The 56,851-nt window shown below is 52.2% G+C and carries 55 protein-coding genes, 2 tRNA genes and 3 pseudogenes; 37 read left to right on the forward strand and 23 right to left on the reverse strand.

The window, feature by feature from the left end:
* The coding region (locus tag KO508_RS09850; protein ID WP_216008159.1) for an integrase core domain-containing protein at positions 1-232 on the forward strand (232 nt) is incomplete at its 5' end.
* Positions 233-286: 54 nt separating this feature from the next.
* Entirely contained in the window at positions 287-634 is a 348-nt protein-coding gene (locus KO508_RS09855; protein WP_289851847.1) for a FixG Ig-like domain-containing protein, read from the forward strand.
* Positions 635-678: 44 nt separating this feature from the next.
* Here the strand turns inward: KO508_RS09855 and KO508_RS09860 are convergent, their stop codons facing one another.
* On the reverse strand, positions 679-1,446 hold the full coding sequence (locus KO508_RS09860; protein ID WP_216008161.1) for a DUF1499 domain-containing protein: 768 nt from the start codon (positions 1,444-1,446) through the stop codon (positions 679-681).
* A 303-nt stretch (positions 1,447-1,749) separates the two neighbouring features.
* Positions 1,750-2,913: a YbfB/YjiJ family MFS transporter gene (locus KO508_RS09865; RefSeq protein WP_252738047.1), complete on the reverse strand. Its 1,164-nt coding sequence runs from the start codon at positions 2,911-2,913 to the stop codon at positions 1,750-1,752.
* A gap of 110 nt (positions 2,914-3,023) precedes the next feature.
* Between KO508_RS09865 and KO508_RS09870 the strand changes: the two genes are divergently transcribed.
* The gene (locus KO508_RS09870; protein ID WP_216008162.1) at positions 3,024-3,890 is read left to right on the forward strand and encodes a LysR family transcriptional regulator; all 867 of its coding nucleotides are present in this window, start codon (positions 3,024-3,026) and stop codon (positions 3,888-3,890) included.
* A gap of 58 nt (positions 3,891-3,948) precedes the next feature.
* Entirely contained in the window at positions 3,949-4,365 is a 417-nt protein-coding gene (locus tag KO508_RS09875; RefSeq protein ID WP_216008163.1) for a hypothetical protein, read from the forward strand.
* Between the two features lie 87 nt (positions 4,366-4,452).
* Here the strand turns inward: KO508_RS09875 and KO508_RS19125 are convergent.
* Positions 4,453-5,915 (reverse strand): annotated as a pseudogene (locus KO508_RS19125) (NAD-dependent succinate-semialdehyde dehydrogenase).
* A 233-nt stretch (positions 5,916-6,148) separates the two neighbouring features.
* On the opposite strand from KO508_RS19125, the gene KO508_RS09885 reads away from it, so the two are divergent.
* The 11 genes and pseudogenes from KO508_RS09885 (at position 6,149) to KO508_RS09935 (ending at position 12,892) form a co-directional block, all read left to right on the forward strand.
* On the forward strand, positions 6,149-6,973 hold the full coding sequence (locus KO508_RS09885) for an alpha/beta fold hydrolase (RefSeq protein WP_216008164.1): 825 nt from the start codon (positions 6,149-6,151) through the stop codon (positions 6,971-6,973).
* 59 nt (positions 6,974-7,032) lie between these two features.
* Positions 7,033-7,296: pseudogene (locus KO508_RS09890) on the forward strand (glutathione S-transferase N-terminal domain-containing protein); the annotation flags it as partial.
* Positions 7,286-7,576: pseudogene (locus KO508_RS09895) on the forward strand (IS30 family transposase); the annotation flags it as partial. The pseudogenes KO508_RS09890 and KO508_RS09895, both read left to right, overlap by 11 nt.
* 69 nt (positions 7,577-7,645) lie before the next feature.
* Positions 7,646-8,089: a hypothetical protein gene (locus KO508_RS09900; protein ID WP_216008165.1), complete on the forward strand. Its 444-nt coding sequence runs from the start codon at positions 7,646-7,648 to the stop codon at positions 8,087-8,089.
* 205 nt (positions 8,090-8,294) lie between these two features.
* Complete coding sequence (gene chrA / locus KO508_RS09905; RefSeq protein ID WP_216008166.1) at positions 8,295-9,494, forward strand: chromate efflux transporter; 1,200 nt, start codon at positions 8,295-8,297, stop codon at positions 9,492-9,494.
* A 214-nt stretch (positions 9,495-9,708) separates the two neighbouring features.
* Entirely contained in the window at positions 9,709-10,272 is a 564-nt protein-coding gene (locus KO508_RS09910) for a DinB family protein (RefSeq protein ID WP_216008167.1), read from the forward strand.
* A 46-nt stretch (positions 10,273-10,318) separates the two neighbouring features.
* Positions 10,319-11,014, forward strand: a complete 696-nt coding sequence (locus tag KO508_RS09915) for an aspartate/glutamate racemase family protein (RefSeq protein WP_216008168.1) — start codon at positions 10,319-10,321, stop codon at positions 11,012-11,014.
* A gap of 133 nt (positions 11,015-11,147) precedes the next feature.
* Positions 11,148-11,585 carry a thiol-disulfide oxidoreductase DCC family protein gene (locus KO508_RS09920; protein WP_216008169.1) on the forward strand — a complete coding sequence of 146 codons (438 nt, stop codon included), beginning with the start codon at positions 11,148-11,150 and terminating at the stop codon, positions 11,583-11,585.
* Positions 11,578-11,973 (forward strand): DoxX-like family protein, encoded by a 396-nt coding sequence (locus tag KO508_RS09925; RefSeq protein ID WP_216008170.1) that lies wholly within the window; start codon positions 11,578-11,580, stop codon positions 11,971-11,973. Before KO508_RS09920 ends, KO508_RS09925 begins: the two co-directional genes overlap by 8 nt.
* 90 nt (positions 11,974-12,063) lie before the next feature.
* On the forward strand, positions 12,064-12,396 hold the full coding sequence (locus tag KO508_RS09930) for a hypothetical protein (RefSeq protein WP_216008171.1): 333 nt from the start codon (positions 12,064-12,066) through the stop codon (positions 12,394-12,396).
* A 247-nt stretch (positions 12,397-12,643) separates the two neighbouring features.
* Positions 12,644-12,892, forward strand: coding sequence for a DUF3297 family protein (locus KO508_RS09935; RefSeq protein WP_216008172.1), 249 nt, complete (start codon positions 12,644-12,646; stop codon positions 12,890-12,892).
* Between the two features lie 84 nt (positions 12,893-12,976).
* Here KO508_RS09935 and KO508_RS09940 read toward each other — a convergent pair whose 3' ends face one another.
* Complete coding sequence (locus tag KO508_RS09940; protein ID WP_216008173.1) at positions 12,977-13,147, reverse strand: hypothetical protein; 171 nt, start codon at positions 13,145-13,147, stop codon at positions 12,977-12,979.
* A gap of 385 nt (positions 13,148-13,532) precedes the next feature.
* Between KO508_RS09940 and phnD the strand changes: the two genes are divergently transcribed.
* The 8 genes from phnD to KO508_RS09980 all read left to right on the forward strand — a co-directional run bounded on the left by phnD (position 13,533) and on the right by KO508_RS09980 (position 20,480).
* A complete protein-coding gene (gene phnD / locus KO508_RS09945) occupies positions 13,533-14,525 on the forward strand; it encodes a phosphate/phosphite/phosphonate ABC transporter substrate-binding protein (RefSeq protein WP_216008174.1) in 993 nt (330 codons plus the stop codon).
* Between the two features lie 53 nt (positions 14,526-14,578).
* Positions 14,579-15,382, forward strand: a complete 804-nt coding sequence (gene phnC, locus KO508_RS09950; RefSeq protein WP_216008175.1) for a phosphonate ABC transporter ATP-binding protein — start codon at positions 14,579-14,581, stop codon at positions 15,380-15,382.
* Positions 15,379-16,197, forward strand: coding sequence for a phosphonate ABC transporter, permease protein PhnE (gene phnE / locus KO508_RS09955; protein ID WP_216008176.1), 819 nt, complete (start codon positions 15,379-15,381; stop codon positions 16,195-16,197). Before phnC ends, phnE (KO508_RS09955) begins: the two co-directional genes overlap by 4 nt.
* The gene (phnE, locus tag KO508_RS09960; protein WP_216008177.1) at positions 16,191-17,000 is read left to right on the forward strand and encodes a phosphonate ABC transporter, permease protein PhnE; all 810 of its coding nucleotides are present in this window, start codon (positions 16,191-16,193) and stop codon (positions 16,998-17,000) included. Before phnE (KO508_RS09955) ends, phnE (KO508_RS09960) begins: the two co-directional genes overlap by 7 nt.
* A gap of 70 nt (positions 17,001-17,070) precedes the next feature.
* Positions 17,071-17,844, forward strand: coding sequence for an HAD-IIB family hydrolase (locus KO508_RS09965; protein WP_216008178.1), 774 nt, complete (start codon positions 17,071-17,073; stop codon positions 17,842-17,844).
* Positions 17,845-17,860: 16 nt separating this feature from the next.
* Positions 17,861-18,646, forward strand: a complete 786-nt coding sequence (locus KO508_RS09970) for a DeoR/GlpR family DNA-binding transcription regulator (RefSeq protein ID WP_216008179.1) — start codon at positions 17,861-17,863, stop codon at positions 18,644-18,646.
* Positions 18,647-18,719: 73 nt separating this feature from the next.
* Positions 18,720-19,973 carry a glycerophosphodiester phosphodiesterase family protein gene (locus tag KO508_RS09975; protein WP_216008180.1) on the forward strand — a complete coding sequence of 418 codons (1,254 nt, stop codon included), beginning with the start codon at positions 18,720-18,722 and terminating at the stop codon, positions 19,971-19,973.
* A gap of 132 nt (positions 19,974-20,105) precedes the next feature.
* Positions 20,106-20,480, forward strand: coding sequence for a YajD family HNH nuclease (locus tag KO508_RS09980; RefSeq protein WP_216008181.1), 375 nt, complete (start codon positions 20,106-20,108; stop codon positions 20,478-20,480).
* Between the two features lie 10 nt (positions 20,481-20,490).
* On the opposite strand, the gene KO508_RS09985 is transcribed toward KO508_RS09980, so the two are convergent.
* From KO508_RS09985 to KO508_RS09995, 3 genes are all read right to left on the reverse strand, one after another.
* The gene (locus tag KO508_RS09985; RefSeq protein ID WP_216008182.1) at positions 20,491-21,159 is read right to left on the reverse strand and encodes a class I SAM-dependent methyltransferase; all 669 of its coding nucleotides are present in this window, start codon (positions 21,157-21,159) and stop codon (positions 20,491-20,493) included.
* A 118-nt stretch (positions 21,160-21,277) separates the two neighbouring features.
* Positions 21,278-21,646, reverse strand: a complete 369-nt coding sequence (locus KO508_RS09990; RefSeq protein WP_252738049.1) for a DUF1499 domain-containing protein — start codon at positions 21,644-21,646, stop codon at positions 21,278-21,280.
* 164 nt (positions 21,647-21,810) lie between these two features.
* Entirely contained in the window at positions 21,811-23,874 is a 2,064-nt protein-coding gene (locus KO508_RS09995; protein WP_216008183.1) for a dehydrogenase, read from the reverse strand.
* 180 nt (positions 23,875-24,054) lie between these two features.
* Between KO508_RS09995 and KO508_RS10000 the strand changes: the two genes are divergently transcribed.
* Entirely contained in the window at positions 24,055-25,068 is a 1,014-nt protein-coding gene (locus KO508_RS10000) for a class I fructose-bisphosphate aldolase (protein ID WP_216008184.1), read from the forward strand.
* A 2-nt stretch (positions 25,069-25,070) separates the two neighbouring features.
* Here the strand turns inward: KO508_RS10000 and KO508_RS10005 are convergent, their stop codons facing one another.
* The 7 genes from KO508_RS10005 to KO508_RS10035 form a co-directional block, all read right to left on the reverse strand.
* Complete coding sequence (locus tag KO508_RS10005) at positions 25,071-26,024, reverse strand: MBL fold metallo-hydrolase (RefSeq protein ID WP_216008185.1); 954 nt, start codon at positions 26,022-26,024, stop codon at positions 25,071-25,073.
* A gap of 163 nt (positions 26,025-26,187) precedes the next feature.
* On the reverse strand, positions 26,188-27,165 hold the full coding sequence (locus KO508_RS10010) for a tRNA dihydrouridine synthase (protein WP_216008186.1): 978 nt from the start codon (positions 27,163-27,165) through the stop codon (positions 26,188-26,190).
* A gap of 135 nt (positions 27,166-27,300) precedes the next feature.
* Positions 27,301-28,815: a catalase gene (locus KO508_RS10015; RefSeq protein WP_216008187.1), complete on the reverse strand. Its 1,515-nt coding sequence runs from the start codon at positions 28,813-28,815 to the stop codon at positions 27,301-27,303.
* A gap of 186 nt (positions 28,816-29,001) precedes the next feature.
* Positions 29,002-29,220 carry a DUF2835 domain-containing protein gene (locus KO508_RS10020; RefSeq protein ID WP_216008188.1) on the reverse strand — a complete coding sequence of 73 codons (219 nt, stop codon included), beginning with the start codon at positions 29,218-29,220 and terminating at the stop codon, positions 29,002-29,004.
* A gap of 5 nt (positions 29,221-29,225) precedes the next feature.
* On the reverse strand, positions 29,226-31,118 hold the full coding sequence (gene htpG, locus KO508_RS10025; RefSeq protein ID WP_216008189.1) for a molecular chaperone HtpG: 1,893 nt from the start codon (positions 31,116-31,118) through the stop codon (positions 29,226-29,228).
* A 205-nt stretch (positions 31,119-31,323) separates the two neighbouring features.
* On the reverse strand, positions 31,324-31,758 hold the full coding sequence (locus KO508_RS10030) for a PaaI family thioesterase (RefSeq protein WP_216008190.1): 435 nt from the start codon (positions 31,756-31,758) through the stop codon (positions 31,324-31,326).
* Complete coding sequence (locus KO508_RS10035) at positions 31,755-32,225, reverse strand: PaaI family thioesterase (RefSeq protein ID WP_216008191.1); 471 nt, start codon at positions 32,223-32,225, stop codon at positions 31,755-31,757. Before KO508_RS10035 ends, KO508_RS10030 begins: the two co-directional genes overlap by 4 nt.
* Before the next feature lie 151 nt (positions 32,226-32,376).
* Between KO508_RS10035 and KO508_RS10040 the strand changes: the two genes are divergently transcribed.
* The 4 genes from KO508_RS10040 to KO508_RS10055 all read left to right on the forward strand — a co-directional run bounded on the left by KO508_RS10040 (position 32,377) and on the right by KO508_RS10055 (position 36,476).
* Positions 32,377-33,609 carry a M48 family metalloprotease gene (locus KO508_RS10040; RefSeq protein WP_216008311.1) on the forward strand — a complete coding sequence of 411 codons (1,233 nt, stop codon included), beginning with the start codon at positions 32,377-32,379 and terminating at the stop codon, positions 33,607-33,609.
* Between the two features lie 170 nt (positions 33,610-33,779).
* Positions 33,780-34,325: a hypothetical protein gene (locus KO508_RS10045; protein ID WP_216008192.1), complete on the forward strand. Its 546-nt coding sequence runs from the start codon at positions 33,780-33,782 to the stop codon at positions 34,323-34,325.
* Positions 34,326-35,513, forward strand: a complete 1,188-nt coding sequence (locus tag KO508_RS10050) for an iron-containing alcohol dehydrogenase (protein WP_216008193.1) — start codon at positions 34,326-34,328, stop codon at positions 35,511-35,513.
* A 252-nt stretch (positions 35,514-35,765) separates the two neighbouring features.
* On the forward strand, positions 35,766-36,476 hold the full coding sequence (locus tag KO508_RS10055) for a substrate-binding periplasmic protein (RefSeq protein WP_289851850.1): 711 nt from the start codon (positions 35,766-35,768) through the stop codon (positions 36,474-36,476).
* Positions 36,477-36,504: 28 nt separating this feature from the next.
* On the opposite strand, the gene KO508_RS10060 is transcribed toward KO508_RS10055, so the two are convergent.
* Complete coding sequence (locus KO508_RS10060) at positions 36,505-38,991, reverse strand: ABC transporter permease (protein ID WP_216008195.1); 2,487 nt, start codon at positions 38,989-38,991, stop codon at positions 36,505-36,507.
* On the reverse strand, positions 38,991-39,710 hold the full coding sequence (locus KO508_RS10065) for an ABC transporter ATP-binding protein (protein WP_252738051.1): 720 nt from the start codon (positions 39,708-39,710) through the stop codon (positions 38,991-38,993). The genes KO508_RS10060 and KO508_RS10065 overlap by 1 nt, the downstream gene beginning before the upstream one ends.
* Before the next feature lie 58 nt (positions 39,711-39,768).
* On the opposite strand from KO508_RS10065, the gene KO508_RS10070 reads away from it, so the two are divergent.
* Positions 39,769-40,398, forward strand: a complete 630-nt coding sequence (locus KO508_RS10070; RefSeq protein WP_216008196.1) for an arylesterase — start codon at positions 39,769-39,771, stop codon at positions 40,396-40,398.
* A gap of 7 nt (positions 40,399-40,405) precedes the next feature.
* On the opposite strand, the gene KO508_RS10075 is transcribed toward KO508_RS10070, so the two are convergent.
* Positions 40,406-41,359: a YheT family hydrolase gene (locus KO508_RS10075; RefSeq protein WP_216008197.1), complete on the reverse strand. Its 954-nt coding sequence runs from the start codon at positions 41,357-41,359 to the stop codon at positions 40,406-40,408.
* Between the two features lie 85 nt (positions 41,360-41,444).
* Between KO508_RS10075 and KO508_RS10080 the strand changes: the two genes are divergently transcribed.
* Positions 41,445-41,520, forward strand: a tRNA-Asn gene (locus KO508_RS10080).
* A 67-nt stretch (positions 41,521-41,587) separates the two neighbouring features.
* Here the strand turns inward: KO508_RS10080 and KO508_RS10085 are convergent.
* On the reverse strand, positions 41,588-42,877 hold the full coding sequence (locus KO508_RS10085; RefSeq protein ID WP_216008198.1) for a M18 family aminopeptidase: 1,290 nt from the start codon (positions 42,875-42,877) through the stop codon (positions 41,588-41,590).
* 84 nt (positions 42,878-42,961) lie between these two features.
* Between KO508_RS10085 and KO508_RS10090 the strand changes: the two genes are divergently transcribed.
* The gene (locus KO508_RS10090) at positions 42,962-43,447 is read left to right on the forward strand and encodes a hypothetical protein (RefSeq protein ID WP_216008199.1); all 486 of its coding nucleotides are present in this window, start codon (positions 42,962-42,964) and stop codon (positions 43,445-43,447) included.
* An 82-nt stretch (positions 43,448-43,529) separates the two neighbouring features.
* Complete coding sequence (locus KO508_RS10095; RefSeq protein WP_216008200.1) at positions 43,530-44,138, forward strand: outer membrane beta-barrel protein; 609 nt, start codon at positions 43,530-43,532, stop codon at positions 44,136-44,138.
* Between the two features lie 12 nt (positions 44,139-44,150).
* Here the strand turns inward: KO508_RS10095 and rlmKL are convergent, their stop codons facing one another.
* Complete coding sequence (rlmKL, locus tag KO508_RS10100) at positions 44,151-46,325, reverse strand: bifunctional 23S rRNA (guanine(2069)-N(7))-methyltransferase RlmK/23S rRNA (guanine(2445)-N(2))-methyltransferase RlmL (protein WP_216008201.1); 2,175 nt, start codon at positions 46,323-46,325, stop codon at positions 44,151-44,153.
* Positions 46,326-46,643: 318 nt separating this feature from the next.
* Between rlmKL and rmf the strand changes: the two genes are divergently transcribed.
* Entirely contained in the window at positions 46,644-46,856 is a 213-nt protein-coding gene (gene rmf, locus KO508_RS10105; RefSeq protein WP_216008202.1) for a ribosome modulation factor, read from the forward strand.
* A gap of 175 nt (positions 46,857-47,031) precedes the next feature.
* On the opposite strand, the gene KO508_RS10110 is transcribed toward rmf, so the two are convergent.
* Positions 47,032-48,051: a quinone-dependent dihydroorotate dehydrogenase gene (locus KO508_RS10110; protein WP_216008203.1), complete on the reverse strand. Its 1,020-nt coding sequence runs from the start codon at positions 48,049-48,051 to the stop codon at positions 47,032-47,034.
* Between the two features lie 353 nt (positions 48,052-48,404).
* Between KO508_RS10110 and KO508_RS10115 the strand changes: the two genes are divergently transcribed.
* A complete protein-coding gene (locus KO508_RS10115) occupies positions 48,405-49,565 on the forward strand; it encodes a cation diffusion facilitator family transporter (RefSeq protein WP_216008204.1) in 1,161 nt (386 codons plus the stop codon).
* Positions 49,566-49,592: 27 nt separating this feature from the next.
* On the opposite strand, the gene KO508_RS10120 is transcribed toward KO508_RS10115, so the two are convergent.
* A complete protein-coding gene (locus KO508_RS10120; protein ID WP_216008205.1) occupies positions 49,593-51,092 on the reverse strand; it encodes a RimK family protein in 1,500 nt (499 codons plus the stop codon).
* 202 nt (positions 51,093-51,294) lie between these two features.
* Between KO508_RS10120 and KO508_RS10125 the strand changes: the two genes are divergently transcribed.
* Positions 51,295-52,419 (forward strand): GNAT family N-acetyltransferase/peptidase C39 family protein, encoded by a 1,125-nt coding sequence (locus KO508_RS10125; protein ID WP_216008313.1) that lies wholly within the window; start codon positions 51,295-51,297, stop codon positions 52,417-52,419.
* An 18-nt stretch (positions 52,420-52,437) separates the two neighbouring features.
* Here KO508_RS10125 and uvrB read toward each other — a convergent pair whose 3' ends face one another.
* On the reverse strand, positions 52,438-54,498 hold the full coding sequence (uvrB, locus tag KO508_RS10130) for an excinuclease ABC subunit UvrB (protein WP_216008314.1): 2,061 nt from the start codon (positions 54,496-54,498) through the stop codon (positions 52,438-52,440).
* 213 nt (positions 54,499-54,711) lie between these two features.
* Between uvrB and KO508_RS10135 the strand changes: the two genes are divergently transcribed.
* Positions 54,712-55,896 carry a pyridoxal phosphate-dependent aminotransferase gene (locus KO508_RS10135; RefSeq protein ID WP_216008206.1) on the forward strand — a complete coding sequence of 395 codons (1,185 nt, stop codon included), beginning with the start codon at positions 54,712-54,714 and terminating at the stop codon, positions 55,894-55,896.
* A gap of 69 nt (positions 55,897-55,965) precedes the next feature.
* A tRNA-Asn gene (locus KO508_RS10140) sits at positions 55,966-56,041 on the forward strand.
* A 53-nt stretch (positions 56,042-56,094) separates the two neighbouring features.
* Here KO508_RS10140 and pyrF read toward each other — a convergent pair.
* On the reverse strand, positions 56,095-56,805 hold the full coding sequence (gene pyrF / locus KO508_RS10145) for an orotidine-5'-phosphate decarboxylase (protein ID WP_216008207.1): 711 nt from the start codon (positions 56,803-56,805) through the stop codon (positions 56,095-56,097).
* Positions 56,806-56,851: the final 46 nt, after the last annotated feature.

Below are 56,851 nucleotides of genomic sequence, written 5' to 3' on the forward strand. Positions count from 1 at the left end.
GGGGTTCGTGGAGCGCTTACGCATGAACCGACCTGGACAGTGCACGGATAATGCGGAGGTGGAGTCCTTCTTCAAGACGTTGAAGGGAGAATTGCTGCATGCCACCAGCTTCGTGACAATGCGGCAGTTACGGAAACATATAAGTAACTATATTGAACGCTTTTATAACAGCCTGCGGCTGCACAGTAGCCTTGGTTACCGGACTCCGATAGAGTTCGAGGGAATTAACTGATGGGGCGTGTCCATTTTATTGGGGGAAGTCCATCCTGGACTTCCCCCAGTTTTGATGGCGCGACCGTTAATGGCGTTGGAGATCGAAAGAGACAGGGGGCTTTTTCGGTATAACGGCTCGAAAAACATTGAAAACAGTTATCTGCTTAATCTAACGAATAAGGCAACTGAAATGAGATATGCCTTTATCCACGTCTCAGGTACCAGGGATATCAACATGTCCGGGTTGGACGAAGTCAAGCTAAGAGCCGGTGAGAAAAGAGAAATCCCGATCATTCTTGAAATGGATCCTGCAAGCCTCCGGGGTGAGGTTACCAATATTACCTTTGAAGTAAGCACGTCAGAGGAACCCGAGAAGCGGGTCGCCGCACCTACCACGTTTCTAGGGCCGGTCTTCCGGTGACCGGAACCATAACGCCGTCCTAAACGGCTATCGCACCCCGTACGTCAAAGGGCAGAGTTTCTCGCCAGGTCTTCAAGGAAAGCCTGAATTCGTACGGCGTTTGCGCCCAGGTCGCTCTTCCCTACCCTTGAGGCAGAACGCATGTCTACCTGAACACCCGCCGGGGTTTCCGTCATCCGGATTACAACGTCGTCTTTGAACCCGAACCAGCGAGTGGTTGCTGTAGCCTCTAGGGTGTTTTCAGTTGTGCCGGCAAGCTCCCATTTCCGTACTTGAAGCACTGCCTTTGCTGCATCCATAGCACTCGCCAGTGAACCGTCCAGAACAATCGGCTTCAACTCAGGGTAAGCCGCCAGTTGCAGGGTGGCAGTGTCTTCCCCCGGGTAGTCCACCGCGTTGGGCGCTTCCTCTCGGGCAGCGGCCAGCAAAACAAAGGTGGGCGGGTTCTCCATATCGGTTGTTATGTCGTGTATGGGTGGCACAGTCTGGGCTTTGTGTTTCATCTCCATGGGGATGGCAATCATGAAAAACACCGCAAGGCTGACCAGCAATCCGACAACGGCTGGGCGCCACCGGCGTGATCGCCCGGATATCACCAGCGTGATCAGCCCCAACGCCGCTGCACCTAAAGCGACTTGCGCACCCTGGCGCAGCATGCCGAAAGAAGTTCCAAGGCCTATCCACTCTGCCCTGTAGGCCGGCCCAGCCAATCCCATGAGCAGCCCGGCCAGAATCAGCAGTATTATGCCAAGCCAGGCCGCAATAACTGGCCATTTACCTCCACGGGGGGATGAATGAGTCTGTGCCGGCATGGTTCTTCCTTTTGCTGGGGTTCGTTTTGACAAGGTGCGAGAGATTACAAGGTTACAGGTACGAACGCACACTTTAGCCCGATCATCATGGGTTAGTTATGCTGCGAAATTGAGCACCCCACTCTCTACGGAAGTACGGCTGTAATCACACTATCCCAACTCACTTAGCTGCTTGGATCGGCACCTCTGCTTAACATTGGCATGTTGGTATTTGCTGGCATTTCAGAAAAGGAAATAGCAATCTGCAAGACGCATGGAGATGGGTGCAGGAACAGGCGTCCACTAGGATTCGGGAACCCCGTCTCACACGGGGAGTCTTTCCAGGCGCACCAATCCCAGCAAGAAGGTAACACCTATAATCATGATTCCCGCTGAAAAGTATAATCCAAGGTTGTAGCTACCAAACGCTTCAGTAAGGTACCCCGTAAAGGCGGGGGCGATGATTTGCGCCGCTCCATAAGCCAGTGTCATTACGCCCATAAATCGGGCTGGATTGCTTGGGAAGAACTTTCCAGCCATGGTGAGTACCAGGCTGACACAGGCAATAAAGGTTCCGCCAAACAGGAATGCACTTAACAATAACGCCGTTAAGCTGTCATTAATGACAGGCAGAATAATGCCAACCACCTGAAGAATGTAAGCCGCCAGAAGTGCATAAAGATAGCCGGTTCTTCTCGCAATTCTGTCCCACACCAGTGTCGCTGGCATGGCGGCAATCCCTACCAGCAAAAACGCCAGTGTCCCCTGCCCCTCCAGCCCTTTTGTTCTTTCTACAATGTCCACAATGAAGGTGGAACTGACAGCGTATCCGTACCCGGCACAAAAATAAGCAAGCATCATGAGCGTGGTAAACGCCCGGCCTGGGGGGTTATCTTCTGTGGTCGTTGCGTCCTGCCCATCCACCAGAGGGTGCGGAATCCATAACCATGCGGGAATAGCGACAATGCCCGCCATCACGGCCAGCGCCAACCACTGTTGCTGCCAGTTGGCCGACAGAGTGAGCATTACTTCGACTAAAACGGATGTGGCTATGATGCTCACACCGATACCGGCGAAATGAATGCCTAATTCAGCGCGATGATCATTCTTCACCAGCCATTTCAGAATCAGGCCGGAGGCAATGATAAGGCCCCCGGATGCACAAACCCCGGCAATGAATCGTAATACAGCCCAGACAACAACGTCCGTGGTCATCACCATGGCGGCTGAAGTGCCTATGCTTAGCAGAAGATAGGCCCTGTGCAGATTGTATTTGTAGTTGAGGTTGTGCAGCCTGGATGCAAGTAGCACCCCGGCCATGTACCCCATAAAATTAGTGGTCGCCAGCCAGCCACCACCTACTTCGGTGAGGCTTGCTCCGCTCTGCATGATGGGCAGTACAAGACTGTAGGAAAGACGGGCTACGCCAACGGTTACGATCAGGCTGCAGATTCCGGCCAAGTAGACTCGGGTCCGTGTAAGCTCCATCAAGATTCCCACCATGCTGTTATTAAATGATTTTCAGCAAAGATTACTCCCGTCTGGTAATCTTAAATATTGAATTATCAAGAACATTTATTTCTTTTTAAGAGAACTGTATGGAAATCCTGGCATTGAAGACCTTTAAAACCCTGGTCGATGAAGGTGGCATCAAGGGCGCAGCAGATAAGCTTCATACTGTTCAGTCGAACATCACCAGTCGGATTAAAAAGCTGGAAAGTGAGCTGGATACCAGGCTGTTCACACTGGCAGGCAGAAAGCTGCAGCTAACCCCCAGCGGGCAACAGCTCTACCAGTATGCGGACGAGATTCTGGAGCTGGAGTACCAGGCTAAATCTGCCATTTTGCGTGATAAAGGTAACTATGAGTTAAGGGTGGGAATGCCAGAAACCTTTGCAGCGGTTCACATGCCTTTAGCACTCAAGCAGCTCAAACAGAGTTACCCGAATATCCAGACCAGAATCTATACGGACACCAGCGACAGGCTCGTAGGTGCTGTGTTGAACAACAAGGTGGATTGCGCCGCCATAGGCAATGCCCCCGCACATGAAAAGCTCTGTGTTATTCCTATTGTGAATGAAGAGCTGGTTATGGTGACCCCTGCGGGAAGCCATTATGACCCCGTGCTGTTTGTGCGCGAAGAAGGTTGCGGTTACAGAAACCATGCAGTTTTATGGCAGCAAAAAGTAGGACGCGTCAGCGATGAACTCATGATCATGAGCAGTGCGGATGGGGTTTTGGGCTGTATCTCGGCCGGTTTGGGTTACACCATTATTGGCAAGAACATGGTGGTCGGGAGCCGGTATGAAAAGTCCCTGGTGATGACGCCCGTGACACATGGTCCAAAGCATGTTCAGCTATCCATCGTTTACCGAAAAGGCAGCCCCCTGGAAGCAGGCACACTGGCACTTGCGGACATTTTCACAAACAGGGGCCAGTTAGAGCCTGCCCTCTGCAATTTTTAGGCGCAGGTTTTACCGGGAGAATACTAATCTCAATGAACATCATAAAAGGATGACAGGTATGAGCTTCTTTGATGCTGCTCGTTGGCGGGGCGCTACCATCGTGGTGGCATTGTGCGGGTCGCTGGCCAGTTGCGCGGCTCTTTCGCCTGCGCCGAATTTGACCACCGATGAAAAGAAAGCCCTCAGTGCCAATCTTAACGAAAAATACGTAGCGTACCAGGACTGCATGGCCAGTGAAGCCGATCGCTTCAGCCATATCACATCCGCACCACCTTCAGACATCGCCAAGGGTGCACAAGCGGGCTGTGAAGCTGCTTTCAGGAGCTATCATCAGGCCGTGACCAAACAGTTTACGTCCTTTGTTTCAAGCGCCGGTCAGGCAGAAGCCCGGAGCCGGGCTGAGCAGCATGCCAGCGATGCAAAAGATCGCACCTGGAGTCATGTCATCCAGCGGGTGCTGATCCAAAGACAATAAGCCGGCTAATGGAAAGCTTGAAGGTTTTGTTGGGGGTGTGCTTGGGTAACGTGGAGTTACCCAAGCACAGTACTGGCTATACCTGCATCAGGACTCGCTCACCATCACAGACTTCACATTCACAAATTCGAGCATGCCAAAGCCGCCATGTTCGCGGCCATAACCGCTCTGCTTTACCCCACCAAATGGCAGGTTAGGCTTGGCCAGATTATAGCCATTGATATTAACCATACCTGTGTCGAATTCATCCCGAGCCAGGCGCACAGCCTCTTCTTCGTCGGCGCTGAAGATGCCACCGCCCAGACCATAAATGGAGTCGTTTGCCACTCGCATAGCCTCTGCTACATCTTTTACCTTAATCAGCGCCGCTACCGGCCCAAACAGCTCATCGTCATACGCTGGCTGCCCTGGCACCACGTTTTCCAATATGGTGGGTGGGTAGAAGTAACCTTTGTCTTCGGGAATTTCACCACCCAACGAACAGGTTGCGCCGTTCTCAATCGACTTGCGAACCTGCTCATGCAGCCCGTCTCTGAGGTCTTCGCGAGCCATGGGGCCCATTTTGGTATCACTGTGTGTGGGATCACCAAAATTGAGCTTTTCCATTTCAGCCAGGTAGGCATCCCTGAACTCTTCGTACACGGGTTCTTCAACGATAAAGCGCTTCGCAGCGACGCAGGTCTGGCCCGCATTGTAGGTACGGCCCTGAACGCATAATTGCACGGCCTTCTTGATGTTGGCATTTGCCAATACCAGATAGGCATCATTGCTGCCCAGTTCCAGTACAGTCTTCTTCAGCACTTTAGCTGCTCGCTGGGCCACTGCCCTGCCAGCGTTGGGGCTACCCGTCAGCGTTACGCCACGCACCAGTTTGTGTTCGATAACGGCGTCTGACACCTCATGGTCAATTAACAGCGTGCGGAAGGCGTGCTCCGGCATGCCGGCATCGCGGTATAGTTTTTCAACTTCCAGAGCCATGCCCATACGTTATTGGCATGTTTCAATAGCACGGTGTTACCCGCCATAAGGTTGGCAGCGCTGTAACGAATAACCTGGTAAAGCGGAAAATTCCACGGCTGTATGCCGTAGATCACGCCTTGCGGCTGATAGGAAACCACGGCACGACCACCTTCCAGCTCTCTTGTTTCATCCGCCAGTTCGGTGGGGCCCTGTTCAGCGGTGTACTCACAAACCGCCGCACACAACTCACATTCCTGTTTGCCCTCTGCCAGGGTTTTACCCATTTCCCGGGTCATCAATTCGGCGTAGTCATCCTGGCGCTCCCGAATCAGGGCAGCGGTTTTGCGCAGGGCATCCGCACGCTCTTCAAATCCGGTTTTACGCCAGTTGAGAAACGCATGGTGACTCTGCTCAATGATGCCCTCGGCGTCTTGCCTGGACATCAGGGTATAGGTTTCAAGAACTTCTTCTGTGGCAGGGTTGATTGTCTTATGTGTATTCGACATCAGTTTGCCTCCTGAATAATTAATGACAGCGGAACCTGTATTGGGTCGACCGTCATAATTGAAGTTGCCAGATGAACCTAACATTTCCAGATACCCTTACGGGCGAAGGTTACCTAACCGTATAACTCTGCAGCGACCGGGCCGGAAGTTACTCTGTTGGATCAGGCTGTCTCGCAAGGGGATGATGGACACAGGCGTGTTTTGAGTGATTACTCAAATATAATTTGAACCCTGAGCTTTCACTCAGTAGCGTGAATGTGCAGCAGATCACTTTGCAAAACGTGAACTGCGAACTGTGAAATGAAAGGAGCGCTACGATGAGTGAATCAAACTTTGAGCACCAATATCTGCATGTAGACGGGCACCGTATTGCCTATCTGGATCAAGGCAAAGGAACACCGCTGATCTTGCTCCACGGCATCCCGATGTCCGGCATGCTCTGGCGCAAGATCATCCCGCAGCTTGCGCAGACTTACCGGGTGATCGTGCCAGACATGCTAAATTACGGTAAATCGGATAAACCGCTTGATGCGGATGTATCGATCGCGGCACAAAGCAAAATACTTGCCGGCCTTATGGATGCACTGGGTGTGCGCTGTGCAGACCTTGTGGCCCATGATATTGGCGGTGGTGTTGCCCAGATACTGGCGGTAAATCACCCGGAACGCATAAACCGGCTGGTGCTTGCCGATGCTGTCTGCTTCGACTCCTGGCCGATTCCCGACTTCAAGCCCTTACAGGAGCCGGGGGCGGAAGAGCAGATGAGCGTGCAGGAACTGGAGCAGATGCTTCGCGACTTCCTGCCCAAGGGCATGCATGATGAATCCAATGCCACCTCTGAGCTTGCCGATATTGTTGTGCACCCCTGGCAGGGTGAAACAGGCAAGCGAGCTTTTTTCAGAAACCTGCGCAGGCTCAATCCGGAATACACCCTCGCGATTGCTGATGAACTGAAAAATATTCCCCATGAAACCCTTATGCTATGGGGACAACATGATAAGTTCCAGAAGCCGGAATACGCTGAGATGCTGAAAAGCGCGATACCGAACACGCGTCTGGAGTGGATCGACGCGGCGCATTGGATAACCGAAGAGCGCCCTGACGATGTCGCTAAAAAGCTTATCGCGTTTCTGGATAGTTAGGGGACCACTGGAGTCCCCGACTCTGTGCCCTTTTATCTCGATTCAACGGCGAAAATACCATGGCCTCTTCACTTCATAGCCTCTACTCTTTTCGCCGCTGCCCCTATGCCATGCGCGCCCGGCTCGGCCTCTTGTTTGCCGGGCTGCAGGTGGAGCTGCGAGAGATAACACTGAAAAACAAGCCGGCTCAAATGCTCGCGGTTAGCCCGAAAGGCACCGTGCCTGTTTTACAGTGTTGTGATGGGGCTGTGATTGAAGAGAGCCGGGAAATAATGGTGTGGGCGCTTGAACAGCAAGACCCGCAAGGGCTTTTACGATCAGGGTCGAGAGCTCGTGCGTCATGCTGAGATCACCCAAAAGACGGGGACGGCGATCTACTTTGCTGATCCCCACAGCCTCTGGCAACGAGCCATCAATGAAAACACCAATGGCTTGTTGCGGCAATACATGCCCAAGGGAACCGACCTGTCGGTGTTCAGTCAGGAGGAGCTTGACGCCTTTGCCTTCCAGCTTAATACACGGCCTCGTGGGCTTCCCCCACTTCAGTGGACACGCATCAATAACACTGAGAACGCCTTAAGCACGGGGGTGTCCTTAGTTTAGCGGGTGCCACTACAGGCCCAGCTAAAATGTGGTCAAATACCTGTGAAACTGACAGCGAGCGAGGTTGCTATGAATCGAATTCAGTCATCTAACGAGGTACTTGAGATTAGCAGTTTTCCCGGCATGCTCGCTGGCTTCTGCGGTGTTGTTTTAATGGGTGCCGTGTATGGCTGGTTCGCCGGAAAAGCAAGCGCAGTCGATCTGGCGATCATCCTTTTTTGCGTCGTCGTTTTCTCATGCCTGTTGGATTATCGAGTGGTTGTCATTTCACTGGAAAAAGAAGAAGTGCTGATCCACTCGACACGATTGATCTCAAAGAAGACTTTTTCAGTACCTATTTCCTTAATCGAGGGAGTTTCCATTCGCACTGGAAAGGGAACCTCCTCTCATGCTGGTGTTGTTCATATTGATACCACTAATGGGCCTTATACGGTGACATCCATGGCGTCTATGGGGCACAAAAAGCAGCGAAAAGTGGCCAGTGAAATAAAGAAGTTTTTGGGGCTCGTTTGATCACTGAGCTCATCCTGCATGCTAAAATTTTGCTTAGGTGGGCATCCATTTACGTGAGGCGTTAAGGCTGTAAAAAAAGCCCCAGATCAAACCGATTTTGCTAGCATAGCGCAAACAGACAAGGAGCCGTCGGAATGTCCCCGTTTCAAACACTACAACTACGATCAGGCTTCCATCAGAACACGCACTCAAATCCGATTGTAAAGTGAAATTGCCATCCGGTAATCCTGCAGAAGTGTTCTTCGCATTCTTAAAACTCGGCCTAACGTCTTTCGGTGGGCCAATCGCTCATCTGGGTTACTTCAGAACGGAAATGGTTGAACGCCGTCGTTGGCTGAGTGAAGAGCAGTTCGGGCAATTGCTTGCACTCTGCCAGTTCTTACCCGGCCCGGCTAGTAGTCAATTGGGGTTTACTCTCGGACTACTTCGCGCAGGCTGGCTTGGGGCGCTCGCCGCTTTTATCGCTTTCACCCTGCCGTCGGTGCTTCTGCTTTTAGCCTTTGCTGCCGCTATACCCTTACTTACTGGCGCCACCGGAGAGGCTGCCGTGCATGGCTTAAAGCTTGTAGCTTGCGCCGTGGTCGCCGATGCTGTTTTAGGCATGTCCAAGAAGTTGTGCTCCGATGCGCTAAGAAGAATTATTGCTGTGTTATCAGCTGCGGCGTTATTGCTCGTGTCTTCTACTTTTGCTCAACTTGCTGTCGTTATAGCAGCGGCTGTTATAGGTGCGTATTTCATACGAGAGATAACTGCACCTGAAAGCGATAGCGGGTTTCAACTTTGCTACGGCCCACGAGTCGGCGGGATGCTGCTTGTACTTTTTGTAGCCCTGCTGTTTGGCTTACCGTTTATTGCAACGGGGAAACCAGATTTCGCATCAGTTGTTGAGGCGTTTTATCGAGCGGGCGCATTGGTATTCGGTGGCGGTCATGTAGTCCTCCCCCTGCTCCAAGATTCCGTCGTTTCGACTGGCTGGATCGCTTCCGAGCAGTTTTTGTCTGGCTACGGCGCATCTCAGGCAATTCCCGGGCCTATGTTTGCTTTCTCAGCTTACCTTGGCGCGATAGTGTCGCCTTTGGAGAATACTTACCTTATGGCAGCTACGGCGCTGGTCTTCATTTTTCTGCCGGGGTTTCTTTTGGTGGCTGGCGTTCTCCCGTTCTGGGGTGTTTTTTCACGCCACCCGACGGCGGGCCGCGCTATTGCCGGGGCTAATGCGGCAGTTGTTGGCCTATTAGCAGCCGCCCTTTACAACCCCATCTTCACATCTGGCATAACCAGCTCGGCAGATTTGGTTATTGTGCTCGTCGCCTTCGGTCTACTTGTAGTGTGGCGAGTATCTCCGCTTATTGTGGTGCTATGGTGTGTCATTGCTAGCATCTCGCAATTATGGCTTTTTTCTTGAGTCCGTGCGGTTCACGGCCAATCGTGTAGCCGGGGATCACCCCCCTGCTCCCACAACACGCTGTAGCGATCCGTCAGGCCGACGGCTCCGCAGAGAGAGGGAGGAAGCAGCTGTTGAGCTACACCAATCATAAGATGATAATTTTGAGCTCCCGGGGTTTCCCGATACCGAGTCAGCACTGGTCGACTGAATATTAACCAAGAGAGCAACACTGATGAGCTTAAAACAGCATTTTGAATTGTTAGCTACTTACAATCAGTGGATGAACTCCAAGATCTACGAGGCCGCAGGCCAACTCTCTGAATTAGAATTGGCGGAAGACCGCGGTGCCTTTTTTGGCTCCATTCTGGGCACGCTTAATCATATTCTGGTTGGTGATACTGTTTGGCTAAAACGCTTTGCCACTCATCCATCCTGCGCGAGTTCCTTGCAGAAGGTCGCTAACCTTCCAAATCCGACAAGCCTAAGCCAAACAGTGTTTGACGATATTGGTCGCCTATCTGAACATCGGGCTTGGCTAGACCAGCAAATCATTAACTGGATAGCCGAGCTGACCGAAAGTGATCTGGATTTCGTTCTCAGCTACCACAACACCAAGGGAGTTCCGGCCAACAGGCGGTATTCGAGTCTGATTCTTCACTTCTTTAATCATCAGACTCACCATCGGGGACAAGTGTCTACCCTGCTCTCACAAGCAGGCGTTGATATTGGGGTTACCGACTTATTGGCTCTGATCCCGGAGGATCCTAGCGTGACAGCCGTCCACCGGGTGCCCTAGTATTGAGGTGATGCCCCCACTCAAATTGACTACACCGAGGCTCTCCATGAAAACAATAGGTCTAATTGGCGGAATGAGCTGGGAATCGACGCAAACCTACTACCGCTTGATCAACCAGAGGGTAAGAGCCGAGCTCGGCGGCCTGCATTCGGCAAAGCTTGTTCTCTATAGCGTGGATTTTGCAGAGATTGAGGCACTGCAACACCAAGGGAACTGGCAGGCAACAGGGGACATATTGGAATCAGTCGCCCAGTCGCTTGAATCGGCAGGCGCAGAATTTTTGGTTCTCTGTACGAACACCATGCATAAAGTCGCTTCCCAACTTGAACGCTCAGTAAACGCTCCCCTCCTCCACATCGCAGATGCCACGGCCAACGTGCTCAAAAAGGATGGGATAACCTGTGTGGGGCTGCTGGGAACACGATTTACGATGGAGCAGACGTTTTACATCGGACGCCTTCAGGATCACGGTATCCAAGTGGTTGTTCCAAACGAGCCCGAAAGGGAGATTGTTCACTCTGTGATTTACAATGAGTTGTGCCAAGGTGTGGTCAAGCCTGATTCAAAAGCTATGTACCTGGATGTGGTGGCCTCATTGGCTGAACGCGGTGCGCAGGGCGTGATTTTGGGATGCACGGAGATTGGTCTGCTGATCCAGAGCTCGGATACTGAGGTTAAGTTGTACGACACCACAGAAATACATGCCGAGCAGGCGGTTCAGTATGCCTTGGGCAGGATTTAACCAGAAACTGCCTGCGTATTACAGACCAAGTTATCGCAGATCCGGGCTTTGAATCTGTTTCCATCATGCCGAAGGAAATCCGGTTCGGGTTCCCCCCAATTCAATCGAGACGCACCGATAATGCCACATTAATATGAAACAGAAACCGCAATCCCACCCAAATGTTGCTACGCAGGAGCCTGTGGTTTTGTTCGATGGGGTGTGTCGATTGTGCGCCGCATGGGCGCGCTTCCTTATCAGGTTCGATAAAAAACGTCGATTTAAATTAGCGACCGTTCAATCACCTGAAGGCCAGGCGATTCTTCGGTCCCACGGTTTCCCGACGGACTACTACGACACCATGCTACTTGCTGAGGGGCCGAATATTTATACCAAATCTGCTGCCTTTTTCAGGGTAATGCGTGAACTGCCATGGCCGTGGCCATTGGCCTGTATTGGTTGGGTTGTGCCATCAGTGATTCGAGACTGGCTATACGACCGAATTGCATTAAACCGCTACAAGCTGTTCGGTCGCTATGATGTTTGTGTCATCCCCAACAAAGATCATGATTCAAGGTTTCTGGGTGAATAGTCCTCTTTTAAGCTACGCAGTATGCCGGGGCACCATTGCTTTTATTTGGTTCTATCAAGGCTTGATTCCCAAATTGCTCTACCCCCATGACGATGAGCTGGCAATGAACATGGCGATAGGGTTTTCACGCTCTGAGGCAGTTCAGTTGGCCACTATCGCTGGTGTATTAGAGATTGCCATGGGCGTTGCTATCTTGATATTTTGGCGGCAGCGCTGGCCAATACTGCTTACATTAGTCGCAATGGTTGGGTTGTTGGCATTCGTAGTGCTGGTTCAGCCCACGCTTCTGGGTGGCGCGTTCAACCCTGTAACAACAAATGTTGCTGTCGCCGCGCTTTCAATCGCCAGTTTGCATCTTCTGCAGGTGATTGAGAAAAATAGAGGGTGATGGCTAACGAGACTCTATGTGTTTCAGGCTGCAGCTGATGCTGGCTTTAGATGCCTGAGATGGGGCTAATTTTCAAGACTAGGAACGTGCGTGAAAAAGTTGATTCTGGCATTGGTTTTATTCAGTGGTGCATGTTTTGCCCAGGAACCCGAGAAAGCACCAGAACTTTGGTCCTGGTTTAAAGATCTCGATAAATCTGCAGCAGCCTGTGAAATACAGAGCTCTTTTGCCCTTCAGAAAATTTGCCTGGAAAACCAGGTCGAGAACGAATACGGGATCTACGGAACCTACAAAGGCAACCGAGTGGTCGTAAAATGCCTGGCTATGGGAGAAGGCAAAAGCAAGGTTTGGGTGGCTGTGGCTGGCAACGACAGAGATGCTGTTGAGCTGGTTCGAAACATGATTGTAAAAGAGATCATTTGACCAGCCTCTTGCAGACCTCTCTGCAAGCTCCGCCGTTAGTAATCGCATCGCATATCATAAAAGGTTGAAAGGTATGGTTTTCTTTAATGCAGCCTGTTCTTGGAGGGGCGCTACCAATGTCATCCAACGGGTTCTAATTCAGAGGCAATAAGCTAATTGTCAGACGGGGTAACCCCACTACTATGATTGAGCACCCACCCCTTTTTCTCTAGAATGGCGCTCCTTTTTATCAATGCAGGTCATTACCATGAGCGATACCAAATCATTGCCAGAACTGCCGGATAGGCTTTCAAGAAATCCCAATAGCCCGCACCATGTCGCTGACGTTTTCGCGCACGATATTGGCATCAAGCTGAACGGTAAAGAGCGCACCAACGTTGAGGAATATTGCATCAGTGAAGGTTGGATTAAAATCGCCTCACCGAAAGCGCTAGACCGTCGCGGACAGCCGCTTATGATGACCATGAAAGGTAAGGTTGAAGCCTACTACAATTGAGTAAAAAGGTTATAAGCCGCTGGTTGAACTGGATCAGCGGCTTGACCTAAGTTAGGGCGTTGGCGTGCAATCCCCCCTGAAAAATCAGTGTCGTGGGTTCCTATCATTAGACGATGAATCATCATCTTTTTTTAGGTAGTAATCTTTCTCCTCGAATGTCTTCATATCGGGATCTTCGATGTTGTTCTTACGACGACCCTGATAAAGCCAGTAGGCCACTACAGCCCCAACAATGACCAGTACAATCCATTTCATGTCAGCTTCCTCGGTACGATGAAACACCTTGCTTGAGTGAGGTATGGCAGGCCTTTGATCGACCGCAAATTGTATTGTAAGGGCTGCACTTACCACGTAGGCATTTCGCACAATACGACAGCGACATCATTATTTCAAAATGACTTTGATCCTGAATTCAAGAGGAAAAGGCGCATTGGCGATTTCGTAGCCTGCGAAGGCTACGATGACACTGTCGAAGCGATTCTCGGTGGGCTAATGGGCTTGCCTCACGTCAGGTTGCTGCTACTATGAATGTTCAATTGAACATCTAGTAACAAAAACACTAATGGAGCCGGTCCGCCCCGGATGTTCAATGTTCTGCATGGAGTCACCATGCATGGTCCGCTCCCCACGGAGAATCACAATGAGTTTCTATAAAAAAATGCTTCCCGGGGTACTGCCCTCTGCTGCTTTGGCTGCGTCCGTTTTTATGGCAGGTTTCAGTGGTCAGGCGCTAGCTGACTGTGAACGCGGCGCGCTTGACGCTCTGTACTGCGATGAAAACGGCGATCTGGTTGCAGATCTACCTGAGGACAAGTCAAAGTGGAACGATCCCAACACCCTGATCTTTGCGTACACACCGGTTGAAGATCCTGCTATCTACTCCGATATCTGGAAGCCGTTCATTGATCACCTTTCTGAAGTGACCGGCAGGGATGTGCGTTTCTTTGCCGTGCAGTCCAACTCGGCTCAGGTAGAAGCCATGCGCAGTGGCCGCCTGCATATCGCCGGGTTCTCCACAGGCCCAACGCCTTTCGCGGTTAATCTGGCTGGCGCAGTTCCTTTCGCGCTGATGGGCTCAGACTCTGGCCAGTTCGGCTATTCGCTGCAGGTGTTCACCCATAAAGATTCGGATATTCACGAAATCACAGATTTGAAAGGCAAGCGAGTGGCCCACACGTCACCCACATCCAACTCCGGCAACCAGGCACCGCGAGCGCTGTTCCCGGAAATGGGCGTCGTACCGGGTGACGACTATGAAATTTCCTTCTCCGGCAGCCATGATCAATCGATGCTTGGTGTGGTCGCAAAAGACTACGATGCTGCCCCGGTAGCCTCTGAGGTTGTTGAGCGTATGGCTGCTCGTGGCCTTTACGACACAGACGATGTGCGTCTGGTTTGGGAATCCGACCGTTTCCCGACAACGTCTTACAACCACGCGCACAACCTGCATCCTGATCTGGTCGAAAAGATTCGCGAAGCGTTTTACACCTTTAAGTTCAAAGGTACTGAGTTAGGAGAGGAGTTTGAGGGCGTCGAGACCTTCGTTCCCATCAACTACAAAGACAACTGGAAGGTCATTCGCACCATCCAAGCCTCCAACGGCGTTCAGTACACCCCCGACAATCTTAAATAAGTAGAACAAGGGCCTTCGGCCAAGTGCCGGAGGCTCTACCCGGAGTGAACCTCATGTTAGAGATTACCAACCTCGTAAAACGTTACGGGCAAAACGACCCTGTGCTCAAAGGCCTGAACCTGAAGGTTGAGGGTAGCAGCGTTGTTTCGATTGTCGGCGCATCCGGTGCGGGCAAGAGTACGCTGCTGCGATGCATCAACCGGTTGGTTGAGCCGACCTCGGGTTCGATTAAGTTGAACGGCCATGAGTTGGTCAGTCTTCGCGGAAGCGAGTTACGCCATTCCCGCCGTCGTATCGGTATGGTTTTTCAGGGCTTTAACCTGATTGATCGTTTAACGGTTATGGAGAACGTGCTCTCCGGGCGCTTGGGTTATGTTTCTTTTTTCCAAGCCTTAACTCGTCGCTTTCCGCAATCCGATATCGACCGTGCTTTCAGCCTTATGGAACGTGTGGGTATCGCCCACTACGCGGATAAACGTGCAGATCAGTTATCTGGTGGTGAGCGCCAGCGCGTCGCGGTGGTTCGTGCATTGATGCAGGAGCCCCAGATTTTGCTTGCGGATGAGCCAACAGCTTCGTTAGACCCCAAGACCTCGCAGCAGATCATGAGCCTGCTGCAAAGTCTTGCCAGTGAAATGTCCTTGCCGGTATTGATCAACATTCACAACGTAACTCAGGCCCGGATGTACACCGATCGTATTGTTGGTATGCGACATGGCCAGATGATTTTCGACGGCGAACCCAAAGAGTTTAACCAGGATGCTCTGGATGCCATCTATGGCGGTATCGAGTCGCCGGAAGAAGATGGGGGTGACTCAGGACAGCAGGCATCGCCTGCCCCGGAGGCGACGGCATGACACCGGGCAAAACTGCAATCGATGCAAATTCGGGCAGGGTCTGGAAGAAGCCACCGTTCATTGCCAACCCTTGGGTTCGTTATGGATTGGTCGCAATCACTCTGGCTTACCTGTACTGGGCATTCTCAACGCTGCCATTTGATTGGCAACGAATTGCCGAAGGCTTACCTCGCGCTGGAAAAATTTTTGGTGGCGCCTTCCCTCCCAGCTTTGAACGCGCCGGGCTGTTATGGACAGGATTTAAGGAGAGTTTCCAAATTGCGTTCTTGGCGACTCTGCTGGGGGTTCTCCTTTCTGTGCCCATCGCGGTAATGGCGGCTAGGAACGTAGCACCACTGCCGGTTTATATTCTGGGGCGAACGCTTATTATCGTCTCTCGCAGTTTCCACCCGGTGATCGTGGCCATTCTGTTTGTTGCTGCGGTCGGATTTGGCCCAATGGCGGGTATTCTGACCCTTACTCTTTATTCCATCGGGTTTGTTGCCAAGCTGCTGGCGGAGGAAATCGAAGAGATTGATTGGGGTCAGGTTGAAGCCATGCGTTCGGTAGGCGCCGGTTACATGAAGATTCTGGTTTACGGGGTTTTTCCGCAAATCATGCCGCGCCAGATTGGGCTGTCTATGTACCAGCTCGACAGTAACCTACGCGCTTCAGCGGTTGTAGGCATTGTAGGTGCTGGTGGTATTGGTGGCACTCTCATGAATGCATTCGGGCGTTACGATTACGATTTCGCCTTTGCCATTTTGCTGATGATTATCGCGATCATTCTGGTCAGTGAAGGTTTGAGCGGATGGGTGAGGAAAAAGGTATGGTAGATAACGCTGAAAATTTGTCTGATCGAGTTTGGTCTCGCTATGACCGCAAAGAACAGCTAACGCGCTATGTGGTCTACTTGGTCACGCTCATCGCTGTTGTATGGGCAGTCCGGGACATCGACATCTTTTGGCCTTGGGTATGGGATGCTCCCAATCAAATCCAGAGCCTGGGCGCACGTATGTGGCCACCTGAGTTCAGTCAGTGGAGTGCCATATTCTCCGCCATGCTGGAAACGGTCCATATCGCTACGCTGTCCACCATATTGACCATTTTTATCGCTTTACCGGTGTCTTACATCGCAGCGCAGAACACTACGCCGAACAAGGTCACCTTGTGGATTGGTCGGTTCATTCTGGTTTCTAGCCGTTCCGTAAACACCATTATTTGGGCACTGCTATTCGTGGCCATTTTTGGCCCGGGTGTACTCGCTGGTATTTTGGCGGTTATGTTTCGCTCGGTCGGGTTCATTGGCAAGCTGATGGGTGAGGCGATTGAAGAAATCGACCGTCGCCCGGTGGAAGCTATGGAAGCGACCGGGGCCAGCAAAATGAAAGTGGTTCTGTATGCGATTGTGCCTCAAGTAATGCCGGCATTTTTTGCCATCATTATTCTACGCTGGGACATTAATATCCGTGAATCCACTGTGTTGGGTCTGGTGGGTGCTGGTGGTATCGGGGTGCTTCTTCAGGGGTCAATCGACATGTTCGCTTGGCAAACCGTTGCAACTATCCTGCTCGCAATTGTTGTGTTGGTCATTTTGGGTGAAGCACTAACAAGCGTGTTGCGCAAAAAGGTCATCTGACTCTGGGTCGCCTGTCGCCCGAGCTTTTCGCGCGGCAGGCACTCGTGCTGTTAATTGGAAAACGAGCGCTATGAAAGACAGTATTGAGTTTGGCAACGCCGACATTCTGTTCACCGATGTGGACGATACACTGACCACCGGTGGCCGGCTGCTGCCAGAAACCTATCTAGCAATCTGCCGTTTGGCGGAGGCGGGTATCAGTGTCATTCCGGTAACCGGTGGCTGCGCAGGATGGTGTGACCAGATCATTCGTACCTGGCCGGTTAAAGCGGTGATTGGTGAAGGCGGAGCCTTCTATGCGGAACGCACGGCCCCGCAAACGGTTAACTGGCACTTCTGGGAAAACGAAGTAAAACATCGCCGCGACCAGCAAGCCATACTAAACGCGGTTGCCGCATTGGATCTGGACTTCGAAGCCAAGCTGGCCACAGACCAACCTTTCCGCTTTGTAGATGTTGCGGTGGACTACAACCAGCAGGAATCGCTCTCACCTGAACAAGTGGCAGCCATTCACGATCCTTTGGTCGCTCAGGGCTTCAGTGTTCGGCAAAGTTCTATTCACATCAACATTTGGCTCGGAGACTTCGACAAAGCCACTATGTCGCTTCGAGTGGGCCAAGACTTGTTGGGGCTGGATATCGAGACCTTGCAGAAACGCTCTATCTTCATCGGTGATGCGCCGAATGACGAGAGCATGTTCCGTAGCTTTCCAATGAGTGTAGGCGTGGCCAACATTCGCAAGCATTTGCCCCGTATGACCCACCAACCGGCGGCGATTGTTAGCCAGCACTCGGGCCTGGGTTTTGCTGAAATGGCAGAGGCTTGGCTGCAACATCGCACCTAACCGAGCACCTATTCTTATGAGTGCCAAAGAACGCCAGCGCTGCATCCTAGAATGGGTGCATGAACAAGAGCATGTCGAAGTTGAAGACATTGCCCAGCGCTTTGGCGTTACCACGCAAACCATTCGCCGCGACATCAACAAAATGTGCGAACTGGGTTTGTTAAGGCGCCGTTATGGCGGTGTCAGCCTGCCCCCAGCAAAGCCAGCTCCTAACTTGGCTTACCTGCATGATGAGCAGCCTGCCCACCAGATAGCCAAACAGAAAATGGCCAAACGCGTTGCAGCCGATATTCCGGAAGGCGCTACCGTTAGTCTAGGGGTTGGCACTACGGTTGAGCAGGTCGCGAAAGCGTTGATTCATCACCAATCCCTTCGAATTCTGACCAACAACCTCAGCGTGGCGGCGGCTCTATCGGGTAACCCGGGTATCGAGGTTATCGTGTCTGGCGGGATTTACCGGCACAACCATCACGATGTGGTTGGCCCTGAGGTCACGAGCTTCTTCAGTTCCTTCACGACCGATTTTGGTATTTTCAGTGCTGGAAGTATGGATCTGGAGCAAGGCTTGATGGATCACGAAATCCGCGAAGCGGAAGTTAGCCGTGCGATTATCGCCAATACCAGAACCCGTATGCTTGTGGCAGACCACAGAAAATGGACTCTGAACGCACATTGTAAAGTGGCCACGTTCAAATACGTTGATCGTTTTTACACCAATTCCGTCCCACGGAAACAGCGGGCAAACCTGCCCGACTCCATGGCCCTCATCGAGTGCGACGAACCACAGCTGGTGGTTGGTTGACCAACAATGAGGTGGCCACTAATGTTTAGCCCAGTAATATAAATTCAAACAAAAAATACAGAAGGATTCTGTCATGAAACGTACACTTTCCCTGTCACTGCTCGCGGGTTCTATTGCGCTGACGTCTGGCTGCAGCACCATGGATCACAATGCCAGCGCACCTGAAGCCACGCCTTCCGAGAGTCAGGCTCTGGTTCAAGTTGGGCCCCGGCCTTACTTCCTGATTAACAACATGGACGAAGGCAAACTGAAGCAATCTTTACAGGCATGTGAATCCAAGCCGGTAACCTCGTCGACCTTCTCCATTGGTCACCGGGGCGCCCCCATGCAGTTTCCTGAGCATACCCGCGAATCGTATATAGCGGCCGCCAGAATGGGCGCCGGAATTGTAGAGTGTGACGTGGCCTTTACCAAGGACAGGGAACTCGTGTGCCGCCACGCCCAGAATGACCTGCACACCACCACCAACATAGTGGCTGTGCCGGAATTGAACGCCAAGTGCACAAAGCCTTTCACGCCCGCGAACCCGGTCACCGGCCAAAAGGCCGAAGCCGAATGCCGCACAAGCGACATTACGCTGGCCGAGTTCAAATCGCTCAAGGGAAAGATGGATGCGTTTAACCCGGACGCAACGACTCCGGAGGAATACCTGGGCGGCACTGCGGATTGGAGAACCGATTTATATTCAACAAACGGCACTCTGCTTAGCCACCGCGAGAGCATAGAGCTGCTCAAGGAGCTGGGCGTTCAATTCACTCCGGAACTGAAAACCCCGGTGGTCGATATGCCTTTTGAAGGCAACTACACGCAGCAGGATTATGCGCGCCAGATGATCAATGAATACCGTCAGGCGGGCGTTAACCCTTCCGATGTTTGGCCGCAGTCATTTCGGCTGGAAGACGTGATTTTCTGGGTAAATGAAACTCCAGACTTCGGCAAACAAGCTGTCTTCCTTGATGAAGACGATCACTCTCCTGAAAACGTGTCTCTGGAATACATGGAGAAACTCGTTCAGCAAGGGGTTCCTGTGCTGGCCCCTGCAATCTGGAAAATGCTGACCCTGAACAGCAACAACGACATTGTACCATCTGAATACGCTATCAACGCCAAAGCCGCAGGCCTTGACCTGATTGGCTGGTCACTTGAGCGTAGCGGTCCACTAAATTCTGGAGGCGGGTGGTACTATCAGAGCGTAACCGATGCCATCAACAACGACGGTGACATGTTCACAGTGATTGATGTGCTGGCTCAGGAAGTGGGGGTAATCGGAATCTTTTCAGACTGGCCGGCTACCACAACCTACTACGCTAACTGCATGGGTATATAAGCCGAACGCTGAAGCTTATAGATAGAGCTTGCCCGGTTGCTTTTGGACTATTATGTGGATTGGGTCCCTGTGTAAGCAGGGACCATAATTAGTATTGGGCATGCTTTCGCGCTGTATTTGAGGAAAACAATCATGAGCCACAATACCGGCAGCACAAGCAAGGTAGACAAGCTACTGGCTGAGCAGCGTGATTATATTGCGAAGCGCGAAAGTGGTTACCGTGAACGCGCACTAAAAATGTACCCTTGGGTGTGCGGGCGCTGTGCCCGGGAGTTTACCCGCATTAATTTACGCGAACTTACCGTGCATCATGTTGACCATGACCACGACAACAATCCAGCCGATGGGAGTAACTGGGAATTACTCTGCGTGTACTGCCACGATGAAGAGCACAGTAAGTTTGAGGATTTCGTGCGCTACGGAGGCAGCTCGGAGAAGCGGCGGGAAGCTGCCACGCACAACCCGTTTGCTGGACTCAAGGAAGCGCTTGATAAGAGCATCAAGTAGTTTTAGCCAACTAACATGACACATCACCCCGCCAAAACCTGAGTATATGCCCCTTAAAAGGCTTTTCCAGATAGTCGGTATGCTCGGGCTTTTCTTGTGAAAAGCTATACCCGTGCGTTTCCATACGTCTGCAGAACTTGTTCTTCCGCCCTCTTCCGGGATCAACCAGAATCACTTCACTGTTGGGGTTGGAATGCCGATCAATAAAGTCGGCTAGCAGGTTTACATGCTCGTCTTCGTAGAGAACGTCACTACCGATGATAATATCGAACAAACCTAAATCACTGGTTTTATCTGCCCAATCAACCCGTTGGTAACCTATAGCCTTACCATGATTGAGCTGAGTATTCCGCTCCAGGAAAACACCCACTTCAGGGTGATAGTCGGTCGCCGTAATGTCATCGTTACGCTGGTTCAACAACAAGCTGGACAGTGCCATTCCACAGCCAATTTCCAGAACTCTCCTGCCCTCCGTGTGATGGTTCACAATGTGGTGGGCAAGCACTAGGCTTGATGGCCAAATAATCCCGAACAAAGGCCAGGTGGCCGAGGAAATACCCAGTTTTAGGGCGATGTCGTTGGGGTCGTCGAATTGCTGGTTATCACGCAATGTGCAAACGTGAATGTCCACATTGCCGAACTCAATTGTTTGGTAACGAAGACGTAAAGGTGATGTCATTATGGGTCACACTGAAGGAATCAGGCTCGCCAACCTGAAAAAAGAAGCGTTACGTTCTAATTCCTCAGAGTATAACCCCTACTGTACCTGAACAATGATTTATTGCTTTTTCAGGTCTTCAAGAAAAGCCTGAATACGCTCCGCATTGGTACCCAAGTCGCTCTTGCCTAGCCGTGATGCGGATGGCTACGTCGTCTTTAAAGCCGAACCAAGGGGTGGTTGCCGTAGCTTCAAGCGCCGGGCGCCATCGCCGGAGTATACCGGCAAGTATCAGAGTTACGAGACCAAACACTGCGGCGGCCATCGCAAGCTGCGCACTCTGGCGCAGCCATGTGAAGGATGTACTCAATGCGATCATCTCAGCTCTATAAGCTGGCCCCGAGGAACCTACCAGCGCGCCAGCACTAATCGGCAAAACCACACCGAGCCAAGCGGTAATCAGGGGCCATTTCCCGCCGCTGCGGGCCGGGGTTGTTTTCGACAACATTTAGATTCCTTTTATTCGGATGTTAACGGCTACACCTTAGTCCGATCACTTTAGCTTTGGTATGCTGAATATGTGCATGTATCTCGGGAGTATGGTTATGGCTGGTGGCTGGACCCGTGATGGGGCCGTTCAACATCAGATAGTCGCGTGTTAATCGTTCGCTTTTAGCTCTGGGGAGCGCCAGCATCGCTTTTAGCCGCCAACACTTTCACCCGTTCGAAGTCTTCCTCACTGAACACACCGTTCACGCCCGAGATAGCGGCCAGCGTCATACCGTGTTTTAGGCCAAGCTTATAGATATCACGCACTTCTTCCCACTCGATGTTACGACCAAGCGTGAAGTTTTCGAACCGTGCCTCCAGCGCCAACACGATGGTTTCCGCCAAGCATGCATAGGCAACTCCAGCGGGCAAGCCGATGTTCTTCATGTGGACATCGCCCGGCAACTGAACCTCGCCGGATTCGATAACCAGCACATCTGGGCGCTTGGCAACATCTTCAGCCGATATGTCCAAAGGTCGAGCCACATCTGTGATCACGCAACCCGGCTTTACTCTGGTGATATCCAGAATTCGTTTACCCGCTCCGGAGGTCGCTGTCACAATCATGTCCATATCTTCGATATCACGGTCGGCAGAACCGGCCACATGCACGATAGCGCCGGGGGTTTCCTGTTCAATGCTCTCTTTAAGGGAAAGCAATTTGGCAGGCTCTGGGGCCGCCAGATAAACCTCATCCACCGCTTTGGCCAATAACCGCGCACATACAGACCCTATTGCGCCGGTCGCGCCAACAACCATGGCCTTGCCAGCCATCTTTCCGCTCTCACCAATTTGGGCACGCCCCAATTTTTTCACCGCATCTTTGGCCCCCCAAAGGGCTCCAGATGCGCTATAGCTGTTGCCAGTGGTGATAGGCAGTGGCGCCCGCTTGGCGACGGTAATACCTGCATCTCCCACCACTTTGGTGAATGCACCCAACCCCATAATCTGGGCACCCAGCCTTTTAGCGAGATCGGCGGCCGCCAGCAAACGGCGGTAGGTAAACTCAGGATCGTGAGCCATGATCTCTTTCGGCGTGCCGCCTACGGTAATCAACCAGCCTTCTACCTCGTCTCCCGTGGGCGATTTGATGCCGGTTACTTTTGAATAGATAAACGGTGGTGCGTAGGCGACAGCTTTTTCCACAAGGTTCATAACCATCGGTGGTGACACGCTGGCCACCCAGTCCAAAGGCCGGGTTTTGGTGAGATACTGCTGTGACAGTGGGTGAATCACAAAGGCGAACCGGTTTATCCTCCGGTAGCCGTTGGGGTATAAGATTCGGGGTTCTATTCCCAAGCTCTGAATTACGCCGAGATAATCGTCAGCACCCAGTTGCTCCGGCGAGCGGGACAATGCCGCGCTGATCATGGCTTCCATCACGTTCACACCCAGCGGCCTGCCTTCCAGCCATGGGCTGTAATCCACGACCATGGCAACTTTGCGGGAGCGCAGCCAGTCCATCGCTTGTTCAGTTACACGGGACGTAATGATGGTTTTGCCGTCCAACTCCTTCTCGGTAAAATTCGCCAGATCTCCCATGTGGGCAACAATAACGTGGGCATCTTTAGCTGCCTGTTGCAGAGAGCCTTTGATCAACCCTTCTCCCAACCGGTACAGCGGGGTGCGGAGAACCGCTTCAAGCGTCTTGACAGCTGATGGACGGAACATTATCGGCGCAGTCAACGAGCTGTATGTTTCCAACTGCTTGAGGGAGGTAAGCAACCGGGGCACGCCAAAATCCATATAAGGGTCGGCAAAAAACAGATTATCGGTATGCTCGGAAAGGGCTTTTGCTACCCTATAGCCAGCCTGTCCATTCAGGAAGAGAACCCGGGCATTATCAAAGAAGTGCCCCAGTTCCGTTTGGGTCAGGCGCACAGCCCACTCTTGAAGAATACCCCTCAGCCCTGCTCCACTGGTGATCGGTTTGTCCGGAATACAGGCTTCAAGCTTGGCGGTATCCGGATGCTCCAGTTTTACCGAGCCAACCTGATAATGGTCGGAAACCATACTGAGGCCGAATGCATCGGCGCGTTCGTGATAGGTTTTCAGAAGTGCGACAGCGCGAGAAAGATCCCCGTCAGTTCCTGCACGAATAACCCGGAACGACTGCCCCAAAAACTCGGTTTCCAGATCGTAATCGTATTCCGAAGAGCCTTGGCTTACGCTAATAACAGTTTTCATACGTCATCCTTGTTTTTGTTGTGCAGCCATTTCGGTAAGCGTAGGACATTGAGTAGGTGACTGCGTTAACGCAGATCAAATTCTCACCGGCACCTGCACCTGAGTTGAATGAACGGTCTACACTAGTGATATGAGAACCTTTCGATACGCTAGCATTTTGACTATGAACTAAGAGGCACTATGAGTATTCAAAAAGAACTGCTTTCGACGATTGAAAAGCTTGTTCAGCCGGGTAAAGGTATTCTTGCCGCTGACGAAAGCCACCCTACTATTGCCAAACGTTTCACAGCTGTTGGTGTTGAGTCCACGGAGGACAAGCGGCGGGAATATCGTAGCCTGATCTTCTCCCCAGAAGGGCTTGGCGACTTCATAAGCGGCGTTATTCTTTTTGAGGAAACCCTTGGCCAAATCAGTTTGGACAATGTACCAATACCAAAGCTGTTGGAAAATCAGGGCATAGTGCCGGGCATTAAAGTGGATAAAGGTAAAAAGCCTCTGGTGAACGCCCCGGGGGACGAGATCACCTATGGATTAGACGGTTTGGACGACCGTCTGGAAATCTACAAAAGCCAAGGCGCCCGCTTTGCCAAGTGGCGTGCTGTCTATAACGTATCTGAGACACTGCCCTCGCAACAGGCGATCGAAGCCAACGCCGAAATGCTGGCCCGCTATGCCGCGCTTTGTCAGGCTATTGGCATTGTGCCTATTGTGGAGCCGGAAGTACTGATCGATGGCGATCATTCAATCGAGCGTTCGGCAGAAGTAAACGAGGCTGTAATAACAGAAGTTTTTAACGCACTTCGCAGGCACCGTGTATTGCTGGAAGCCATCATACTAAAGCCCAGCATGGTCACTCCCGGCAAAGCATGTACAAAGGCGTCTCCGGAGGAAATAGCTAAGGCAACCTTGCAGGTATTTCGCAGAGTGGTCCCTGCTGCGGTGCCAGGCATTAACTTTCTTTCCGGAGGGCAAACTCCTGAAGAAGCCACGCTAAATTTAAACGCCATGAACAGCCTTGGCCAACAGCCTTGGAATTTGAGCTTTTCCTATGGCAGGGCTCTGCAAGAGCCCGCACAACGAGCCTGGGCAGGCAATCGGGACAACGCAGGCGCCACCCAAAATGCCATGCTCAAGCGAGCCAAACTTAACGGCGCTGCCTGTTCCGGGAGGTATGAAGCAGGTATGGAAGACTGAGTTCAGTCACACCCAACAGTACAACCGCCGTCACCGTTGAAGGCGATAATGCGTCCACTTAACGGTACGTGCATTGGGACATTTACCAAATCCCCGAACAAGGCCGTTTTCGAGCCCCGCTTCAACTTTCCACCGGATGTAGCGGGTTCATTGGCGTGGGAAGCAATGACCGCTTTTGGATTGATCAAATCATTGATCACATAAGCGGCCTCTTTGGGTCCGGTGGTATAGTTATCGCCAATATTCATCACCACTAACTCTGCTCCATAGTGATCGTTCACTACCAATTTCTGCTCGGCTGTAATACCAGTGTCCCCGGAGAGGTAAACCACCAGACCATTTGAAAAGGTCAGTATGTAACCAGTCGGAGGCCCAACACTTGCGCCAACGCCTGCGGCTTGCAGATATTCCGCCAGCGGACCGGTGAGAAACGATGGTGCAACCCCATTACTGTGAACTGCCGGTACGGTAGTGATAGCGACACCGCCCACTTTTAACTCTCCACCGAAGCGCACCAACATGGAGTTGGCCGGATCGCCGCCCGAGTCTTTCAGCTTGGCGGCAAAAAATGCCGGCATCTCGCTGCCAGTTATAATTTTTGCATTTTTTTTCACCGCAATGTCTACGGTGTTGGATTGAGGCAGTGTAACCACCGGGAACGCTGGCCCGCCGCAATTACCGGCGTTGGTTTCTTTGATACGGCGATCGCCCAGATGGTCGCCGTGCATATGCGACACCAGAACTACATCAATTTTGCCAAGGCGGGGGTCATCAGGGCCTGCCACTGTGCGACCGGCATCGTAAAGAATACGCGTACCATTAGGATCTTCAAAAACCATGGCCCGATCCAGAGCACAGAACTCGCCATCATGGCTTCCCAACGGTGTGACCTTAACATCACCCTCTGCAGCACCCGTGCCAGACACCAGCCCGAGCGACAGAAAAACTCCGCTCATTAGGCCTCTAAAGGCCCCGAATTTCATTTTTTTGGACATCAAAGAACTCCCCTAAATGGTTTTGTTTTTTGCTCTCCACAGAAAATACGAACACAGAACAACTCTGTACCAGTGTAGTTCGCAATCAGGAAGAACGAGGGAGATGTAATCAAAAAAAGAAGCTTCAGGCTGCTCGAGTAGCGTTCCGTGATGAAGCTATGCCTTGTTCGAGGCAGGCGAACATGAGTGCCACTTCACGAATTTTGCGGGCATCCTGCCAGATGGCCTCAGCCTCTGGGAAGCCTTGACGCAGGAAGTTCATCCATTGCTTGATACGGCCAGTCACGTACTTGTCTTCCAACCAACCTTGCAGCACTTCTGCGTACTCCCGAACCAGCGCTGCTGCCTCTGGCCAAGTCATGTCTGCAACCTCAACACCCTGTTGGCTGGCTTTGATCTTGCGTGCGAGATCCGGCCTTGCTATCAAGCCGCGGCCGATCATCACGTCCTCACAACCGGACACCTCACGGCAACGCCAGTAGTCCGCAACCGTCCAAATTTCGCCGTTGGCAATAACTTTAGCTTTTACCGCTTCCCGGGCTTTGGCAATTTCTTCCCAATAGGCTGGCGGCTTATAACCATCAACCTTACTCCGAGCATGGATAACGATCTCTTCCGCCCCGGCAGCTTCCAATGCCTGAGCACAAGCCACTCCCATAGAGCGATCGTCATACCCCAAACGCATTTTTGCCGTTACCGGCACGCCTGCAGGCACCGCCTTACGTACAGCGGCGACAATGTCATACATTAACTCCGGCTCACGCATAAGCACACAACCGCCCTTGTGCTTGTTCACCGTTTTCGCAGGACAACCAAAGTTGATATCTACCTGTGTCGCGCCCAATTCTGAGGCTTTACGGCCGTGCCAGCCCATTTGCTCGGGGTCTGACCCCAAGAGCTGGACCGCCACCGGAGTGCCCACTTGCGTGAGTGACTGGTTGTGCAGCTCCGGCGCGAACTTATAAAAGACCCTTGGCGGCAACATGCTGTGGGTCACACGGATAAACTCCGTCACGCACCGGTCGATCCCGCCTACTTTCGTAAGCGTTTCGCGAATAGGTGCATCGACCAGCCCTTCCATCGGGGCAAGAATGATCCGCATGGAGCCTCCATCTGTTCAAAATTCAAGCGAGCGCGATTGTAGGCAATTCGCGCTCGCTTTGATAGTGAAGGCTACCGACCCGTTAAACGGATCGGCTCCTTCCTCATGAAGGACTCTTTATAGTGCTGGCCGATCTTACTCGTCCAATTCGGGGATAGCAGACAGCTCATCAGGCGACTTGACCGACATACCCAAAGCCTTGGCAACCCCTTCGCCATAAGCTCGGTCGCAACGGGTGCAGTTGTCGATATGACGCTGTTTAATGAAATCAGGAGCGTCCCCCATGTTTCGCCCTGTATTTTCAAACAGTACCTGCTGTTGCGCAGGCGTCATTAGCTGAAAGAGTGCGCGCGGCTGGCTGTAATAATCGTCATCATCCTCGCGGAAATCGAACATAGCCGCATTGCCGTCGATCTTGAGCGGTGGCTCCGCATATTCGGGCTGATCTTTCCAATGGCCGAAGCTGTTTGGCTGATAGTGCGGCAAACTACCGTAATTGCCGTCCATCCTGCCAAGACCATCGCGATGGTTGCTCATGACCGGGCATTTAGCCGCATTGACCGGCACTTGCTGATAGTTCACGCCCAGACGATATCTTTGCGAATCCGGGTAATTGATCAACCGCGTCTGAAGCATCTTATCCGGGGACACGCTTATACCAGGCACAAGATTCGCTGGCGAGAAGGCCGCCTGCTCAACATCCATATGATAGTTTTCTGGATTCCGGTTTAGCTCAAACTCGCCGACCTCGATGAGTGGGTAGTCCCCTTTAGGCCAAACCTTGGTCAGGTCAAACGGGTGCACGTGGTACGTTTCCGCGTCGGCTTCGGGCATCACCTGCACATACATTTTCCAGCGTGGAAAGTCTTCACGCTCAATTGCTTCAAAAAGATCCCGCTGATGGCTTTCACGGTCATCAGCAACAATCGCTGAAGCCTCTGCGTCGGTCAAATTCTCAATGCCCTGCTGGGTTCTGAAGTGGAATTTCACCCAGTAGCGCTCACCTGCGTCGTTCCAGAAGCTGTAAGTGTGGCTGCCAAAACCATGCATGTGTCGGTAGCTCTTAGGAATACCGCGATCGGACATGACTACAGTCACCTGATGCAGAGCTTCAGGCAGCAGCGTCCAGAAATCCCAGTTGTTCGTGGGCGACCGCATGTTGGTTTTAGGATCGCGTTTTACCGCTTTATTCAAGTCTGGAAACTTTTTGGCATCCCGCAAGAAGAACACAGGTGTGTTGTTACCCACCATGTCCCAGTTGCCCTCTTCGGTATAGAACTTGAGCGCAAAGCCGCGAATGTCCCGCTCGGCGTCGGCCGCGCCCCGCTCCCCTGCCACAGTGCTGAAGCGGGCAAACATCTCGGTCTTTTTACCTACTGCACTGAAAATTTTAGCGCGTGTATAGCGGGTGATGTCGTTGGTTACGGTGAACGTGCCGAACGCACCGGAGCCTTTGGCGTGCATGCGACGCTCAGGGATGACCTCACGCACGAAATTGGCGAGTTTTTCGTTGAGCCACACGTCCTGAACCAGCACTGGCCCACGTTTACCAGCAGTCATCGAGTTCTGGTTGTCTACTACCGGAGCACCAAAGGCCGTTGTAAGGTGTGATACCGGGCATTTGCTTTTATTCGATTTTTCATCGGTCATGGTCAATCCCTCTGTAGTTCATAACGTCACTAATCCGCTTATACCGAGATTCAGCGATACTAGAGCCTCAGCAATCACTTGTGTCGGTGTAAGCATCTAACGTTATTGAAGCACTGCAACCGCAGTTTGGATAATCAATTCCGGAAAAGAGCGCTAAAGCTTTTAACTATCAATAGAGGAAAGTCATTAAATACGCTCAATGAACTCAAACTTGCCTTGCTTATTGAACACGATTCGGAAGGAGCCACGAACGCCGTCGCGTAAGTAGAAACGGGAGAGAATTCGGGCCGGGAAACGGACTGAGCGTCCATCCCGGGCCCGGGTGTGAACATCGGTAGCAACGCCCTGATAGAGCTTTATCCACTCATCAGGGCTGATGCTTATGTCCACAATAATCTGGTGCATGGGGCTTAGTTAGCCAGTTCCAGCAACAGACGGTTCAAGCGGGTGACGTAAGCACCCGGGTCTTGCAGCTGCTCGCCGCTAGCCAGAGTGGCTTGGTCCAGAAGCACGGCAGAGAGCTCGCTGAAGCGCTCATCGCCCTTCTCGCTTTCAAGGCGCTGAACCAGCGGGTGGTCCACGTTGATTTCAAAGATCGGCTTGCTGTCCGGAACCTTCTGGCCCGCCGCTTCCATGATCTTTTTCATCTGGGCACCCATATCAAAATCGCCCGTTACCAAGCATGCAGGGGAATCCGTAAGGCGGTTGGTTACGCGCACTTCCTGAACCCGGTCAGTAAGAGCCGTTTTGATTCGCTCCAATAGATCTTTGTGCTCTTCGGCAGCTTCTTCCTTGTGTTTTTTGTCTTCTTCGGTTTCAACTTCGCCAAGATCAAGATCGCCACGGGCGACGTCCTGAAACTGCTTTTCGTTATATTCATTGAGGTAACCCATCATCCACTCGTCAATACGGTCAGAGAGGATCAGCACTTCGATGCCTTTCTTGCGGAAGACTTCCAAATGCGGGCTGCTCTTGGCGGCCATGAAGTTGTCAGCCGTGATGTAGTATATTTTGCTCTGACCTTCTTTCATGCGCTCGATGTACTGGTCCAGAGATACGTTTTGGGCACTCTCACCTGTGTGGGTAGAGGCAAAGCGCAGCAGGCCAGCAATTTTCTCGCGATTGCTGAAATCTTCCGCGGGACCTTCTTTAATTACGGCGCCAAACTCGTTCCAGAACTTCTGATATTCGTCTGCATCTTTCTTCGACAGTTTGGATAGCATATCCAGCACGCGCTTAGTAAGAGCGGTGCGAATGCTGTCTACGGTTGCGTCGTTCTGCAAAATCTCACGAGAAACGTTCAGGGACAGATCATTTGAGTCCACTACACCCTTGGCAAAGCGCAAGTAGAGTGGCAAGAACTGCTCTGCGTCGTCCATGATGAATACGCGCTGCACGTAGAGCTTCAAGCCTCGGGGCGCATCACGGTTGTACATGTCGAACGGAGCGCGAGCCGGTATGTACAACAGGCTGGTGTAGTCCAGCTTGCCTTCCACTTTGTTGTGGGACCAGATAAGCGGGTCTTCAAAGTCGTGAGCGATATGCTTGTAGAACTCTTTGTATTCTTCATCTTTAATTTCGGTACGGGGCAGAGTCCAGAGCGCTGTTGCGTCGTTAACGGTTTCGTCTTTGGGCTCTTCGCCTTCTTCGGTCGGCTCGGATTTCATGATGACCGGGAAGGAGATGTGGTCAGAGTACTTTTTGACTAGGTTGCGCAGGCGGAAGCCGTCGGCAAACTCGGTGGCTTCTGGCTTCAGGTGGATGACAATTTCGGTGCCGCGCTTTTCGCGAGTAACCTGTTCAATGGTAAATTCGCCATCACCGGCAGATTGCCAATGTACGCCTTCTTCTACAGGCGTTCCTGCACGGCGGGTGAACACGTCCACTTTGTCGGCAACGATGAAGGCGGAATAAAAGCCTACACCGAATTGGCCGATCAGTTTGCTGTCTTTCTTTTCGTCACCGGAGAGCTGTTTGAGGAATTCTGCGGTGCCGGAGCGGGCGATGGTGCCCAGATTCTGGACAACGTCTTCGCGGCTCATGCCGATGCCGTTGTCGGCCAGAGTGATGGTGTTCGCTTCTTTGTCGAAGTCGAGCCGGATTTGTAGCTCTGAGTCGCCTTCGTAGAGGCCGTCGTCTTTCACTGCGGCGAAGCGCATTTTGTCGGCGGCGTCGGAGGCGTTGGAAATCAGTTCTCGGAGGAAGATTTCCTTGTTTGAGTACAGGGAATGGATCATCAGGTGAAGTAGTTGTTTTACTTCGGTCTGGAATCCTAAGGTCTCTTTTTTCGATTCAACGGTCATTTACTGTCTCTCCTGCTGCAAACATTGGGGGAGGACGCGAGAACAGAGGGGCTTTTCAAAACACGCTGTGAATACGTCCGTGCACGCTCGGCTCCGCACGGTTTTGAAAAGCCCCTCTGCTCCCACGTCATCTAACGTTCAGGTTCGTCTTGCAGCAAAAGTGGGGGCATGTGGAGGCATTTCAAGCCCCTAGATGCTTACGAGGTCAGTCTTCCAGCAAGAAGTGTGCTCTTGCGGTGGAGATCGGCTTGGAGCGGGATTTTTGCCAAGCAGTGATCATTACGTTCGCCACGCGATTGCCTTGGCGCGTTAGCTTGCACTCGGCGTAGGTTTCGCGGTCGAGGCCTGCGCGGAGGTAGTCTAACGAGAAGTTGACGATGCGTGGCATGCGCACGGTTTCTTGGGCGAGCATGAGGTAGATTGCAGCAGAGAGCTCCATGAAACCGCCGATTACGCCGCCGTGTATCGCAGGTAATACCGGGTTACCGAGGTTTTGGTCTTTTGCCGGTAGGCGAAAGATGAGGTCGTCGCCAAACTGGTCGCATTCCAAGCCGATAAATTTTGCGTAGGGGACGCTGTTGATCAAGCGGGAGAAGTCACCGGTTTCTCGGGTGTATTTTAGGATTTCAGGGTCGGTCATACCGGGCCTCCGGTGATTTTTTCGCGGTAGGCTTTTGGTAGAGCTTGGGGGCCGATGCGCATGAAGGTGCCAACGCAGTTGGCGACGGTTTCCCCGCCTTCTTGATAGGCTTCGCAGCGGGTGAATATGATGTTGCGGGTCATTCTGTATACCTCTGCACGCGCATAGACCGGTTTGTGGGGTTCGGCTGGGCGCATGTAGTCAACCCTTAGGTCCAGTGTGGGGCAGAGTTCGAATACCTCCAAAGCGCAGAGCATGAGTGAACCGGATGTGGTGTCCATCAGGGTGGTGATGGCGCCGCCATGGATCACGCCTGTGTCTGGGTTGCCGATGATTTTTTCGTTGTAGGGCAGGCAAAGGGTTAAGCTGCACTCGGTGGTTTCGGTAACCGTCAACCCAAGCTCTTTGGCTTGGTTGAGTGTGTCGATAAACCGGGTAACCCGGTCGGCTCGGATTTGATTATCCATTCAGAACAAACCTGTGGTTCATGTATGGGTTTTAAGCTGCCGGTATTTAAAGCCGCCAGCAGCCGTGTAATTATATGTTTCTTAAATTCAATAACAGGGGTTGAGAGTGAAAAACGCCGTTTTGCAACGCTGCGCGCCGGTTTTAGCGCTAATGCTGCTACTTACCGGGTGTGCTGTAAACCCGGTAACTGGCGAGAAACAGCTTTCGTTAATTGGCGAAAGCCAAGAACTTGCGCTGGGCGCAGAGCAGTATACGCCTACCCAACAGACTCAAGGCGGGCAATTCTACGTTGATCCCGAGCTAACGCTTTACGTGAGAGAAGTTGGCCAAAAGATGGCTCGGGTAAGTGACCGCCCTGACCTACCCTATGAGTTTGTGGTGCTAAACAGCAGCGTTCCCAACGCTTGGGCTTTGCCCGGAGGCAAGATTGCGATTAACCGGGGGCTACTGGTTAAGTTTGATGATGAAGCCCAACTCGCATCTGTGCTTGGACATGAGATTGTACACGCGGCTGCCCGCCACAGTGTTCAGCGCATGCAGCAGGGAATGCTGATTAACGCTGGAGTGGCAGGTCTGGGCTTTGCGCTGTCAGACAGCCAGTGGAGCGGTCTCCTGATGGGTGGCGCCGCCATGGGAGCTCAGCTCGCTTTAGCGCAGTACGGTCAGGGAGATGAGCTGGAATCGGACCACTACGGCATCGTTTACATGAAAAAGGCGGGTTACGATCCCCAAGCTGCCGTAGAGCTTCAAGAAATCTTTCTTGAAATGTCCAAAGGCCGCGAAGCAGGCTTTGTGGACGGACTCTTTGCAACGCACCCGCCGTCTTCGACGCGTGTGCGCGAGAACAGCAAACTGGTGGGTAAGATAGGTTCCGGTGGCTATCGCGGAGCCGATGTTTATCAGAAAAAAACGGCCTTTCTGCGCAAGGTCCAACCTGCCTACGACGCTCACGATGAGGCCATGAAGTTGGCATCTGACGGAGACATGAATGCGGCTCTGACAAAAGTCGACGAGGCTATCAATGTGTTACCTCGCGAGGCTATGTTCTATTCATTACGTGGGCGTATCCATCAGGAGCTAAACAATCCGGATAAAGCCTCTGCTGATTTCGAAAAGGCGGTGTCTCTGTATCCCGAGATGTTTATTTATCGCTTACACAGCGGGCTAAACGCACTTACGCTAAACAATCTCAGTAAGGCCCGGGAGAACCTGACCCGGGCAAACGAGGTTGTGCCAACCTCCATCGCCTTTCTCAGGCTTGGGGATATTGCGGTAAAGGAGAATAACCGTAAGGAAGCCATCGCTTATTACAGTAAAGCGGCGGAGTCCAGCGGCGATATTGCCGAAGAAGCACGGCGAAAACTGGCCGCTCTCACCCAGTAACCTTATAAATCATAATCAATATAGGGCCGAACTCTCTGAGACTTCGGCCTTTTTTTATTCCTGCGTTTCGGTTTGCCGAGGACGCGCCGGTTTGCCGTCACCATGAGCATTGACTTTTAGAGCAATAACTCTAAAAATCAGCTATCGATAACTTAAATCAGGTGACGGACATGTTAGCGAAACGTATCCAACCTATGGCTTCCCAGGCAAAGCGCCTGTATGTCGAGCTTATGTTTCAGGTTATGGGGCGAGCTCTTCAGGCAGTCAGTGAGGTTGACGGCGAGGTTCAGAAAGAAGCTCAAGCTTTGCCCAAGGGATTTCTGTTCGAAATGATGGTGATGCCCGAGGGGGCTAAGCTGATCGTAGAACACATCGGCGGAGGCCGATTCCACTATCATGGTGATTCTGCACCCCGCGCGGTGGATGTATCCATTCAGTTTAAACACCTTACCCACGCATTTTTGGTGTTGTCGTTTCAGGAGAAAACCTCAATCGCCTTTGCCCATGACCGCATGCTGGTTGATGGCGATGTGAGCTATGCCGTGCGCATGACCCGTGTACTCAATCGACTTGAATCCTTCATTTTGCCCAAAATCATTGCCAAACGCGCGGTCAAGGAATATCCGGAGAACCTTCACCTACCGGAAAAACTGATCAGTGCGGCACAGATTTACCTGAAAGTCGCCACCCATTTTATCCAGACAGCGAGAGCCTAAATGTCTAATTCTTACTATGAGTTCTTCTGCCCGGTAAAAGTCATTGCCGGCAAAGCCGCCCTTGAGCACATTCCCTATGAACTCAGCGGGCTCGCCGCGAAGCGCCCGATGATTGTGACTGATAAAGGCGTTCGTGCCGCTGGCCTTCTGGACCCAGTGATTGCGGCCTGTGAGGAAAGTGGGCTTGAGATCATCAGCATTTACGACGACGTTCCACCGGATTCCTCCACTACCGTGGTTCGGGATATTGCCGCTATTTACCGCAAAGAAAAGTGCGACTCCATCATCGCGATTGGTGGTGGCTCGGCCATAGACACGGGCAAGGCAGTGAATATTTTAGTGTCGGAAGGTGGTGATGACGTTGCCAAGTACACCGGTGCTGGTGTTATAAAGCGCCCGCTCAAGCCCTTTCTGGTGGTGCCAACCACGGCTGGAACCGGCTCGGAAGTCACCTCTATTGCCGTGATCACCGATGAGAAAAAAGGTGTAAAGCTACCCTTTACCTCGTCGTACCTGCTGCCCAACGCGGCTGTTATCGACCCGCGCATGACGTTAACCCTGCCGCCCCACATTACGGCGGCAACGGCCATGGATGCCATGACTCACGCAGTCGAGTCGTTCACCTGCATGGCTAAAAACCCCCTGAGCGATGCCTATGCCGCAGCGGCTATTAAGAAGGTCAGCCATTCACTGTTACAGGTAATGGACAACCCGAAAGACAGCGACGGCAGGCTTGAATTGGCTCAAGCATCCACCATGGCAGGCATTGCCTTTTCAAACTCCATGGTTGGCCTGGTTCACTCTCTTGGCCATGCCACAGGTGCTTTATGCCACCTGCCCCACGGCTTGTGCATGAGCCTGTACCTGCCCTATGTACTTGAGTACAACCTTGAAACCATTCGTGGGCCTTTAGGTGAACTACTGCTGCATTTGGAAGGGCCGGAAATTTATGCAGCCACACCCGCAAGCCGCCGTGCGGAAGCCAGTATTTCGGCCCTTCGCAAGCTGCGGGATGCACTTTATAAGCGGTGCCAGTTACCGCGCACACTGAAAGAAACCGGCAAGGTAACGGAAGAGCAGCTGGACCAAATTGCAGAGATGGCTTTGGACGATGGCTCTATCATGTTCAACCCGAAAGAAGTGACCCTGAAGGACGCCCGTGCAGTTCTGCAGCGCGCCTGGGCCTGAACGGCCGCAATGAAAAGTAAGTAGAGTCCAGAATCAGGGCTCTGCTTACTTGGTAACATTACATTACTTTCAGAGATTGAAATAACGGGGTAGAAGCGTAACAATCACATTCTTTCTGGCAGGGATTTGGCCGGTTCAGTTCTTCTAGGGACGGTATTGCCCCACCAGAGAGTCTTTTTGATGAAGCACCGAAAACCTTGTTGGTTCCCAACTTTTACAAGGCGACTTACCTGTTTCATCTCTATGTTCGCGATGTCGTTGTACTCAAGCACAGTTTTTGGAAGTGATCCGAAAGTATTTCGGCTCAACATCTCACCTAATGGCTATCCACCCTACATGATCGCGGACCAAGAGGAACCCGCAGGTATTATGTGGGACATCGTCTCGCTGATTACCGGACGTTTAGGCTACCAACTAATAGCTGAAAAAATACCCCGAAAACGCGTGGACCAAATGTTGCTGGACGGATATATCGATGCCACGCCACGGGCTATAGAGTGGGCACACGAGCCAGAAAAATACTTATTTACGGCACCCGTAGTGGACATTCAAGAGGTGTTTTTTACCCCCAAGCATGCCAAGAAAACCTATCAAAAGGCAGAGGATCTTTTCTCTAAAACGGTTGTTACCCATCTAGGTTACCTTTACCCACAGCTGCAACCGTACTTCAAATCTGGCGCTATAAATCGTTTTGATGTGTCTCAAGAGCGGGATATGTTCAATTTTTTACTGCACGGCGACCGTTTTGATGCCGCTGTAGTCGATTTGCTAGTGGGCAAATGGGTACTGAAAAAAGAAGGCTTGCAAGACCAGTTCAGAGCTTCCTCGAGTGACATGAACTCCTACGGTTTCCGGCTGATGATGCGTAGGGATTCTCAGCTATTTGTCGATAGATTCAACGCGGAACTTGCACGTATTCGCGAGAGCGGCGAATTGGAAGCCATTCTCGCGAATTATCAGTAAGCCGCTGCTTAACCAACAAGCCTTTGCGTTACTCTAGCCGCCGCAGCAAAAGCATGGGCGAAACACTCAGCACGGGCCTTAACTGCCATCGCCCGAACAAGGACAGCACCACCGCACTAATTACAGGTATAGGCAATACCACATGCCAGTGCCATTTGAAGCTCCCCTCGAACATGCGGAATTGCAAAGCCCACACCGCAGCCTCGGCCGCTGCAACGCCCAAAATACCGGCAAAACCGCCGAGCAGTGCAAACTCCAACATAGTGCTGCGCACAAGCAAGCGCTGGCGCCCACCAAGAGTTCGCAACAGTGCGCCCTCTCTTTGGCGATCTTGAAGCGTAGCGCTAACCACCGCAGCCATAACCACCAAGGCTGCTGCCAGTATCAGCACCAAAATTGCCTCTATAGCCTGAGTAACCTGCCGGACAATCTCCTGTATGCGTTCAATGATGTTGTCTATTTCCAACAAGGACACCGTTGGAAAGCGGCGTGAGAATTCATTCAACGCGCTTTTCTTGTCTTTAGGAAGATAAAAGCTGGTTATCCAGGTAGCCGGCATGTTGGTGAGCCCGCCCTCCGGAGGAAAAGCCATATAAAAATTAGGCTTCATGCTGTCCCACTGAACCGTGCGAATGCTGGTGACGGTTTCCGTGACCTTATCGGAGCCGATGGTAAACGTAAGTTCATCCCCCAACGCCAAGCCAAGCTTTCCTGCCAGCTCCGCCTCTACAGACACGCCGTCCGTCTGGCCCGCTTCAAACCAATTGCCTTCGACAATGCTGTTGTCTTTTGGTAACGCAGTCATCCAGGTTAGGTTCAATTCTCGGTTAAGTGCCCCTACCCGTTGGTCTTTACTTACCACCTCCTTCACTGGCTGACCATTCAATTCTGTCAGCCGGCCACGCACCATGGGGTAAAGTTGATCCAGCGGTTGACCGCGCTCTTTCCAGTAGCCAGCAACCTCGTCTATCGAATCCGGGGCGATGTTGATCAAAAAGTGATTTGGTGCATCGTCTGGAAGCTGTGCCTGCCAGTCGTCTAACAATGAGGTGCGCACCAAAATCAACGTGGTTGCTAGCATCAACGTCATTGCAAACACGGCGATTTGCGAGAGGCTGGCGCGACGGTGTCGATATAGGCCCACTAAAGCCAGACGCCAAGAATGGCCTCCGCCGCGCACTTTTCTCAGTGCTGCAACCAGTAGACTACCCAAAAGACCCAGAGCCCCAAGCAGAAGCGCAAGACCGCCCAAAAGGGCAATCACCAGCGACAACTCACCCGCGTATAACCAAACCAGACCGAACACGGCCACAATGGCAATCAGCATGTCTGGCAAGGCTTCCCGCCCTGTTTCGCCGGGCTGACTACGCAATACACGCATTGCGGGAACATTTCTCAGGCGCCGGATGGGGGGGTATGCAAAGGCAAACAGGGAAACCACTGCGGTAAGCAATGCAGGGGTGAGAGCCGATGAATCGAGCTGAAACTCTACTGGCCTTTCCAGTGCCTCACTGAGTAAACGAGTGAGCAGCCAAAACAGGGGAAGCGCTACCAGAAGGCCACCGATCATCCCCGTCACGCCCCATAAAGACAGGCGTTTCAGGTAGAGCCGACCAATTCCCGAGCTACCGAGACCAAGGGTTTTGAGCAAGGCAACTGTGTCCCTTTGCGATAGCGCATATTGACGGCTAGCAACCGCAACAGCCACTGCGGCCAACAGCACTGCCAAACTCCCTCCCAGTAACAGAAAGCTCTCGGCACGTTCTAAAGAGCGCGAAAAGGTTTCTCCATCCCGTACACCTTCCCACTCATGGCTTGGTTCCAGTTGTGGTTCAAGCCATTGGTAATAGGTATCTAGTGCTGTTTCTTTACCCGCAAATAGATAAACGTATTCAACGCGACTGCCCTCTTGAATAACACCGGTGGAGGCAACGTCGTCTACATGCATCATTACTCTTGGCGCAAGCGCAGAGAGGCTGAACCCGCCATCGGGTTCTCGAAGCAATACGCCCGATACTGTTAAGTTCTGGCTTCCAACTTCTAGAGAGTCACCTATTTTGATATCCAACAGTCGTAGTAGTCTGGGGTTGATCCAGACTTCACCGGGCGCAGGCCCGTGTTGAACCTGCTCTCGGGAACCTTCAGTGGCTCCTTGGATTTCGAGATCACCGCGCAGAGGATATTCATTGCTTACTGCTTTTATGGATACCAGTTGAAACGCATCGCTGCCGAACACCATGGTAGAGAATTCCACCATTCGACCGGTTTCCAGCCCTAGGTTCGCAGCCTCCGTAATCCAGATTTCAGGCACAGGGCGCCCGTTCTCGGCCTCTAGCTGCCGGTCTGCGGCTAGAAAAGAACTAGCAGAAGACACCAAAGTGCGCTGTAACTGGCTGGCGAATAAAGCAATGGTCGCAACCGTAGCTACGGCAATAATCAGCGCCGCTAAAACGACTCGTACATCTCGCTCACGCCAATCACGGCGCACAGACATTAATTTTTTTGCAGCAGCCATCAGTGTGCAAGCTCCACCTGAGCAACCGGCTCTGTCAACTCGCCCGCTTCAATGTGGAACTGCCGGGAACAGCGGGCCGCTAGCTGTTCATCATGGGTAACCATTACCAGAGTGGTGCCCTGCTCTTGGTTCAGCGCCATCAACAGATCAGAAATTTCCTGCCCTGTGCGGTTATCCAAATTGCCCGTTGGTTCATCGGCAAACATTATGGCTGGCTCTGAGGCAAAAGCTCGGGCGATAGCCACTCGCTGCTGCTCGCCACCCGACAACTGCCGGGGCGTATGGGCAAGTCGCTCACCCAGCCCTACACGCTCAAGAAGCTCTTTGGCGCGCTTTTCTGGCGCGTCCATTCCGGCCAATTCAAGCGGCAACATAACGTTTTCCAGAGCCGTGAGCGCCGGGAGCAATTGAAATGATTGGAACACAAAGCCCACGCGATGGGCACGCAACTGGGCCCGTTCATCTTCGCTTAACTTGCTGATAATGGCGCCGTCTAGCTCAACCGTGCCTTCGGTGGGCGTATCAAGGCCGGCAAGCAATCCCAGCAAGGTGGTTTTACCCGAACCGGAGCGACCAACAATGGCTACGGATTCTCCCCGATTGATTTCAAGGCTAACCCCCTTCAATATCGTCAGCGTATCTGTTTCCAGACTCACGCGATGGGTCAGATTTTCAACGCTCAACATGGGGCGTTGGCTGTCATAATGTGTAGTCTGCATGTTGTTTACGGGGCTCCCGGGAAAAGCACGTTCATTTATTAAGGTAGTCAGGCTGTTTATGCATACGCTATTACTGCACGTAAGATCAATCGTATTCCTTTTCGCTGTTTCTGTTGCCACGCCGATCTTGGCTGGCCAGCAAACGCTGCTCGTTTTAGGTGACAGCCTCAGCGCTGCTTACGGCGTACCGTCGGAAACAGCCTGGGTGCAGTTGTTGCGCCAACGTTTGCAAGAAAACGGCCTAAGCAACTGGCGCGTGGTGAATGCCAGCATAAGCGGCGAAACCACAGATGGCGGTGTACGTCGGCTGCCTGAGTTACTTGAAAAGAACAGTCCCTCCGTGGTTATTATCGAGTTAGGCGGTAACGATGGCCTGCGCGGCTTTCCGCCAGAGGTGATCAAGTCCAACCTTGCAATCATGGTTGACAATGCCCAGAACTCAGGCGCACGCACCATTTTGGTTGGTATGCAAATCCCTCCCAACTACGGCCAGCGCTACACACAAATGTTTGCCGACATCTTTCCAGCGCTTTCAGACAGCTATAACACCGCTCTGGTTCCCTTCTTTTTGGACGGAATTTACGACCAAGAAAACTTGATGCAGGGAGACGGTATTCACCCCACTGCGGAGGCGCAGCCCAAGCTGCTTGAAAATGTATGGCCAGAGTTAAAACCATTGCTTGAATAGGCCTAATTCACTCTACACCCTGCAAAAAGGCAAGAGCCCGACGCTCAGACCAGTAATAGCCGTCACGTCCATGCTCGACAAACCCGACATGGCCACCCCACTTAGGCGCATCGATGCGAACATGGGCTCCTAGAATAGAGGGCGATTCAGGGAAACAACTGGGGGACAGAAACGGGTCGTCCGCTGCATTAACCATCAAAGCGGGCACCCGAATATCTTTCAATCTCCCCAATGCGGAGCATTGGGCCCAGTAATCTGCAGCATTCTCGAACCCGTGCAACGGCGCCGTATAGCGATCGTCGAATTGGTGAAAATCCTGGATGGCGTCAAATCCGGAAACATCAACAAGATTAGGAAATGTCTGCGCTTTTTCGGCCATCTTTACGCGAAGATCCTTCAGAAACCTACGCATATAGATTTTTCTGCTTGGCAGCGCTAGCTTATCCGCACTGCCCGCTAAATCGCAGGGCACTGAATAAGCTACGGCACCGCAAATTCTGCTGTCTACGCACTCACCCTGCTGTGCCAGATACAGCAAGGTGAGGTTCCCGCCCATACTAAAACCGGACAAAAATACCGATTTATAATCTTGGGACATGCCATGATCCACCACCCGGCGCAGATCTTCGGTTGCGCCACTATGATAAAATCTTGGTTGAATATTCATCACCCCTCCGCAGGAGCGGAAGTTCCAGGCCAAAACGTCCCAACCCTCTGCTAATAAAGCTCGCGTCAGCCCCAGCACGTATGGTCGACGGCTATGACCTTCCAGCCCGTGGGAAATAATGGCCAAACGACTATTACCTTGCCTGTGCCAGTCCAGATGCAGTTCGTCTTTGTCGTCCGTGGGCAACACTTCGGTTTCCGGATCTTGGAGGGGTACCTTGCGAAACAGTGCCGGCCATATGGATTGAACATGGCCACTGCGTAACCAGTGTGGTGGACGATATTGATGAGCCATACTACGGTACAAATTTTGACCTTTTATATCAGGGGGTTGACCATCCAACTGAAAGCGCTTAATATGCCGCCCGACTTGATGCTGTTCCCCGATAGCTCAGTTGGTAGAGCAACGGACTGTTAATCCGTTTGTCGCTGGTTCGAGCCCAGCTCGGGGAGCCACTTATTCCGAAATGCCGCTGTTTCAAACGAAGCAGCGGCATTTTTCGTTATGGGCTTTCAAACAGCCTTAGAAAACCTGCTTGCGCTGCATAAACTCAGTCAACACGCGAAACAGCGTAAAGCCATCCTCGGTACCAATCAGCTCACGAATAGAGTGCATGCCAAACTGCGGCACACCAATGTCTAGTGTTGTCACACCCAGATTTGCCGCCGTCAGCGGTCCAATAGTACTGCCACAGCCCATATCACTGCGCACCACAAAGGTTTGGTGTGGCAACCCAAGCTCATCACTGATATGCCGATAAACCGCAGCCGACCGGCTGTTAGTTGCGTAGCGCTGATTATGGTTCACTTTGATAACCGGCCCCTGATTCAAAATCGGACCATGGTTTTCATCATGCTTATCAATGTAGTTGGGGTGTACTCCGTGGGCATTGTCCGCTGATACCATCATGGAGTGGGCAATCGCTTTTGCTCTGCCAGCACCACACCAGCGGTCGAGAACGGCGGTAAGAAATGGCCCCTGCGCGCCTTCAGAAGACACGCTACCCACTTCTTCGTGATCATTGCACACCAGCAACGCAGCCTCAGCGCCCGATGTGTTCAATAGAGCTTGCAAGCCGATGTAACAACTCAGCAGGTTATCTAACCGTGCAGAGGCAATGAAATCGTCGCGCAGGCCGACAAAACTTGCCTGCTGTGCATCGTAAAAGCCCAACTCATAGCCAAGAATTTTGCGCACCTTAATACCGGATTCACTGGCAATTTGCTGACTTAAAAGCTCGTTGAAGCTGGTCGTGTCATCTTCGCCAACCTGCATTAGCACCGGTGGAAGGTCAGTCTGGGCATTCACTGTGCGGCTGGTATTGGCTTCCCTATCCAAATGAATGGCGAGACTAGGAATAAAAGCCATAGGTTTTTTGAAGTCCACCAAGGTGTCGTTGACCTCGTCATGGCCGTCGAGCAATGTCACTCTGCCCGCCAACGAAAGATCCCGGTCAAACCAAGGGTTCATCAGAACCCCGCCGTAAACTTCTACGCCCAGCTGGAAAAAGCCTTTGCGCCGCAGCTCTGGGTTGGGTTTTACCTTCAAACACGGGCTGTCGGTATGTGCACCCACCATACGGATACCGGAGCCCGAAACATCCTTTGCCCCGGTTCGGAAGGCAACGATAGACGACCCGTTACGGATGACGTAGTAGCTGTGATTCTGCTTAAGCGACCAGTCCTCTTTTTCATCCAACTCTTCAAAACCGGCAGCATCCAACCGTGCCTTCATGGTTGCCACAGCATGCCAAGGCGTTGGTGAAGCGTTCAGAAACTTCAGTAAATCTTTGTTGAATTCAGTTTGTTCCATGATGTCCCTGATAGAATAATAATTACTGCGCCAGTATGGCATGAAGCGTTAATACCTCATACCACCCCCAGCATGGAGCCTGACATGCCGAAACCAAGATTTCTCGATATCGAGTATTGCCAGACCGAAGATACCCTGTTTCCAGTTGCCATGGCTTGGTCGCTGGAAGACGGCCAGATGAAGACCGTGGTCATTGCGCCTATGGAGGAGTGGCTTCCCGAGGACGGAGATCTGGGCGATGTTGATGTGGATTACCTTGCAGAACAAGGCGTGCCGCTCATCGAACTTATCCATGAACTGCATCAGGACTTACCTGACCAAACGGTATACGTGGACGGTCTGGACCCGGACGAGATCCTGGTGGACCTTATCTTTAGTGCCATGGGCCAAGAAGCCCCTTTCGAAATTGCACCCATTACGGAGTTGATTTTGGGCCTCAGCAGTGACGCCTTGGAGGATCGCCGCCGTCAACTGCTGTTTGAGGAAAGCTTGGAGATCCAACTACCGGAAAACGGTGTTTATGCACTGTTATTGATGGCTCAAGAAGAAGGCCTGTTTGAGGACGACTAAACTGTGACACGGGTCGACGTAACAATAGGTTACACAAGGCAAACTCTGCCCGTAACCGCTCACGTCAGGATACCCCATAACAATGAACAAGGTTGTGCGAACAAACCTATTACTTTTTTTAGTGCCCGCTTGCCTGCTATCCGCCCAAACGGCATTGGCGCAGGAAACGCCCCGGGAAGATAAGCACTACCTAGGCTTATTAGTAACCGCTTTCAATCACCGCACCATTGGTGAAATTTCCAGCGAGCAGGCAACGGGAAGTGGCGGCGCGTTGGTAATAGGCAGCCATATCAATGATTTATTTCACGCCGAGTTACGTCTGGGCAGTGGGTTCCGGGATGCAGAAGTGCCCAACAGTGACCTTACCCTCGCGGTTGACTACTTTGCCAGTTGGTACATGGGCCTGCACTACCCTATTACGGATTACGCCAATGTTTACGCTCAGGCAGGATTTTCCTTTATCCACGGCACCGGCGAGTTTACTGAAGAAGAGAGCGAAGGGCGTGCACAATTTCAGGATTTGGAAGGTGACTTCCCAGAGAGCAGTTTTAGCGTAAGCTGGGTGCTTGGTATGGATTTCGAAATTATGAACGACACCTACCTTGTACTTGAAGGCGGAAAACTGTTCGAAGATACTGGCACAGAAGCCAATACCTTTCAGTTTTCCACCGGTCTCAAGTACGAGTTTTAACGCTACTTAGCGCTATGCATTTTTCCGAATGTGCCAGCACCGGTGAATTCGTGCATTCCGCTGAAAGTCCTTGTCCAGAGTGCTGGCGCTCACTTCCTCTACCTCAAATTCCAAAGCTAACGCTTCATCAAGTTTAAACCGGCGGAAGTTATTGGAAAAAATCATCAAACCGTCCGAACTCAGCCTAGTCATTGCCTGACGAATTAGTTTTGCGTGATCTTTCTGCACGTCCAGAACATTTATCATTCTGGCGGAGTTGGAGAAGGTCGGCGGGTCCATGAAAATCAGATCATAAACCTGATCCGGTGTTGGTCTTGCCGCAAGCCAGGCTAGACAGTCTGTTTGCTCCACCTTGTGTTTTCGGGGGTCTGCACGGTTCAATGCCAGATTATCCTGAGCCCAGCTCACATAGGTTTTCGATAAATCCAAACTTAGGGAGCGGCTAGCACCGCCGGCGACCGCATGAACGGTTGCTGCACCGGTATAGCAGAACAAGTTCAGAAAACGCTTACCTTGAGCATTTTTCTGAATCCAATGGCGCACAGGCCGGTGATCGAGAAAAAGCCCGGTATCCAAATAATCCTTAAGGTTTACCTTCAGTGTGCAACCATGCTCCTGCACCTGAAAGAACTCTCCACTTACATCCTGCTTCTCATATTGATTGACGCCGGTTTGGCGCTGACGCTGCTTACAAACCATCCGCTCCCGCTCGATTCCAAGCGCCTCAGGGATAACAGCCAAGGCTTCAGCCAAACGTTCCCGGGCAGATCGCTCGTCAATGGATTTGGGAGCAACATACTCTTGTACATGCACCCACCCGTCATAGATATCGATGGCTAGCGCATACTCTGGCATATCCGCATCGTACAGCCGGTAACAGCTTATCTGTTGCTTGCGCGCCCACTGTCCAATGGTCTTCATGTTTTTCTTTAAGCGATTGTGCAGCATGGCTGCCCGCTCTTCATTGGCAACTCGGGGCAGCACTTCGCCCGGTGCGGCAGGCTCTCGGGGCGTGCGCACGCTGGCTTCGTCGATGGTAAACAGTAAGAGTTGTGCGGGAAGCTTGCCGTTAAAAAGCTTGTATTGCTTAAAGCTGCGCAGGCCAATCGATTTGCCAAATTCAGGAGCACCGGTAAACACGCCTAAACGCCAACCTGAAGCCGCTTTTTTCACTGCATCACCAAGTGACTCATACAAGCCTGCAAGGGCTTTTCTATCACTTAGTCGTTCGCCATAAGGGGGATTCACCAGAACCAGACCGGTTTCTGCTCGATCGTCTCCCAGTGAAAGCTCCTCAATGGATTGCGTCTGGAACTCAACCAGACCTTCAAGGCCTGCTCGCTGAGCGTTATTTCGCGCCGTGGAAATAACCCTACTGTCTTCATCGAAGCCCAAAAACTTCGGTATTCTGCGCTGCTTACCTTCATAAGCCCGCTTTTCCGCATCTTGGCGTAAGGCTAGCCACACTTCCGGCTGGTGTCCGAGCCATTTTTCAAAACCAAACCGATCCTGACGACGGCCCGGTGCAATATCCAATGCCATCATGGCGGCTTCGATAACTAGTGTTCCCGAGCCACACATGGGATCAACAAAATCACCACCCGCGGCGACTATTTCAGGCCAACCCGCGCGCATCAATAAGGCAGCAGCGAGGTTTTCTTTTAGAGGTGCAAGGCCTTGCTCTGTGCGGTAACCGCGTTGGTGCAAGCTGTGCCCACTAATATCAATACCCAGGGCAAGGCGGCCACGGTGCAAACGGGCGGAAACGGTTACATCAGGGTTTTTTGCCTCAACCGCTGGACGTTTTCCGCCACCCGAGGTGAAACGATCCACGATGCCGTCTTTCACTCGCTGAGCGCCAAATTGGGTGTTGCGTATGGCTTCGTTTTCACCAATAAAATTAACGCGGAACGTTCCATCCACCGGGATGTGCTGTTGCCAGTCAAGATGAACCACACCATCGTAAAGCTCGTCAGCGCTGGTAGCGGCCACTTCATCAACATGTAAGATCACGCGGTTAGCCAAGCGCGACCAGAGACAGGCGCGGTAACCGGCTTTCAAAGTGCCCTCCACCCAAGCGCCAGCAGGTGCATTTCTTACCAAGCCAAGACCAAAGGTGCTGAGCTCGTCCGCCAGAAGATATTCAACGCCCTTTGGGCAGGTTACAAAAAAGACAGATTTGGACAAGTTCAACTCCAAGTTCTTTTGCGAATCGCGGTAAGTCACGGGAATCGCAGCGTTCATAGGTTTTAAGATATTTTTTAATTCAATTTGAATCTATTAAATACACTACATAGACCAAAACGATTGTGTACTTCCACTCAAGGTTAAGTTTACCTTGTAGGTGACGCGTCGTTCGGGAAGGGTAACTCCCTTTCGTTAACAGGATCCTGACTGCTCTGGCTAGAGCTGGCAATAGTGGGTTGTCCCGGAGTGGAGTCCACATGCCAAAGCCACTGCAGAAGTGTACACGCTTGTTCTGTTAATCCATTAGTGAGGAACGGCATGAAAAGACAGAAAAGAGATATGTATGCTCGTGCATTCAAACGGGGCTACCTCGCCGGTGTATCCGGTAAATCCAAAGACAGCTGCCCACTCGATCAGGCGGAGGTTCGCCAAGAGTGGTTAAGCGGCTGGCGTGAAGGCCGCACAGATCAATGGGAAGGCATGACCGGCGTCTCCGGTATTCATAAACTGGCAAACGTCACCACCGCGTGATGCTTATTGTAACCCCGACATCTTAATCTGATCTTTTGTCACACAATTTGACGCAGTGTTCAGAAAAACCAATACGGGGCCTCCCGCCCCGTCTCATGCGCTGATGAGCGCAACGGGGTTAACTCCCCGTGAGGGCCCGCCTAGCGGGCCCTTCTTTGTTTCTGTATCTACAACACTATCTTTGCGTTCGAATCGCCTCTACCGCTTCGCCGATCAATTTTGGCCCGCGATATATGAAACCGGTATAAAGCTGAACCAACTTTGCACCAGCACGGATTTTTTCAGCTGCACTCTCACCATTGGTAATGCCACCCACGCCAATGATTGGAAGATTATCACCAAGTTCTGCATACAATCCTTGGATCACCCGTAGAGATGCCTCACGAACTGGAGCTCCGCTAAGCCCGCCAGCCTCAGCAGCATGCACATGCCCAGCAACCGCGTCGCGGCTGATGGTGGTATTCGTGGCTATAACCCCATCTATTCCAGCCTCCTTTAACGCCGATGCAACAAACCGAATGCCCTCATCGTCCATGTCCGGCGCGATTTTTACAGCAATGGGCACGTAGCGCCCCAAATGCGCCTCACACTTAAGTTGTTCATCCTTGATGGCGTGGAGAAGGCCCTTTAGTGAATCGCCAAATTGCAGGTCTCGTAAACCCGGTGTGTTCGGCGAAGACACATTCACCGTTATGTAGTCAGCACGATCGTATACCGCTGCAATGCCTTTGCGGTAATCCGATTCAGACTCTTCGTTTGGCGTATCTTTGTTCTTGCCAACATTGATGCCAAGAATGCCGCGATAGCTACGCCTATCGACCCGCCCCAGCATGTGCGCCAGACCTTCATTGTTGAAGCCCATGCGGTTAATGATGGCCTGATGCTCCGGCAGTCGGAACATGCGTGGCTTAGGGTTGCCTGGTTGTGGAAGCGGCGTAACGGTTCCAACTTCGATAAACCCAAATCCTAACGCGCCCAGAGCATCCAAATGATCTGCGTTTTTATCCAGTCCTGCTGCGAGCCCCACCGGATTGGGAAAATCCAGCCCCATTACATTGACCGGTAGCTCATCTGTTTTCGGTGAAAAAGCACCCAATACGCCCAGACGGTGCGCTAAATCCAAACCGTTTAGTGCAACGGCATGGGCCTGTTCAGGTGGTAACCGAAAAAGCAGATTGCGGATAACGCCGTACATCTGAAAACTCCTCCATAAATCGTGAGCGCGAGTATACCGGAAGTTTTCCACAGCGACCGGATAACATAAAATAACAGAGCTAAACATCTGTATCATTTAGCTCTCAGGAGCTTTTCCACGGAATCTGTGGATAACCCTGTTGAAAATCACGGAGGAACCTTGCCAACCCCTTGTGGTCTGCGCCAATCTACAGATTGATCATTTTTTGACCAGTTTATTTATTGTTTATTTTCAACAAGTTATTAGACTTTAGCTTTAAATGAAAGAAATCCTGAACAAACTGTCATTCAGGATCGTTACTGCTATGATGTGCATAAATCAAGCAGTCATGCGGAAAAAATTGGAGTTTTTCAATGCAACAACCCGATTCACCGGCCCAACGCCACCGGGAAAATTTAGCGGTGGAAATGCGAGCGGCCTCCCGGGTTACTGTTATAGGGATGATTCTTGATACCTTTCTTGGTTTCATCAAAGTCATCGGCGGAACGCTGTTTCACTCTCAGGCCCTTCTGGTCGACGGCATCCACTCTTTTACTGATGTAGCCTCAGACCTTGTTGTGCTCGGAGTTATGAAACTCTCTCGACAGGAGCCGGACGACTGCCACCCTTATGGCCACCAGCGCATAGAAACCTTTGGCACCCTTGTGCTAGGCAGTATTCTGATTGCAGTAGGTGCTGCTCTTGCCTGGGAAAACACTCTCAGGCTAATAGCTGGTACCGCCGACGACCTTCCAGAGTGGCCCGTGCTCGTAGCTGCTGCCATATCCGTTTTAGGGAAGGAGTGGATTTACCGCTACACCCGCCATGTTGGCGAGGCCATACGCTCAGAACTGATTATTGCCAATGCTTGGCACAGCCGCACTGATGCGTTTTCTTCACTGGTAGTTCTGGCTTCAACGATTGGTGCCATGCTTGGCGTGGTGTGGCTGGATATGGTTGCGGCGGTGGCAATTGCACTCATCATTATCCATATCGGCTGGAAGTTTACATGGGACAGTGTTCAGGAACTGATAGACACGGGTTTGTCTCCAGAGGACACAGAAATGCTGAAGGACATAGCCCGCAGCACCGATGGTGTTCTCAACGTGCACGAACTTCGTAGCCGCCGCATGGGCCATGATATTCTTTTGGATGTCCACCTTGTGGTGCGACCGGAAATCAGTGTGTCTGAAGGGCATCAAATCGGCATGCAAGTGGTCACCGGCATGCGTAATTCTCTGGAGAACATTCTCGATATCAACTTCCATATTGATGCGGAAAACGACGAGGACTCGAATCCGACAACCGAGAAACCGCCCTCGCGAGCGGAAGTTGGAGAAATTATTTCGGAACATTTGGGGGAAATTCCCCAGCGCAGCCGTTTGAGGCTTCACTACCTCAGAAACAAACTGCATCTGGAGATATTCCTCGACGAGCCAGACACGGAGGGCGTGTTCACGCTGGAAAACGCCCGGCATCAACTTGAGGGCTACCCTTGGTTTGGCAGCGTGAGAATCTGGGTAGTCGGCCCCTGAGCCAGTTACCCGCGCTGTGACTGGCTACTAACGCCTGCGGTTTTCCTCCATTCTAGAGAGAAATTCCTGCATAATCAGTGTGTAGAGCTCACCGCCAAGAAAGCGGTCTTCAACACCCGCGTCAATGCTCGGGTTGTCGTTCACTTCTATTACTGCAACCCGGTTGCCAGACTGTTTGATATCCACACCATAAAGCCCGTTACCAATGAGTCGCGTGGAATTCAATGCAGCCTGTATTACGTTTCTCGGCACTTCGTACGTAGGCATGGTTTCAAAGCCGCCGCTCTCGCTCTCTGACTCGCCATGCTGGTAGATCTGCCAATGGCCCTTAACCATCATGTACTTACACGCATAGATAGCCCGACCGCCCAACACTCCGATACGCCAGTCGTAATCGGTGTACAAGTACTCTTGGGCCAACACCAGCGCCGACTGCCGGAACAGGTCTTTTAACCCCGCTCGCAAAGATGCTTCATTTTCGGCTTTAGTCACACCTCGGGAAAAAGCACCATCCGGTATTTTGATAACGGCCGGAAAACCAAGTTCCTGAATCACCTGCTCCACTGCGTCTTTCTGGTCTTTCGAAAGGATCAGTGTTTTGGGTGTAGGTATCTTGTTATTTTTCAACAAGTCAGCCAGAAAAACCTTGTTTGTACATTTTAGGATGGACACAGGATCGTCTATTACCACCAAACCTTCTGCCGCAGCTTTACGGGCAAAGCGATAGGTGTGATGATCTATGGCCGTGGTTTCACGAATAAACAGGCCGTCGTACTCCGGCAAGCGCATGTAATCCCGGCGCGTAATCTGCTCCACATTGATACCCAGTTTGCGCCCGGCTTTTTCAAAGCGCTTTAACGCCGCAGCATCGCTGGGGGGCATTTCCTCATCTGGGTTTACCAGAATCGCCAAGTCAAAGCGGTAGCGGCGACGTGTTCTGGGCTTGCGCCAGACCATGCTGCTGAAGCGATCCAGAGCGGACGCAAATACGTCCTGCTCGGCTTCATGCAGATCCGCAGGTGCAGCGGGCTTCATGGATTCAATTTGCCAGGCTTTTCGGCGCCGGAATACAACCTCCAGAATTGGGCTCGGGAACCGCTCAAACAAGGCCCGCGCCACCGGCTTGAGTTCCGGGTACTCGGTTTGTCCAAAATAGGTACGAATGCGAACTTCATGAGTAGCGTGGCGCTCATCGCTGGCTGGATCAATAACCGAGCCTGCAGCCTCCAGCCAGTTGATTACGCTAGCATCCAATTCCTCCAACTCAAGAGAAAACAGCCCCTTCCGGCTTAGGTCGTTCAGCGTCATCACTGACGGCACCACATTATGCCCACGGGCTTCTGCAAGCAGAGAACAGTAATACCCACGGCTGAGGTATTTGGCGCTCTGGCATAGGTTTATCACACGCACACGACTGGTCGCTGGTGCAGAAAATTGAAGGTACTGGTCAAACGTCAATACGTCCTCACTAGGGTAATACGGAGCCCAGTCTTTGGTGCGATCTACAACGATAAGCAAACGAGACATTAAAGGCGCTCCTCCCCGGAGATAATTGCCTACAAAACTTTCGGCACAATACGCCGCTGCGGGTGTTGGAACAATCCACTCATAATGAGTGCTTTTACTCATGATAAGCGTATTTTCCAGTTCCTTACTCTCTATCATAATAACCGTATACGGGAAGCCCACCAGCATGCCCTATGCCTATATTCTCAAGGCCGCTTTACACATGCCCGACCTGCAACTCCGACAAGCCACCAACGCTGACCTAAATGCGCTTTTACAATTAGAACACCGTTGCTTTACAGAGGATCGACTGTCTCGTCGCAGCTTTCGGCGTTTTCTGGATATGCCACAGGATAGATTGATTGTGGCCGAGTCAAAAAATGACGGGATCGGCGAGCTATTAGGCTATTGCTTGGTGCTTATGAGCGCAGCAACCCGAATGGCCAGAATCTATTCCATTGCTGTCCTGCCGACAGCTCGTGGCCAAGGCATTGGTGAACAGCTGGTAAAAACCGCTGAACGGGAGGCCGCAGAAGCCGACCGTATTTTAATGCGACTGGAAGTTCGGGAAGACAACATTGACGCTATCGCGCTCTATAAACGCTTGGGCTATCGCCAGTTTGGTACATACCGGGATTATTACGAAGACCACGGCACTGCCTTGCGCTTTGAACGCCGCATCCTGTTTTATGAGCCGACACAGGAATTCCTGCCCGTACCCTACTACCCTCAAACCACCGATTTCTCCTGCGGTCCGGCCGCGCTGATTATGGCCATGGCGGCACTTGATGAGCAGCAACCGCTCACCACTCTGGAGGAACTAAGAATTTGGCGCGAGGCGACGACTATTTTCATGCTGGCAGGCCACGGCGGCTGCGGCCCCCACGGCCTCGCGCTCTCGGCATGGAAGCGCGGCTTTAACGCCAGTGCGTGGATCAGCGCTGAAGGCCCTTTATTTCGGGATACTGTGCGCAACGACGACAAAAAGCGCATTCTGGAGCTAGTGCACGAGGGCTTTTTACACGACATCGGCCAGACAGATATCCAGCTACACCATGACCCGCTAACATTGGACGCAATGGAGCAGGCTCTCCTAGCAGGCCAGATACCGGTGATCCTGATTAGCACCTGGCAACTGAACCGAAGCCGTGTTCCCCACTGGGTTACCGTTTGCGCAATAGATGAACAGTTTGTGTATCTGCACGATCCCGAAATCGATGTAGAAGACGGCGAAACGGTTGCAGACAAACAGTATTTACCGGTGGATAAGCGCGTGTTTAGCCAGATTTCCCGATATGGCCGCAACCAACCGCTTCAGGCCGCCGTGATTGTTGGCCCGAAGCGCTGAAAACATGTTACGCACAACTTAACCGGTTCGCAGTGCGGCTTCTTTAAGACCCGCGATTTCATCCCGCAAACGGGCCGCAGCCTCAAAATCGAGACCTGCTGCGGCTTTGTACATCTCATCTTCAAGCCGCGACACTTCTTTAAGCAGGTCTTGCGGCGAGCGACTGCCAACCCTGGTTCGATACTGCTCCGCCTCTTCGGCCGCTTTCTCGCCAGGGCGTTCGGCTTTGCGTCGACCACGACCGCCGCCTCCGGCGCCTTCCATAATATCTGCAATGTTCTTGTTTAGCCCTGTGGGCGTTATGCCGTGGGCTTCATTGTGCTCAGCCTGTTTTGTGCGCCTGCGATCCGTTTCATCAATAGCTCTCTGCATAGAGCCGGTAATTCGGTCACCGTAAAGAATGGCCTTACCATTGAGGTTTCGGGCCGCTCGGCCAATTGTTTGGATTAGCGCCCGCTCGGAGCGCAGGAAACCTTCTTTGTCGGCATCCAGAATGGTGACCAAAGACACCTCGGGCATATCCAAACCTTCACGCAGCAGGTTAATCCCCACAAGTACATCAAATTCGCCTCGGCGCAGATCTCGGATGATTTCTACCCGTTCTACCGTATCTATATCCGAGTGCAGGTAGCGCACTTGCACATCGTGCTCCATCAGAAAGTCTGTGAGATCTTCTGCCATGCGCTTGGTTAGCGTGGTTACCAAAACCCGCTCATTGACCTTCACTCGGGCATGGATTTCCGAAAGCAGATCGTCAACCTGTGTCGACGCGGGGCGCACTTCTATCACTGGGTCCAATAGGCCTGTTGGTCTGACAACCTGCTCTACTACCTGCCCGGCATGTTCTGCTTCGTAATTGCCGGGCGTGGCAGAAACAAAGATCATCTGGGGCGCTATCCTTTCCCACTCATCAAACCTCATGGGCCGGTTGTCCAGTGCGGACGGCAAACGAAAACCATACTCCACCAGAGTTTCTTTCCTGGAACGGTCGCCTTTGTACATGGCACCGATCTGCGGAATGGTGACGTGGGATTCATCAACAATCAGCAGTGCGTCCGGCGGAAGATAATCAAAAAGTGTTGGCGGCGCCTCACCGGGCGGGCGGCCCGAGAGATAGCGTGAATAGTTCTCTATTCCGTTGCAATAACCCAGCTCATTCATCATTTCCATGTCGTAGCGGGTACGCTCTTCTAAGCGCTGGGCCTCTACAAGGCGGTTGTTATCACGCAGCTGCTGCAAGCGTTCATCCAGCTCAACCTTTATGCGCTCCACTGCATCCAGAACGGTCTGGCGCGGTGTTACATAATGCGATTTAGGGTAAATGGTGACTCTAGGAACACGCCGCAAAACCTCACCCGTAAGCGGGTCGAAATAACTGAGATTCTCCACCTCGTCATCAAACAGTTCAATACGGATCGCTTCCTTTTCCGACTCCGCGGGGAACACATCAATGACATCACCCCGCACCCGGTAATTTGCACGATGGAATTCAATGTCGTTACGGGTGTATTGCAACTCAGCCAACCGGCGCAGAATATGCCGCTGGTCAATCTTGTCGCCACGATCCATGTGCAGCATCATTTTTAGGTAGGACTTTGGATCACCCAAACCGTAAATGGCCGATACCGTTGCAACAATAATCGCATCCGGGCGCTCTAGCAGGGCTTTGGTCGCAGACAACCGCATCTGTTCAATGTGTTCGTTAATGGAGGCGTCTTTTTCGATAAAGGTATCAGACGAGGGAACATAAGCCTCCGGCTGATAGTAATCGTAGTAAGACACAAAGTATTCCACAGCGTTATCCGGAAAAAACTCACGAAACTCCCCGTATAACTGCGCAGCCAGCGTTTTGTTGTGGGCCATCACAATGGTAGGCCGCTGTACTGACTCGATAACCTTAGCAACGGTGAATGTCTTGCCCGACCCGGTCACCCCCAACAGTGTTTGATGCGCAAGACCGGAATGAATGCCGTCCACCAGCCCTGCAATCGCATTTGGTTGGTCACCGGCTGGTTCGAACGGCGAATCAACCGAAAAAACGCCTTCTTTGCCTAATTTGCTGGAATCGCTACTGGCCATAATCGCCACACAACCTCCGCTCACTCAACCTGTGAATCCTCGCCATATCCTACCCTTACAGGATATGGCTACAGAGAGAAATTTATTGTTACGCTGGCTTCATGGTACCATCAACGTGATCGACGGCTGGGCGAAAATCAGCCGCCATAAGGCAAGGATTCAGACACCCCGCCGGTCACAGACCTATCAGACGCAGCTTTAAGGAGCGCAAGTTTGGACCTTCAACTTTCCAGCCGAGTACAGGCAATCAAGCCATCCCCCACCCTCGCAGTCACCAACAAAGCTGCCGAATTGCGCGCAGCAGGTCAGGATATTATCGGCCTTGGTGCAGGCGAACCGGATTTTGATACGCCCGAGCACATCAAACAGGCAGCCATTGAGGCCATTAATAACGGCCAAACCAAGTACACCGCTGTAGATGGTACGCCAGCCCTGAAGAAAGCGATTATTGCAAAGTTCAAACGGGACAACGGTCTGGAATACGAAGCCAACCAGATACTGGTATCCAGTGGTGGCAAACAGAGCTTTTTCAACCTAGCGCTGGCCACTCTGAACGCCGGGGACGAAGCCATTATCCCCGCGCCTTACTGGGTATCCTACCCAGATATGGTGCTGGTTGCTGAAGGCAAGCCAGTTATCATTGAAACTGGCGCAGAAACTCGCTTCAAAATTACGCCGGAGCAGTTGGAAAACGCCATCACTGAGCGTACCCGTCTGTTCGTGATCAACAGCCCTTCCAACCCTAGCGGCATGGCGTACACCATGGAAGAGCTGAAGGCGATTGGCGAGGTGCTGAAGAAGCACCCGAACATCATGATCGCTACAGATGATATGTACGAGCCTATCCTCTGGACAGGTCAGCCGTTCTGCAACATCCTGAACGCAACGCCAGAGCTATACGACCGTACCTTCGTGCTAAATGGTGTATCTAAAGCTTACTCCATGACTGGCTGGCGCATCGGCTATGCCGCTGGCCCTGCAAAGATCATTGGGGCTATGAAGAAAGTGCAGTCTCAAAGCACTTCAAACCCTTGCTCTATCTCACAGGCCGCTGCTACGGCTGCACTGGATGGCGATCAAGCCTGTGTAGGTGAAATGGTCAAGGCATTTAAAGAGCGCCACGATTGGCTGGTAGCGGCCCTGAACAAGCTGCCAGGCGTCGACTGTCTAAAGGGCGACGGTACCTTTTACGTGTTCCCAAGCTTTCAGGCCGCAATTGATGCTGATTCCACTACCAACAACGATGTGGAGTTCGCAGAGAAGCTGTTGAGCGAAGCTGGCGTTGCACTGGTTCCGGGTTCTGCGTTCGGTTGCGATGGCCACATGCGCTTGAGTTTCGCCACGAGTATGGAGAACCTTGAGAAGGCTGTTGAGCGTTTGCAGAAGGCTCTGGGCTAAAAGTTTCGTTAAGGGGTTGACGAAGCGCTGGGGTAACCTTAATATACGCGCCTCGTCACATGACGACGTTCCCCGATAGCTCAGTTGGTAGAGCAACGGACTGTTAATCCGTTTGTCGCTGGTTCGAGCCCAGCTCGGGGAGCCACTATTTTAAAACCCGCTAATTCTCTGAGTTAGCGGGTTTTTTCGTTATATGGATTAAAGCCCCAGCACCTCGGCATGAATAGCTTCCAGCGCAGCCAGAGGGTCAGCTGCCTGAGTAATAGGACGACCTATAACGAGGTAGTCAGAACCAGCCCTGAGGGCTTCACTGGGCGTCATGATGCGTTGCTGGTCGCCTTTGTCGGCGGTTAAGGGTCGGATTCCAGGGGTGATAAGTTTGAAGTCGATGCCCTGCTCTGTTTTGAGTTTGCGGGCTTCCTGCGCGGAACAGACAACGCCATCCAGTCCGCAATTTCGGGCCAGCGTGGCCAAGCGGGAAACTTGTGTTTCCGGCGAATTGGTTATGCCGATACCAGCGAGGTCTTCTGCGCCCATGCTGGTAAGCACCGTAACGGCGATCAACAGGGGCTTATCCCCACCAAAAGTATCCAAACGCTCGCGACAAGCCAACATCATCTTCTCACCGCCAGAAGCATGCACGTTCACCATCCATACACCCAAATCCGCCGCCGCAGCTACAGCCGATGAAGCCGTATTTGGGATATCGTGGAATTTGAGATCTAGAAATACGTCGAAACTGCGCTTCTGCAAACCCTCAACAAACTGTGGGCCCGAGCGGGTGAAAAGCTCCTTACCGACTTTCAGCCTACATTTAGCAGGGTCGAGCCTATCCGCCAGATTCAGGGCCGGGACTGAAGACGGAAAGTCGAGGGCTACGATTATTTTGGGGTCGTTAGAAGTTTGCACGTTGAAATGTCCTGCGAGGTTTTATAGTAGGGGTATCGATAAAAGC

The sequence above is a fragment of the Marinobacter salexigens genome (assembly GCF_018860765.1).
GTDB classification, from domain to species: Bacteria; Pseudomonadota; Gammaproteobacteria; order Pseudomonadales; family Oleiphilaceae; genus Marinobacter; species Marinobacter salexigens_A.

Excerpts from the sequence above, each read along its gene's own strand:
- KO508_RS09915 (WP_216008168.1), top strand. The coding sequence starts at position 10,319 with ATGAAAACAATAGGTCTAATTGGCGGAATGAGCTGGGAATCGACGCAA.
- KO508_RS09900 (WP_216008165.1), top strand. The coding sequence starts at position 7,646 with ATGAATCGAATTCAGTCATCTAACGAGGTACTTGAGATTAGCAGTTTT.
- uvrB (WP_216008314.1), bottom strand. The coding sequence starts at position 54,498 with ATGGCCAGTAGCGATTCCAGCAAATTAGGCAAAGAAGGCGTTTTTTCG.
- KO508_RS09990 (WP_252738049.1), bottom strand. The coding sequence starts at position 21,646 with ATGTTGTCGAAAACAACCCCGGCCCGCAGCGGCGGGAAATGGCCCCTG.
- KO508_RS10010 (WP_216008186.1), bottom strand. The coding sequence starts at position 27,165 with ATGCGGATCATTCTTGCCCCGATGGAAGGGCTGGTCGATGCACCTATT.
- KO508_RS10020 (WP_216008188.1), bottom strand. The coding sequence starts at position 29,220 with ATGCACCAGATTATTGTGGACATAAGCATCAGCCCTGATGAGTGGATA.
- KO508_RS09970 (WP_216008179.1), top strand. The coding sequence starts at position 17,861 with ATGAGTGCCAAAGAACGCCAGCGCTGCATCCTAGAATGGGTGCATGAA.
- KO508_RS10125 (WP_216008313.1), top strand. The coding sequence starts at position 51,295 with ATGCCCGACCTGCAACTCCGACAAGCCACCAACGCTGACCTAAATGCG.
- KO508_RS10065 (WP_252738051.1), bottom strand. The coding sequence starts at position 39,710 with ATGCAGACTACACATTATGACAGCCAACGCCCCATGTTGAGCGTTGAA.
- KO508_RS10060 (WP_216008195.1), bottom strand. The coding sequence starts at position 38,991 with ATGGCTGCTGCAAAAAAATTAATGTCTGTGCGCCGTGATTGGCGTGAG.
- htpG (WP_216008189.1), bottom strand. The coding sequence starts at position 31,118 with ATGACCGTTGAATCGAAAAAAGAGACCTTAGGATTCCAGACCGAAGTA.
- KO508_RS10110 (WP_216008203.1), bottom strand. The coding sequence starts at position 48,051 with ATGTACGGCGTTATCCGCAATCTGCTTTTTCGGTTACCACCTGAACAG.
- KO508_RS10035 (WP_216008191.1), bottom strand. The coding sequence starts at position 32,225 with ATGGATAATCAAATCCGAGCCGACCGGGTTACCCGGTTTATCGACACA.
- phnD (WP_216008174.1), top strand. The coding sequence starts at position 13,533 with ATGAGTTTCTATAAAAAAATGCTTCCCGGGGTACTGCCCTCTGCTGCT.
- KO508_RS09860 (WP_216008161.1), bottom strand. The coding sequence starts at position 1,446 with ATGCCGGCACAGACTCATTCATCCCCCCGTGGAGGTAAATGGCCAGTT.
- KO508_RS09920 (WP_216008169.1), top strand. The coding sequence starts at position 11,148 with ATGAAACAGAAACCGCAATCCCACCCAAATGTTGCTACGCAGGAGCCT.
- KO508_RS10075 (WP_216008197.1), bottom strand. The coding sequence starts at position 41,359 with ATGGCTCATCAATATCGTCCACCACACTGGTTACGCAGTGGCCATGTT.
- KO508_RS10045 (WP_216008192.1), top strand. The coding sequence starts at position 33,780 with ATGTTAGCGAAACGTATCCAACCTATGGCTTCCCAGGCAAAGCGCCTG.
- KO508_RS09975 (WP_216008180.1), top strand. The coding sequence starts at position 18,720 with ATGAAACGTACACTTTCCCTGTCACTGCTCGCGGGTTCTATTGCGCTG.
- KO508_RS09910 (WP_216008167.1), top strand. The coding sequence starts at position 9,709 with ATGAGCTTAAAACAGCATTTTGAATTGTTAGCTACTTACAATCAGTGG.
- KO508_RS10120 (WP_216008205.1), bottom strand. The coding sequence starts at position 51,092 with ATGTCTCGTTTGCTTATCGTTGTAGATCGCACCAAAGACTGGGCTCCG.
- KO508_RS09865 (WP_252738047.1), bottom strand. The coding sequence starts at position 2,913 with ATGGAGCTTACACGGACCCGAGTCTACTTGGCCGGAATCTGCAGCCTG.
- rmf (WP_216008202.1), top strand. The coding sequence starts at position 46,644 with ATGAAAAGACAGAAAAGAGATATGTATGCTCGTGCATTCAAACGGGGC.
- KO508_RS09995 (WP_216008183.1), bottom strand. The coding sequence starts at position 23,874 with ATGAAAACTGTTATTAGCGTAAGCCAAGGCTCTTCGGAATACGATTAC.
- KO508_RS10040 (WP_216008311.1), top strand. The coding sequence starts at position 32,377 with ATGCTGCTACTTACCGGGTGTGCTGTAAACCCGGTAACTGGCGAGAAA.
- phnC (WP_216008175.1), top strand. The coding sequence starts at position 14,579 with ATGTTAGAGATTACCAACCTCGTAAAACGTTACGGGCAAAACGACCCT.
- KO508_RS10015 (WP_216008187.1), bottom strand. The coding sequence starts at position 28,815 with ATGACCGATGAAAAATCGAATAAAAGCAAATGCCCGGTATCACACCTT.
- KO508_RS09870 (WP_216008162.1), top strand. The coding sequence starts at position 3,024 with ATGGAAATCCTGGCATTGAAGACCTTTAAAACCCTGGTCGATGAAGGT.
- KO508_RS09965 (WP_216008178.1), top strand. The coding sequence starts at position 17,071 with ATGAAAGACAGTATTGAGTTTGGCAACGCCGACATTCTGTTCACCGAT.
- KO508_RS10095 (WP_216008200.1), top strand. The coding sequence starts at position 43,530 with ATGAACAAGGTTGTGCGAACAAACCTATTACTTTTTTTAGTGCCCGCT.
- KO508_RS09980 (WP_216008181.1), top strand. The coding sequence starts at position 20,106 with ATGAGCCACAATACCGGCAGCACAAGCAAGGTAGACAAGCTACTGGCT.
- KO508_RS10115 (WP_216008204.1), top strand. The coding sequence starts at position 48,405 with ATGCAACAACCCGATTCACCGGCCCAACGCCACCGGGAAAATTTAGCG.
- KO508_RS09875 (WP_216008163.1), top strand. The coding sequence starts at position 3,949 with ATGAGCTTCTTTGATGCTGCTCGTTGGCGGGGCGCTACCATCGTGGTG.
- phnE (WP_216008176.1), top strand. The coding sequence starts at position 15,379 with ATGACACCGGGCAAAACTGCAATCGATGCAAATTCGGGCAGGGTCTGG.
- KO508_RS10085 (WP_216008198.1), bottom strand. The coding sequence starts at position 42,877 with ATGGAACAAACTGAATTCAACAAAGATTTACTGAAGTTTCTGAACGCT.
- phnE (WP_216008177.1), top strand. The coding sequence starts at position 16,191 with ATGGTAGATAACGCTGAAAATTTGTCTGATCGAGTTTGGTCTCGCTAT.
- KO508_RS09935 (WP_216008172.1), top strand. The coding sequence starts at position 12,644 with ATGAGCGATACCAAATCATTGCCAGAACTGCCGGATAGGCTTTCAAGA.
- KO508_RS09940 (WP_216008173.1), bottom strand. The coding sequence starts at position 13,147 with ATGAAATGGATTGTACTGGTCATTGTTGGGGCTGTAGTGGCCTACTGG.
- KO508_RS10005 (WP_216008185.1), bottom strand. The coding sequence starts at position 26,024 with ATGAGCGGAGTTTTTCTGTCGCTCGGGCTGGTGTCTGGCACGGGTGCT.
- KO508_RS09985 (WP_216008182.1), bottom strand. The coding sequence starts at position 21,159 with ATGACATCACCTTTACGTCTTCGTTACCAAACAATTGAGTTCGGCAAT.
- KO508_RS10030 (WP_216008190.1), bottom strand. The coding sequence starts at position 31,758 with ATGACCGACCCTGAAATCCTAAAATACACCCGAGAAACCGGTGACTTC.
- KO508_RS10090 (WP_216008199.1), top strand. The coding sequence starts at position 42,962 with ATGCCGAAACCAAGATTTCTCGATATCGAGTATTGCCAGACCGAAGAT.
- KO508_RS10055 (WP_289851850.1), top strand. The coding sequence starts at position 35,766 with ATGTCGTTGTACTCAAGCACAGTTTTTGGAAGTGATCCGAAAGTATTT.
- KO508_RS10070 (WP_216008196.1), top strand. The coding sequence starts at position 39,769 with ATGCATACGCTATTACTGCACGTAAGATCAATCGTATTCCTTTTCGCT.
- KO508_RS09855 (WP_289851847.1), top strand. The coding sequence starts at position 287 with ATGGCGCGACCGTTAATGGCGTTGGAGATCGAAAGAGACAGGGGGCTT.
- KO508_RS10050 (WP_216008193.1), top strand. The coding sequence starts at position 34,326 with ATGTCTAATTCTTACTATGAGTTCTTCTGCCCGGTAAAAGTCATTGCC.
- KO508_RS09885 (WP_216008164.1), top strand. The coding sequence starts at position 6,149 with ATGAGTGAATCAAACTTTGAGCACCAATATCTGCATGTAGACGGGCAC.
- KO508_RS10000 (WP_216008184.1), top strand. The coding sequence starts at position 24,055 with ATGAGTATTCAAAAAGAACTGCTTTCGACGATTGAAAAGCTTGTTCAG.